48 protein-coding genes (2 of these 48 running past the window's edge) are annotated in these 56,792 nt (G+C 70.8%); 27 read left to right on the top strand and 21 right to left on the bottom strand.

All coding sequences use genetic code 11. The annotated features are described in order from the left end of the window. Together mscL and IDM46_RS02605 are read left to right on the top strand one after the other, a co-directional pair. Positions 1-43, top strand: the final stretch of a protein-coding gene (gene mscL, locus IDM46_RS02610) for a large-conductance mechanosensitive channel protein MscL (RefSeq protein ID WP_182822803.1). It extends 362 nt beyond the left edge of the window; the window shows 43 of its 405 coding nt (coding positions 363-405); the start codon falls outside the window, past its left edge; its stop codon occupies positions 41-43. 213 nt (positions 44-256) lie between these two features. After that, complete coding sequence (locus IDM46_RS02605) at positions 257-1,558, top strand: M28 family peptidase (RefSeq protein WP_223878049.1); 1,302 nt, start codon at positions 257-259, stop codon at positions 1,556-1,558. A gap of 56 nt (positions 1,559-1,614) precedes the next feature. Here IDM46_RS02605 and IDM46_RS02600 read toward each other — a convergent pair whose 3' ends face one another. The 4 genes from IDM46_RS02600 to IDM46_RS02585 all read right to left on the bottom strand — a co-directional run bounded on the left by IDM46_RS02600 (position 1,615) and on the right by IDM46_RS02585 (position 8,318). After that, positions 1,615-2,493 carry a TrmH family RNA methyltransferase gene (locus IDM46_RS02600; RefSeq protein WP_185114734.1) on the bottom strand — a complete coding sequence of 293 codons (879 nt, stop codon included), beginning with the start codon at positions 2,491-2,493 and terminating at the stop codon, positions 1,615-1,617. Between the two features lies 1 nt (position 2,494). Further along, the gene (locus IDM46_RS02595; RefSeq protein WP_182822810.1) at positions 2,495-3,928 is read right to left on the bottom strand and encodes an alanine/glycine:cation symporter family protein; all 1,434 of its coding nucleotides are present in this window, start codon (positions 3,926-3,928) and stop codon (positions 2,495-2,497) included. Positions 3,929-4,032: 104 nt separating this feature from the next. Then, positions 4,033-7,176, bottom strand: a complete 3,144-nt coding sequence (locus IDM46_RS02590) for an efflux RND transporter permease subunit (protein WP_185114733.1) — start codon at positions 7,174-7,176, stop codon at positions 4,033-4,035. A gap of 5 nt (positions 7,177-7,181) precedes the next feature. Further along, the gene (locus tag IDM46_RS02585; protein WP_185114732.1) at positions 7,182-8,318 is read right to left on the bottom strand and encodes an efflux RND transporter periplasmic adaptor subunit; all 1,137 of its coding nucleotides are present in this window, start codon (positions 8,316-8,318) and stop codon (positions 7,182-7,184) included. A gap of 192 nt (positions 8,319-8,510) precedes the next feature. On the opposite strand from IDM46_RS02585, the gene cysK reads away from it, so the two are divergent. Further along, positions 8,511-9,467, top strand: a complete 957-nt coding sequence (gene cysK / locus IDM46_RS02580) for a cysteine synthase A (RefSeq protein WP_185114731.1) — start codon at positions 8,511-8,513, stop codon at positions 9,465-9,467. Between the two features lie 375 nt (positions 9,468-9,842). On the opposite strand, the gene IDM46_RS02575 is transcribed toward cysK, so the two are convergent. The 7 genes from IDM46_RS02575 to lptF form a co-directional block, all read right to left on the bottom strand. Next, positions 9,843-10,853 carry a class I fructose-bisphosphate aldolase gene (locus tag IDM46_RS02575; protein WP_185114730.1) on the bottom strand — a complete coding sequence of 337 codons (1,011 nt, stop codon included), beginning with the start codon at positions 10,851-10,853 and terminating at the stop codon, positions 9,843-9,845. Positions 10,854-10,926: 73 nt separating this feature from the next. Beyond that, entirely contained in the window at positions 10,927-12,393 is a 1,467-nt protein-coding gene (pyk, locus tag IDM46_RS02570) for a pyruvate kinase (protein WP_185114729.1), read from the bottom strand. Positions 12,394-12,507: 114 nt separating this feature from the next. Next, positions 12,508-14,496, bottom strand: a complete 1,989-nt coding sequence (locus IDM46_RS02565; protein ID WP_221441766.1) for a DUF3857 domain-containing protein — start codon at positions 14,494-14,496, stop codon at positions 12,508-12,510. Positions 14,497-14,603: 107 nt separating this feature from the next. Beyond that, on the bottom strand, positions 14,604-15,779 hold the full coding sequence (locus IDM46_RS02560; protein ID WP_182822824.1) for a phosphoglycerate kinase: 1,176 nt from the start codon (positions 15,777-15,779) through the stop codon (positions 14,604-14,606). Positions 15,780-16,187: 408 nt separating this feature from the next. Next, complete coding sequence (locus IDM46_RS02555) at positions 16,188-16,604, bottom strand: hypothetical protein (RefSeq protein WP_182823867.1); 417 nt, start codon at positions 16,602-16,604, stop codon at positions 16,188-16,190. A 189-nt stretch (positions 16,605-16,793) separates the two neighbouring features. Further along, positions 16,794-17,903 (bottom strand): LPS export ABC transporter permease LptG, encoded by a 1,110-nt coding sequence (lptG, locus tag IDM46_RS02550; RefSeq protein WP_185114727.1) that lies wholly within the window; start codon positions 17,901-17,903, stop codon positions 16,794-16,796. After that, entirely contained in the window at positions 17,900-19,000 is a 1,101-nt protein-coding gene (lptF, locus tag IDM46_RS02545; RefSeq protein ID WP_182822829.1) for an LPS export ABC transporter permease LptF, read from the bottom strand. The genes lptG and lptF overlap by 4 nt, the downstream gene beginning before the upstream one ends. A 143-nt stretch (positions 19,001-19,143) precedes the next feature. Here lptF and IDM46_RS02540 point away from each other — a divergent pair, with 143 nt between their 5' ends. Genes IDM46_RS02540 through IDM46_RS02530 form a run of 3 tightly spaced genes read left to right on the top strand, consistent with a single transcriptional unit; the run spans position 19,144 to position 24,012 of the window. After that, positions 19,144-20,622, top strand: coding sequence for a leucyl aminopeptidase (locus IDM46_RS02540; protein ID WP_185114726.1), 1,479 nt, complete (start codon positions 19,144-19,146; stop codon positions 20,620-20,622). Between the two features lie 8 nt (positions 20,623-20,630). Beyond that, positions 20,631-21,071, top strand: a complete 441-nt coding sequence (locus tag IDM46_RS02535; RefSeq protein WP_182822833.1) for a DNA polymerase III subunit chi — start codon at positions 20,631-20,633, stop codon at positions 21,069-21,071. Positions 21,072-21,114: 43 nt separating this feature from the next. Beyond that, positions 21,115-24,012 carry a valine--tRNA ligase gene (locus IDM46_RS02530; protein ID WP_185114725.1) on the top strand — a complete coding sequence of 966 codons (2,898 nt, stop codon included), beginning with the start codon at positions 21,115-21,117 and terminating at the stop codon, positions 24,010-24,012. Between the two features lie 21 nt (positions 24,013-24,033). Here IDM46_RS02530 and rimI read toward each other — a convergent pair whose 3' ends face one another. The 3 genes from rimI to pssA are packed head-to-tail and all read right to left on the bottom strand — an operon-like array spanning position 24,034 to position 25,540. Then, positions 24,034-24,507 (bottom strand): ribosomal protein S18-alanine N-acetyltransferase, encoded by a 474-nt coding sequence (gene rimI, locus IDM46_RS02525; protein ID WP_182822837.1) that lies wholly within the window; start codon positions 24,505-24,507, stop codon positions 24,034-24,036. Further along, on the bottom strand, positions 24,504-24,767 hold the full coding sequence (locus IDM46_RS13645) for a hypothetical protein (RefSeq protein WP_182822839.1): 264 nt from the start codon (positions 24,765-24,767) through the stop codon (positions 24,504-24,506). The genes rimI and IDM46_RS13645 overlap by 4 nt, the downstream gene beginning before the upstream one ends. After that, positions 24,764-25,540 (bottom strand): CDP-diacylglycerol--serine O-phosphatidyltransferase, encoded by a 777-nt coding sequence (pssA, locus tag IDM46_RS02515; RefSeq protein WP_182822841.1) that lies wholly within the window; start codon positions 25,538-25,540, stop codon positions 24,764-24,766. Before pssA ends, IDM46_RS13645 begins: the two co-directional genes overlap by 4 nt. Positions 25,541-25,675: 135 nt before the next feature. Here pssA and IDM46_RS02510 point away from each other — a divergent pair, with 135 nt between their 5' ends. The 4 genes from IDM46_RS02510 to IDM46_RS02495 all read left to right on the top strand — a co-directional run bounded on the left by IDM46_RS02510 (position 25,676) and on the right by IDM46_RS02495 (position 28,616). After that, positions 25,676-26,062, top strand: a complete 387-nt coding sequence (locus tag IDM46_RS02510) for a DUF4124 domain-containing protein (RefSeq protein WP_185114724.1) — start codon at positions 25,676-25,678, stop codon at positions 26,060-26,062. Positions 26,063-26,074: 12 nt separating this feature from the next. After that, on the top strand, positions 26,075-26,353 hold the full coding sequence (locus IDM46_RS02505) for a DUF4124 domain-containing protein (RefSeq protein ID WP_185114723.1): 279 nt from the start codon (positions 26,075-26,077) through the stop codon (positions 26,351-26,353). Between the two features lie 85 nt (positions 26,354-26,438). Then, positions 26,439-28,172, top strand: coding sequence for a proline--tRNA ligase (locus IDM46_RS02500; protein ID WP_185114722.1), 1,734 nt, complete (start codon positions 26,439-26,441; stop codon positions 28,170-28,172). A gap of 57 nt (positions 28,173-28,229) precedes the next feature. Then, positions 28,230-28,616: an H-NS histone family protein gene (locus tag IDM46_RS02495; RefSeq protein ID WP_182822850.1), complete on the top strand. Its 387-nt coding sequence runs from the start codon at positions 28,230-28,232 to the stop codon at positions 28,614-28,616. A gap of 66 nt (positions 28,617-28,682) precedes the next feature. Here IDM46_RS02495 and IDM46_RS02490 read toward each other — a convergent pair whose 3' ends face one another. Next, positions 28,683-29,927, bottom strand: a complete 1,245-nt coding sequence (locus IDM46_RS02490; protein WP_185114721.1) for a threonine/serine exporter family protein — start codon at positions 29,925-29,927, stop codon at positions 28,683-28,685. 78 nt (positions 29,928-30,005) lie between these two features. On the opposite strand from IDM46_RS02490, the gene IDM46_RS02485 reads away from it, so the two are divergent. Genes IDM46_RS02485 through IDM46_RS02470 form a run of 4 tightly spaced genes read left to right on the top strand, consistent with a single transcriptional unit; the run spans position 30,006 to position 33,506 of the window. Further along, complete coding sequence (locus IDM46_RS02485) at positions 30,006-31,124, top strand: ABC transporter permease (protein WP_343203851.1); 1,119 nt, start codon at positions 30,006-30,008, stop codon at positions 31,122-31,124. Then, entirely contained in the window at positions 31,121-31,915 is a 795-nt protein-coding gene (locus IDM46_RS02480) for an ATP-binding cassette domain-containing protein (RefSeq protein ID WP_223878007.1), read from the top strand. Before IDM46_RS02485 ends, IDM46_RS02480 begins: the two co-directional genes overlap by 4 nt. A 2-nt stretch (positions 31,916-31,917) precedes the next feature. Then, on the top strand, positions 31,918-32,844 hold the full coding sequence (locus tag IDM46_RS02475; RefSeq protein WP_182822855.1) for an MlaD family protein: 927 nt from the start codon (positions 31,918-31,920) through the stop codon (positions 32,842-32,844). Positions 32,845-32,849: 5 nt separating this feature from the next. Continuing rightward, positions 32,850-33,506: an ABC-type transport auxiliary lipoprotein family protein gene (locus IDM46_RS02470; protein WP_185114720.1), complete on the top strand. Its 657-nt coding sequence runs from the start codon at positions 32,850-32,852 to the stop codon at positions 33,504-33,506. Here IDM46_RS02470 and IDM46_RS02465 read toward each other — a convergent pair. Beyond that, positions 33,495-34,094, bottom strand: a complete 600-nt coding sequence (locus IDM46_RS02465) for an alpha-ketoglutarate-dependent dioxygenase AlkB (RefSeq protein WP_185115236.1) — start codon at positions 34,092-34,094, stop codon at positions 33,495-33,497. The two genes, IDM46_RS02470 and IDM46_RS02465, sit on opposite strands and share 12 nt — an antisense overlap. Before the next feature lie 99 nt (positions 34,095-34,193). Here IDM46_RS02465 and IDM46_RS02460 point away from each other — a divergent pair, with 99 nt between their 5' ends. Continuing rightward, complete coding sequence (locus IDM46_RS02460) at positions 34,194-35,849, top strand: electron transfer flavoprotein-ubiquinone oxidoreductase (RefSeq protein ID WP_185114719.1); 1,656 nt, start codon at positions 34,194-34,196, stop codon at positions 35,847-35,849. Positions 35,850-35,862: 13 nt separating this feature from the next. Here the strand turns inward: IDM46_RS02460 and IDM46_RS02455 are convergent, their stop codons facing one another. After that, complete coding sequence (locus IDM46_RS02455; RefSeq protein ID WP_185114718.1) at positions 35,863-37,380, bottom strand: hypothetical protein; 1,518 nt, start codon at positions 37,378-37,380, stop codon at positions 35,863-35,865. Between the two features lie 125 nt (positions 37,381-37,505). Between IDM46_RS02455 and IDM46_RS02450 the strand changes: the two genes are divergently transcribed. From IDM46_RS02450 to IDM46_RS02430, 5 genes are read left to right on the top strand one after another with little or no spacing between them, the layout of a single operon-like run. Next, positions 37,506-38,468, top strand: coding sequence for a glycosyltransferase family 2 protein (locus tag IDM46_RS02450; protein ID WP_182822863.1), 963 nt, complete (start codon positions 37,506-37,508; stop codon positions 38,466-38,468). Then, positions 38,461-39,495: a hypothetical protein gene (locus tag IDM46_RS02445; protein ID WP_182822865.1), complete on the top strand. Its 1,035-nt coding sequence runs from the start codon at positions 38,461-38,463 to the stop codon at positions 39,493-39,495. Before IDM46_RS02450 ends, IDM46_RS02445 begins: the two co-directional genes overlap by 8 nt. Continuing rightward, positions 39,495-40,262, top strand: coding sequence for a class I SAM-dependent methyltransferase (locus IDM46_RS02440; protein ID WP_185114717.1), 768 nt, complete (start codon positions 39,495-39,497; stop codon positions 40,260-40,262). Before IDM46_RS02445 ends, IDM46_RS02440 begins: the two co-directional genes overlap by 1 nt. Continuing rightward, on the top strand, positions 40,259-41,407 hold the full coding sequence (gene rffA, locus IDM46_RS02435; RefSeq protein WP_223878006.1) for a dTDP-4-amino-4,6-dideoxygalactose transaminase: 1,149 nt from the start codon (positions 40,259-40,261) through the stop codon (positions 41,405-41,407). Before IDM46_RS02440 ends, rffA begins: the two co-directional genes overlap by 4 nt. Then, on the top strand, positions 41,400-43,640 hold the full coding sequence (locus IDM46_RS02430; RefSeq protein ID WP_185114715.1) for a hypothetical protein: 2,241 nt from the start codon (positions 41,400-41,402) through the stop codon (positions 43,638-43,640). The genes rffA and IDM46_RS02430 overlap by 8 nt, the downstream gene beginning before the upstream one ends. Here IDM46_RS02430 and IDM46_RS02425 read toward each other — a convergent pair. After that, entirely contained in the window at positions 43,637-45,181 is a 1,545-nt protein-coding gene (locus IDM46_RS02425; protein ID WP_182822871.1) for a hypothetical protein, read from the bottom strand. The genes IDM46_RS02430 and IDM46_RS02425 overlap by 4 nt on opposite strands. 122 nt (positions 45,182-45,303) lie before the next feature. Here IDM46_RS02425 and IDM46_RS02420 point away from each other — a divergent pair, with 122 nt between their 5' ends. The 6 genes from IDM46_RS02420 to IDM46_RS02395 all read left to right on the top strand — a co-directional run bounded on the left by IDM46_RS02420 (position 45,304) and on the right by IDM46_RS02395 (position 50,517). Then, positions 45,304-46,410: a DegT/DnrJ/EryC1/StrS family aminotransferase gene (locus IDM46_RS02420; protein ID WP_185114714.1), complete on the top strand. Its 1,107-nt coding sequence runs from the start codon at positions 45,304-45,306 to the stop codon at positions 46,408-46,410. Further along, on the top strand, positions 46,395-47,354 hold the full coding sequence (locus IDM46_RS02415; RefSeq protein ID WP_185114713.1) for a glycosyltransferase family 2 protein: 960 nt from the start codon (positions 46,395-46,397) through the stop codon (positions 47,352-47,354). The genes IDM46_RS02420 and IDM46_RS02415 overlap by 16 nt, the downstream gene beginning before the upstream one ends. Beyond that, positions 47,351-48,322: a WxcM-like domain-containing protein gene (locus IDM46_RS02410; RefSeq protein ID WP_185114712.1), complete on the top strand. Its 972-nt coding sequence runs from the start codon at positions 47,351-47,353 to the stop codon at positions 48,320-48,322. The genes IDM46_RS02415 and IDM46_RS02410 overlap by 4 nt, the downstream gene beginning before the upstream one ends. Further along, positions 48,319-48,726 (top strand): GtrA family protein, encoded by a 408-nt coding sequence (locus tag IDM46_RS02405; RefSeq protein WP_182822880.1) that lies wholly within the window; start codon positions 48,319-48,321, stop codon positions 48,724-48,726. The genes IDM46_RS02410 and IDM46_RS02405 overlap by 4 nt, the downstream gene beginning before the upstream one ends. 94 nt (positions 48,727-48,820) lie before the next feature. Beyond that, positions 48,821-49,573 carry an electron transfer flavoprotein subunit beta/FixA family protein gene (locus IDM46_RS02400; protein ID WP_185114711.1) on the top strand — a complete coding sequence of 251 codons (753 nt, stop codon included), beginning with the start codon at positions 48,821-48,823 and terminating at the stop codon, positions 49,571-49,573. Beyond that, on the top strand, positions 49,573-50,517 hold the full coding sequence (locus tag IDM46_RS02395; RefSeq protein ID WP_185114710.1) for an electron transfer flavoprotein subunit alpha/FixB family protein: 945 nt from the start codon (positions 49,573-49,575) through the stop codon (positions 50,515-50,517). Before IDM46_RS02400 ends, IDM46_RS02395 begins: the two co-directional genes overlap by 1 nt. Positions 50,518-50,627: 110 nt before the next feature. On the opposite strand, the gene IDM46_RS02390 is transcribed toward IDM46_RS02395, so the two are convergent. Beyond that, the gene (locus IDM46_RS02390) at positions 50,628-51,263 is read right to left on the bottom strand and encodes a CoA transferase subunit B (protein ID WP_185114709.1); all 636 of its coding nucleotides are present in this window, start codon (positions 51,261-51,263) and stop codon (positions 50,628-50,630) included. Then, on the bottom strand, positions 51,263-52,024 hold the full coding sequence (locus IDM46_RS02385) for a CoA transferase subunit A (protein WP_185114708.1): 762 nt from the start codon (positions 52,022-52,024) through the stop codon (positions 51,263-51,265). Before IDM46_RS02385 ends, IDM46_RS02390 begins: the two co-directional genes overlap by 1 nt. 380 nt (positions 52,025-52,404) lie before the next feature. Here IDM46_RS02385 and IDM46_RS02380 point away from each other — a divergent pair, with 380 nt between their 5' ends. Then, the gene (locus tag IDM46_RS02380) at positions 52,405-54,282 is read left to right on the top strand and encodes a DUF2142 domain-containing protein (protein WP_191073339.1); all 1,878 of its coding nucleotides are present in this window, start codon (positions 52,405-52,407) and stop codon (positions 54,280-54,282) included. Positions 54,283-54,443: 161 nt separating this feature from the next. Here IDM46_RS02380 and IDM46_RS02375 read toward each other — a convergent pair whose 3' ends face one another. Further along, on the bottom strand, positions 54,444-56,792 hold the 3' portion of the coding sequence (locus tag IDM46_RS02375; protein WP_185114706.1) for a glycosyltransferase. 831 nt of this gene lie beyond the right edge of the window; only the last 2,349 of its 3,180 coding nucleotides appear in the window; its start codon lies beyond the right edge, outside the window — the gene reads right to left on this strand; its stop codon occupies positions 54,444-54,446.

The following is a 56,792-nucleotide window of genomic DNA, read 5'->3' as shown; positions in this document are numbered from 1 at the left end:
GATCCTGCTGCTGCGCGAGATCCGCAACGCACTGCAGAGGTAGCCAGCGCGACGCAGGCCGGTACCTGCGGCACATCGGCACGGGGCCACGGGTTGCTAAGCTCGTGGCCCTGTTGTTTTCACGATGTGGAGCGCCATGCGCCTGGTTCCGTTGTTGCTCGCCGCGGCCATCACCGCGGTCACCGCCCTGCCCGCCGGCGCCGCCGCCGCCGGGCCCGTGCCGACACCCGCCACGACGCGTATCGACGACGCCGCGATGGCCGTCGCCGCACAGCTGCGCGCGCAGGCGCTGCAGAGCACCCTGTCGTGGGACATCACCGAATCGTTGACCACCGAGATCGGTCCGCGCCTGGCCGGCAGCGAGGCCGACGCGCGCGCTGTGGAGTGGGCGAAGGCGAAATTCGCCGAGCTCGGCTACGACCGCGTGTGGACCGAGCCGGTGACCTTCCCGAAGTGGGAGCGCCGCAGCGAGCGTGCCGAAGTCCTGGGCGCCAGCGCGCAGCCGCTCACGATCACCGCGCTCGGCGGCAGCCCGGCGGGCACCGTGGAGGCCGAGGTTGTGCGCTTCGCCGACCTGGCCGCGCTGGAAGCCGCGCCGGCGGGCTCGCTCGCCGGCAAGCTGGCCTTCGTCGACTACCGCATGGAACGCGCACGCGACGGCAGTGGCTATGGTCCGGGCGGACGCGTGCGCAGCCGCGGGCCGTCGGCCGCGATCCGCGCCGGAGCGGTCGGCTTCCTGATGCGCTCGGCGGGCACCGACTCGCACCGCAACCCGCACACCGGCATCACCCGCTTCGACGACGGCCTGGCCCCCGTGCCCGCCGCCGCGCTCTCCGTGCCCGACGCCGACCAGCTCGCCCGCCTGCTGGCGCGCGGCCCGGTACGCCTGCGCCTGGCGCTGGACTGCGGCTGGGACGGCGAATACACCTCGCAGAACGTGATCGGCGAAATCACCGGGCGCAGCCTGCCCGATGAGGTGGTGCTGCTCGGCGCACACCTGGATTCCTGGGACCTGGGCACCGGCGCCGTCGACGACGCCGCGGGCATCGGCATCACGATGGCCGCGGGCAAGCTGATCGCGGGCCTCGAGCGGCGCCCCGCGCGCAGCATCCGCGTGGTCGCGTTCGCCAACGAGGAACAGGGCCTGCACGGCGGCAAGGCCTATGCCGCGGCGCATGCCGCGGACGTCGTGCGCCACCAGCTGGTGGCCGAGAGCGACTTCGGCGCCGGCCGCATCTACGCCTTCAACACCGGAGCGCCCGCGCACGCCGACGCCGCCGAGGCGCAAATCGCCGAGCTGCTGGCGCCGCTGGGCATCGAACGCTCCGACAAGGGCGGCCCCGGCCCCGACGTCGGCCCGATCGCGGCGCAGGGCGCGGCGTGGGCCTGGCTCGGGCAGGACGGCAGCGACTACTTCGACTACCACCACACGCCCGACGACACGCTCGACAAGATCGACCCCGCGGCGCTGGCGCAGAACACCGCGGCCTGGGCGGTCATGGCCTACCTCGCGGCCGAGGCCGAGGGCGGTTTCGGCAGCGCGCCCAAGGCGCCCTGACCTGCCCCTGCGCCGGCGACCGCCGGCGACCGCCTGCGGTCGCCGCTGCGGCGGGCTCAGCGTGACTGCCACCAGCGCGCCAGCAGCACCGCGGTCGCCGCGGACACGTTGAGGCTTTCCACCGCGGCGGTGCCGGCGATCGACAGGCGCTGGTCGCAGGCCGCGGCCAGGGCCGGCGACATGCCCTCGCCTTCCGCGCCGATGACGAACACCAGCCGCTGCGGCAGCGTCGCCTTGAAGACATCGTCGCCGCCGCGCACGACGGTCGCCGCCAGCGCGAAACCGGCGCCGCGCAGTTGCGCGATGGAATTCTCGTCACGCCCCAGGCGCACGAACGGCACCGCCTCGGCGCCACCCTCGGCGACGCGCGCCGCAGCGCCGGACAGCGCCAGCGGCGAGGTTTTCGGCAGCAGCACGCCGGCCACGCCGAAGTGCGCGGCCGAACGCAGGATCGCGCCGAGGTTGTGCGGGTTGCCCACGCCGTCCAGCCACAGCGCGCACTGCGGGCCCGCGGGCAGCGCGTCGATCCACGCAGCCAGCGTCGCCGGCGGCTCGCGCAGCACGTCGGCCACCACGCCCTCGTGGTGGGCACTCGCGGCGAGCCGGCGCAGGTCATCCTCGGCGACGATGCGATAGCCGATGCGCTGCGCTGCGCACCATTTCAGCAGCGGCTGCAGGCGCGGGATCATCGCTTCGGCCAGGTAGACCTTGCGGATCGCGTCTGGGCGGCGCGCGAACGCGGCCTGCACGGCGTTGAAGCCGTACAGGCGCAGCTCGCCGGAGGCCTCCGGCGGCGGCGCATCCTCTCCACCCGGCGCCGGAGCTGCGGGCGCACGCTCCGCGCGCGGCGCGGCCGCCTTGCGCGGGTTGGGCTCCGCGCGCCAGGGACTGTTGCGCCCCGGGGGGCCGCTTCCACCAGGCCAGCGACTCGTCATGTCAGCTCCGCTTGCGCCAGAAAGCGGCATTGCGGATGCCGAGCGCCTCCGGATCGAACACCGGATCGAGGCCAAGCTTCTTCTGCCGCTCGTAGTCGCGCAGTGCGATCAGCGCGGGCTTCTGCAGGATCAGGATCGCGATGATGTTGAGCCACGCCATCAGCCCCACGCCGATGTCGCCAAGCGTCCACGCCGCGCCCGCACTGCGTACCGCGCCCACCACCACCGCCAGCAGGATCGCGACCCGCAGCGCCAGCGTCATCCATGGCCGGTGCACCTTGCGGTTGATGTAGGCGATGTTGGTTTCCGCCATGTAGTAGTAGGCGACGATCGTGGTGAAGGCGAAGAACAGCAGGGCCAGTGCCACGAAACCGGCACCGTAGCCGGGCAGCGCCGATTCAACCGCGGCTTGGGCGAAGCCCGGCCCCGCCTCGATGCCGGGCAGGGCCTCGACCAGCATGGCGCCGTCGGGCATGGCGACGTTGTACATGCCGGTCGACAGGATCATGAACGCCGTGGCCGAACACACCAGCAGCGTGTCGACGTAGATCGAAAACGCCTGCACGTAACCCTGCTTGGCCGGATGCGAGACCTCGGCGGCCGCCGCGGCATGCGGCCCGGTGCCCTGGCCGGCCTCGTTGGAATAGATGCCGCGCTTGACGCCCCACTCCACCGCCAGGCCGAGCATGGCGCCGAAGCCGGCTTCCATGCCGAACGCGCTACGGAAGATCAGCGTGACCATCTCCGGCACCTGTTCGGCGTTGAGCACCATGATCACGAAGGCCACCAGCATGTAGGCCAGGGCCATGAACGGCACGACGAACTCGGCGAAGCGCGCGATGCGCTTCACGCCGCCGAAGATGATGAACCCGAGCGCGATCACCACGCCGGTCGCGGTCACGCTTGGCGCGATGCCCCACGCGTTTTCCATGCCCGCGGCAATGCCGTTGGACTGCACCCCCGGCAGGAAGAAGCCCGTGGCGACGATGGTGGTGATCGCGAACAGCCACGCGTACCACTTCTGCCCCATCGCCTTTTCGATGTAGTACGCCGGACCGCCGCGGTAGCGGCCTTCGTCGTCTTTTTCCTTGTAGATCTGCGCCAGCGTCGACTCGACGTAGGCCGTCGATGCGCCGAGGAACGCCATGACCCACATCCAGAACACCGCACCCGGGCCGCCGAAGGCGATGGCCGTGGCGACACCGGCGATGTTGCCGATGCCCACGCGCCCCGACAGCGAGATCGCCAGCGCCTGGAACGACGAGACGCCCGCCTCGGACGACTTGCCCGACAGCAGCAGCCGGATCATCTCCGGCACGCTGCGCAACTGCATGAACCGCGTGCGGATGGAGAAGTACAGGCCGGCGCCCAGGCACAGCGCGATCAGCGCCTTGCTCCAGATGATGCCGTTGAGGGTGGCGAGGAACTGGTCCAAGGGCGTGCTCCGGTTCGTTGGCGGTGTGCACCGGCGACGCGTGCACGAGCGGACCGGCCGATTCTCCATGATCGGCACCCGATCGCGAAACTCCCGCGTGCGCGTCAGGCGTGCCCGCCCACCGGCGGCACCTCGTCCTCTTCGCGTTCGAGCTGGCGCGTGACGGCCTCGGGCGAACGCGTGTACGGCGCCAGCAGCGAGTAGAACGCGGGCACCACGTACAGCGACAGCAAGGTCGAGAACGCCACGCCCGCTATCACCACCACGCCGATCGTGGCGCGGCTCGCCGAGCCCGGCCCACCGGCCATGACCAGCGGCAGCGCGCCCATCATGGTGGCGATCGCGGTCATCAGGATCGGCCGCAGGCGCACCACCGACGACTCCACGATCGCCTGGGCGATGTTGCGGCCCTCGTCGCGCAGCTGGTTGGCGAACTCGACGATCAGGATGCCGTTCTTCGCCGCCAGCCCGACCAGCATCACCACGCCGATCTGGCTGAACAGGTTCAAGGTGCCACCGGTGAGGGCCAGGCCGATGAACGCGCCGAGCACGCCCAGCGGCACCGTCAGCATGATCACGAACGGATGCACGAAGCTCTCGAACTGCGCGGCCAGCACCAGGTACACCACCAGCAGCGCCAGCGCGAAGGTCAGCAGCACCGCGCCGCCCGCGCGCTGGTACTCGCGTGATTCGCCTTTCCAGTCGACCTGCGCGTAGTCGGGCAGTTCGGTGCGTACCACCTCGTCCAGGAACGCCAGCGCCTCGCCCATGCTGTATCCCGGCGCGAGGCCGGCGGTGATGGTGATGGCGCGCATGCGGTTGAAGCGGTTGAGGCTGCCGGGCTCGGCCAGCTCGCTGAGCGACACCACGTTGGACAGCGGCACCAGCGCCCCGTCGCGCGTGCGCACCTGGATCGCGGTCAGGTCGGCGGGTGCCGCGCGCCCGGCGCGACCGGCCTGCACCAGCACGTCGTACTCCTCGCCTTCCTGCACGAAGGTCGTGACCTGGCGGCTGCCCATCATGGTCTCGAGTGCACGCCCGATCGAGGTCACGCTGATGCCGAGGTCGGCGGCGCGCTCGCGGTTGATGTTGACGCGCATCTGCGGGCGCGTCTCCTTGTAGTCGGAGTCGACCGAGAACATGCCGGGATTGGCTTCCATGCGCTGCATGACAAGGTCGCGCCAGCGCGCGATTTCCGCGTACTCCGGCCCGCCGAGCACCAGCTGGATCGGCTGCCCGCGGCTGCCCACCAGGCCACCGCCGACGCGCGGCTGCGCGCGCACGCCGGTCAGTCCGTCGAGTTCGGCGCGCAACGACTCGGCCACTTCCGCGGTCGACTCGTCGCGCTTGTCCCAGTCCTCGAGGAACACGATCACGTTGCCGGTGTGCATCTCCTCGCCCGCGCCCCAGCCGCCGGGCACGCGGCTGTTGAAGCGGCGGATGGCATTGCCATCGGCGGCCACGCGTCCGGCGAACACCTTCTCCACCTCGCGGATCTGCTCCACCGTGTAGTCGTAGCCGGCGCCCTCCGGTCCGACGATCGAGACGAAGAACGAGCCGCGGTCCTCGGCCGGTGCCAGTTCCGACGGCACCAGCTTGCCGAGGCCGACAATGCCGGCGATGCACAGCGCCATGACGCCAAGCATCAGCCCCAGCACCGACCGCGGGCGCATGCCGCCGAGCCGCTGCAGCTGGCGCTGGTAACCGCTGCTGACCGCCTCCAGGCGGCGGTTGAACCAGCGGTTCACCGGGTTCGATTTCTCTTCCGAGTGCGGCCGCACCATCTTCGAGGCCATCATCGGCGTGAGTGTCAGCGCCACGAACGCCGACAGCGCCACCGCGCCGGCCAGCGCCACCGACAGTTCGCGGAACAGGCGCCCGGTGTTGCCTTCCATGAAGCCGACCGGCAGGAACACCGCGACCAGCACCGTGGTGGTGGCGATCACCGCGAACGCCACCTGCTTCGTGCCGCGCACCGAAGCGACCAGGCGCGGCTCGCCCAGGTCCACGCGGCGCTGGATGTTCTCCAGCACCACGATCGCATCGTCCACCACCAGGCCGATCGCCAGCACCAGCGCCAGCAGCGTCAGCAGGTTGATCGAGTAGCCGAACAGCAGCAGCGGAATGAACGCCGCCAGCAGGCACACCGGCACCGTGACCGCGGGGATCAGCGCCGCGCGGAAACTGCCGAGGAACAACCAGATGACCAGCAGCACCAGGGCGATCGCTTCGGCCAGCGTCCAGTACACGCGCTTGATCGATTCCTCGATGAACACCGTGTCGTCGTAGGCCACGAAGATGTCGGTGCCCTCGGGCAGCGACTTCTGGATCTCCACCGCCATCGCGCGCGCCGCGCGGGTGACGTCCAGCGCGTTGGCGGTCGAGGTCTTGATGATGCCCAGGCCGATGTTGGGCGTCCCGTTGCTGTGGTAATAGGCGCGACGTTCGGCCGAGGCGAGTTCGATTTCCGCCACGTCGCCGAGGCGCACCACGTAGCCGTCGTCGCCCTTGCGTAGCGGGATCGCCGCGAAATCCTTGGGTTCGGTGTAGCCGCGCTCGACGCGCAGCGTGAAGTCGCGCGTCTCCGACTCGATGCGCCCCGCCGGCAGCTCCACGTTCTCCGCGCGCAGCACGGTTTCCACGTCGGCCGGGGTGATGCCGCGTGCCGCCATCGCCGCGCTGTCCAGCCAGATGCGCATGGCATAGCGCTGGCGCCCGCCGATGCGCACCTGCGCCACGCCGTCGAGGCTCGACAGCCGGTCGACGATGTAGCGGTCGGCGTAGTCCGACAGCTCCAGCGTGTCCATCTTGCTGGAGCTCATGTTGAGCCAGATGATCGTGTCCGAATCGCTGTCGGCCTTCTCGACCTCGGGCGGGTCGGCCTCGTCCGGCAGGCGGTCGGCCACGCCGCTGATCGCGTCGCGCACGTCGTTGGCCGCGGCCTCGATGTCGCGCTGCAGGGTGAACTCGAGCGTCACCGCGGAGCGCCCGTTGACGCTGCGCGACTGGATGGTCTCGATGCCTTCGATACCGGACAGCGCATCCTCGAGCACCTGGGTGATGCGCGTTTCCACCACCGCCGCCGAGGCGCCGGGATAGGACACATCCACCGAGACGATCGGCGGGTCGATCGCCGGCAGCTCGCGCAGGGTCAGGCGCGAGAACGCCAGCACGCCCAGCACCATCAGCATCAGGCTCATCACCGTGGCGAACACAGGGCGACGGATCGACAGTTCGGACAGGCTCATCGCGCTCAGGTCCCGGCTGGAGCGACAGTGGCGGAATCGACGGGGTCAATTGAACCGGCGGGTTCGGCGGCGGGCGCAGGCGCGACGGATGCCGGCGCCGCCTCGCGGATGGCGAGCCCGGGGCGCAGCTTGCCGGTGCCGTCGACGACGATGCGGTCGCCGACGGCCAGGCCGCTGGTCACCTCCGCGTTGCCCGCGTCGCGCGCGCCCACCGCCACGATCACCTGCTCCACGGTGTCATCGGCCTTGACCCGGTAGACGAACGAGTCGCGGCCGACCTGCACGATGGCGATCTCGGGCACCAGCAGCGCATCGCGCGCCGGGCGTTCCAGCTCGACCTGCAGCAGCATGCCGGGGCGCAGCAGGCGTTCGGCATTGGCGAAGTCGGCGCGTACGATGACCGCGCGCGTGGCGGCGTCGACGCGCGAATCGACGATGCTCACCGTGCCTTCGAAGCTGCGGCCCGGCCATGCGCCGCTGGTGCCGGCGACGCGCTGCCCGGCCGCCACGTGCGCAAGCTGCGCCTCGGGCACCGGGAAGTCGACATGCACGCGCGCGATGTCATCCAGCGTGGCGATCACCGTGCCCGGCGTGACCAGCGCACCCGGGCTGACCTGGCGGATGCCGAGCACGCCGGCGAACGGCGCGCGGATCACGCGGTCGCGCAGGTTGGCTTCGATCTGCCGCACCTGGGCGCGGGCGCTGTCGCGCGTCGCGCCCTGGGTGTCGAGCGAGGCGCGCGCGATCAGCTGCTGCGCGGCCAGTTCCTGCTGGCGCCGGTACAGGCGGTCGGCCTCGTTGGCGGTGGCGCGGGCCGCCGCCAACGCGGCGTCCTGCTGCTGCCCGCTCAGCGTCACCAGCGGCGCACCGGCGGCCACTTCGTCACCGCTCTCGAAATGCACGCGGTCGACCGTCTCGCTGACCTTGGCGGTCACGTCCACGGACTCGCGCGCGTTGACCGTGGCCAGCGCACGGATGCGGTCGTTGAAGGGACGGATCGCAACGGTGGCCGTGGTCACCGTGACCGCGGCCTCGGCACGCGCGGCCGGGGCATCCTTCCCTCCGCAGGCGGCGAGGGCCAAGGCGAGCGCGGCCGGCAGCCAGCAGCGCGGGAACAATCCGGAAACAGGGGAACGGGGCATCTTCACGCAGGAAAGTGGGGCAATCGCGGGATTCTACGGGCTGCCGGTGACCGCCACGTGTGCCATCAGACTTGCACGCGGAACACGCTGTCGCGGTCAACCGCTGGCACGCCCATGCGTTAGGGCGCACTCTGGCACTGCATCGCGGGCCAGCGCCGGCGGCCCCGTCCCCTCCCACTCCAGGACGACGCCATGATCCACGACAGCATCCTCGACACCATCGGCGGCACCCCGGTCGTGCGGCTCAACCGCATCGCACCCGGCAACGTCGCCATGTACGCGAAAGTCGAATCGTTCAATCCCGGCGGCTCGGTCAAGGACCGGCTGGCGATCGCCATCATCCTCGACGCCGAGCAGCGCGGCGTGCTCAAGCCGGGTGACACGGTGGTCGAGGCGACCTCGGGCAACACCGGCGTGGCGCTGGCGATGGTCTGCGCCGCGCGTGGCTACAAGTTCGTGGCGACGATGGCCGAATCGTTCTCGGTCGAGCGCCGCAAGCTGATGCGCGCCTATGGCGCCAAGGTCATCCTCACGCCCGCCGCCGAACGCGGCAGCGGCATGGTGCGCCGCGCGCAGGAACTCGCCGACGCCCACGGCTGGTTCCTTGCCAGCCAGTTCGCCAACCCGGCCAACCCCGCCTACCACCGCAACACCACCGCGGCCGAGATCCTGCAGGACTTCGCCGGGCGCCGGCTCGACCATTTCGTCACCGGCTGGGGCACCGGCGGCACGCTCACCGGCGTCGGCGAGATGCTGCGGCTGGCGCGCCCGGAAGTGAAAGTCACCACCTGCGAGCCGGAAGTGGCGGCGCTGCTGCAGGGCAAGGAGTTTTCGCCGCACAAGATCCAGGGCTGGACGCCGGACTTCGTGCCCGAGGTGCTCAACCGCGATGTCGCTGACCAGGTGCTGTCGGTCTCCGACGCCGATGCCATCGCCACCGCACGCCGCCTTGCCGCCGAGGAAGGCATCTTCGTCGGCATCTCGGCCGGCGCCACGGTCTCCGCCGCGCTTGCGGTCGCGAAGACCGCGCGCGACGGCGACGTGATCCTGGCGATGCTGCCCGACACCGGCGAGCGCTACTTCTCCACGCCGCTGTTCGAAGGCGTCAGCGAGGGCTCGGACGACGAGTGGCTGGCGGGTTTGCCCTGAGCGTTCCGGGGTATGGGCCCCGGGTACCAAGGCCCTTGAGGACTCATGTCCCCCGGCGATGGCCTGCGGCCATCGCCTCCTCCTTGACTTCGCCCTCAAGGGCCTTGGCACCCGGTACGCCGCAGTACGCGTTGTCCAGGAGCAAAGCCCACAGCCCGCAATCTCGCGCATGGCTCCGGTACTGGCAGCCAGCCACAGAGCCCCGAAGTGGCCGGGAGGCCGTGGCGGGGAAGTCAAGGAGGAGGCATCCGCCGCCAGGCGGATGCCGGGGGACATGAGCCGCCACGGCCTCACGGCCACCACAGGGGCCCTACGCGCCACAAGAAAACGCCGGCGTGAGCCGGCGTTCCATGGTCCAGCAGATGAAGACCAGGGTCAGTCGTTGTCGCCCCACTGGCCCAGCGCCGCGAGGCCGTTGTCGCGGGCGCGGGCGAACACCGTCTGCTGCGCCTTGGCGTAGTTGCCGGTGAGATCCTTCGACCACAGCTGCAGCGCCGCCGACTGCATCGCGCGGCCGTAGGAGAACGAGAGCGGCCACGGGTTCGGGCCGAGGCGGTTCATGGCGTCGAGGTGCGCGGTGGCGTCCTCGTCGCTCTGCCCGCCGGACAGGAACACGATGCCCGGAAGGATGGCCGGCACCGACGACTTGAGGCACATCAGGGTCGCTTCGGCGACGTCCTCGACCGAGGCCTGCTCTTCGCAGTCCTTGCCCGGCAGCACCATCGACGCCTTGAGGATGGTGCCCTCGAGCGCGACGTTCTGGTTGTACAGCGCGTCGAACAGCGCGCGCAGCGTGACCTCGCTCACCTCGTAGCAGGTCTCGATGTCGTGGTTGCCGTCCATGATCACTTCCGGCTCGACCATCGGCACCAGGCCCTGCTCCTGGCACAGCGCGGCGTAGCGCGCGAGCGCATGGGCGTTGGCCTCGATGCAGGTGCCCGACGGCACGTCCTCGCCGATGTTGATCACCGCGCGCCACTTGGCGAAGCGCGCGCCGAGCTTGTAGTACTCCTCGAGGCGCGCGCGCAGGCCGTCGAGGCCCTCGGTGACCACTTCACCCGGGAAACCGGCAAGCGCGTGGGTGCCCTTGTCGACCTTGATGCCCGGGATCATGCCGTTGTCGGACATGTACTTGGCGAACGGCACGCCGTCCTTCGTCTTCTGGCGGATGGTCTCGTCGAACAGGATCGCGCCGCTGATGTGCTCGGACAGCCGCGGCGTGGTGAGCAGCAGCTCGCGGTAGGCGCGGCGGTTCTCTTCGGTGTTCTCGATGCCCACGCCGGCGAAACGCTTGGCGATGGTGGCGGTGGATTCGTCGATCGCGATGATGCCCTTGCCGGGGGCGACCATGGCGAGGGCGGTTTCGGCAAGCAATTCGATGCTCATGGTGTTGGCGTCCTGCACGGGAAGGGCCGGCGATTATAGCCGTTCGCCACCTGCAGGGCCGCCGCGCGCGGCCTCAGAGCTCGCCCAGGCCCTCGGCGTGGCCCTGCTCGCCGACCTTCAGCAGGCGCAGCGTGTTGGTGGCGCCGTGGGTCTCCATGTGCTGGCCGCTGGTGAACACCACGCGCTCGCCGACCGACAGCAGGCCGGCCTCGACCAGCGCGCGCACGCTGCCACGGGCGGCGTCGAGCGCGGTCTGGCCGCGGCTGTCGTAGCCCATCGGAAACACGTCGCGCATCAGGGTCATGCGCCGGCGCGCCCCGTCGTGGCGCGAGAACGCGTAGATCGGCGCGCCCGAGCGGTAGCGCGACAGGTAGCGCGCGGTGCCGCCGGATTCGGTCATCGCCACGATCGCGCGCACGCCGATGTGCTCGGACAGGAACATCGCCGCCATCGCGATCGCCTGGTCGGCGCGCTCGAGGTTGCGCTGCGCGGCCTCGAAATCGGTGTCGTGCGCGAACTGGCGCTCGGCGCCCACGCAGATGCGCGCCATCGCCTCCACCGCACGCACCGGGAAACTGCCGGCCGCGGTCTCGGCCGACAGCATCACCGCGTCGGTGCCGTCGATCACCGCGTTGGCGACGTCAAGCACTTCCGCGCGCGTCGGCATCGGGCTGTCGACCATCGACTGCAGCATCTGCGTGGCGGTGATCACCACTTTGCCGCGCGCCAGCGACTCGCGGATGATCTTCTTCTGCAGGCCGGGCAGCTCGGCGTCGCCGATCTCCACGCCGAGGTCGCCGCGCGCCACCATCACCACGTCGCTGGCGTCGATCACCTCGCCGAGGTTCTCGATCGCCTCGGCGCGCTCCACCTTCGACACCATCGCCGCATCCGAGCCGTGCGAGCGCGCGATGGCGCGGGCCTCGTCCATGTCGGCGGCGTTGCGGCAGAACGACACCGCGATGAAATCCACGCCGATGCCCGCGGCGACGGCGATCAGTTCGCGGTCGCGCCCGGTGAGCGCGCCCAGCGACAGCCCGCCGCCCAGCTTGTTGAGCCCCTTGCGGTCCGACAGCACGCAGTCGTTGAGCACCACGGTGACGATGCGCGGGCCCTGGATGCGCTCCACGCGCAGCTGCACCATGCCATCGTCGAGCATCAGCACGTCGCCCGGCGCGAGGTCACCGGGCAGGCCGAGGTAGCTGACGCCCACCTCGTGCTGCGTGCCGGGCGGCGCGTCGACGCTGGCCAGGAGGTCGAAGCGCGCGCCGGCGACCAGCGCCACGCGGCCTTCGGCAAACCGCTCGACGCGGATCTTGGGCCCCGGCAGGTCGGCGAGGATGCCGACCTCCACGCCGGCACGCTGCGCCGCCTCGCGCACCGCCTGCGCACGCGCCGCCTGGTCGGCCGGATCACCGTGCGAGAAATTGAGGCGCACCGCGTTCACCCCGGCCTGCAGCAGCGCGTCCAGGACACCGGGCGCGTCGGTCGCAGGCCCGAGGGTGGCGAGGATGCGGGTACGGCGGCGGTGGTCGGACATGCGGGCCTCGGAGGATGGATGGCGCGGATCGCGCGCCTTGGCCCATCCTAGCCGAGGCGCATGTACGGCATCAGTGGTGGGCGTACGGCCGCGGCACGCGCCCCACCATGCGCATCATTTCTTCACGGTGTCCTTCAGCAGGGCCTCCAGCCGCTGCCGGCGTTCGGCCGAGGCCTGCGCCACGGGCGGCTGGAAGCGCAACCGCGCCGACAGGCCTTCGCGCACCTTGCGCAGGCCGCCCACGTGCGTGCGCACCTCGCCCGGCGCGACGTCGCGCCCGGCGATGTCGAGCTGGTAGCGCACCGCGGCCACGCCATCCAGCACGTCGACCTCGCGGCTGTATTCGAGGCCATCGACCGCCTGCGCATCGCGCTCCTTCCCGAAGCGCGCGCTCCAGCCTTCGGGGATGTGGAATTCGATGTCGTGGCGGTAGCGGCCGCGCTGGCTGGCGGCCAGGGGACCACGGCGCTGCATCACCGACGGCAGGCGGCTCGGCGAGTCCAGCGACTCCGCGTAGGTATCCATCGCGCGCGCGGCGCCTTCGGCCTGCAGCGCATCCTTCAGCAGGTAGGTCTCGGTGACCGTGATGCGGTTGCCGTCACGGTCGTCCAGGACCACGGGCAGCACGACCTGGTCGAGTTCACCGAGGCGCTTGCGGTAGTAGTCGGCATAGCGCTGGCCGCGTTCCTCGCGCCGCTCGGTCGCCGCGCCGCGGCGCATGGCGTCGGCGGAGTCGCCGCTGTACACCGTGGCGATTTCCAGCGTGACCTCCCGGGCGTCGGCCGCGGGCATGTAGCGCTCGGTGACATGCACGCCACCCGGCGCGACGGTGGGAGCCGCGACCTCGACCATGGCCGCGGAGCCCGCCGCCAGCGGCAGCACCATGCCGTAGCTGCTGAGGTCGGCATCGCCCGCGGCGCCACCGCGGTAGGTCTGCGTGGGATCCACCCAGCGCACCTCGCGCCCGAGGCGGACCCGGACGATGACGTGGTCGAAGTCGGACGCCGAGGGCACGAAACCGGCGACCGCGCGGCCGCGGCCGATCGAGGCGAGCGCGGGTTCGGCGTGGATGTCGAGCCGGCGCAACAGCGTCACCAGCAGGTAGGACTTGTCCTTGCAGTCCCCAAAGCGCCGCTCCCAGGTGACCCCGGGCGCGCTCGGCCTGTGGGTGTTCTCACCCATCTCCACGCCGAAATAGCGGACTTCGTCCTGCACCGCCCGCGCCACCGCGGTCAGCCGCTCCAGCGGGCTGCGGATCCTCGCCCACTCGCGCAGGCGCGATTCCAGGTCCGCCGGCAGCGGCGGTGGTTCCGGATATAGGGGCAGCGCCCAGGCGACCACGTCCGCCCAGCTGCGTGCCGCGGCCACCTGCACCTGCGGGAACGGCTGGTGCCAGGCGGGATAGTCGCCTTCGTCGAGCACGGCGGCAGTCGCCGCGCTGGACACGACCACTTCCACGCCGTCATCGCGCCTGGTCACCACGGCTTCGGCATCGGTGTGTTCGCGGTGGACGGCGGGCAGCGTGCCCGGGTCGTACAGCACGCGCAGGCGATTGCCGAGCACCGGATTGCGCCAGCCCAGCTGCGACCAGTCGGAGACCTGTCCGGCGAGCACCGGATTGCTGCCCCGGACCGAATACGAGACACGCACCACGTCGCCGACGCGCACATCGTCCAGCACCACCAGCGCCGAGACCAGGCCATCGGCGAGGTCCTGCTCGAACCCGCGCTCGCGCCGCGCAAGCGAGATCCGCTCCGGCACCAGCCGGTCCACCCAGCGGCCGTCTCGGCGCAACTCCACGCGGTGGAAGGCCAGTGTCTGGTAGTCGGGGTTGAACGACACCTGGAAGCGCCCCGCCTCGCCGAGCAGCGAGGTCGCGCGCGGTTCGAACACATGCTCCACGTACTGGTGGTCGGCGCCACCGCGGCGGTCGCTCTGTGCGTCGTACCACCAGTAGCGCCAGCGCGGCTCGTCATGGCCGGGCGCGGCCGGGTCCCATTGCACCGGCACGTCCACGCGTTCCACGAAGCCCGGCTCGGGCTCGATGGCGAAGTTGAACTCCCCGCGCGCGTGTGTGGCCTGCGCGGCGACAGCGACAGGCAACAACAGGCAAGCCAATCCGACAAGCCAACGCATCATCCATGCTCCCCCGGCCGGCCCCCCGACCCCGTTCGGGAGCCTACACGAAGGTCGCGGCGCGGCGCAGGTGCTCAGCCGCCGCGCTGCTCCAGCGCGGCCACGGCGGGCAGCACCTTGCCCTCCAGGAACTCCAGGAACGCGCCACCACCGGTGGAGATGTAGGAGATGTCGCCGGCGATACCGTACTTGTCGACCGCCGCCAGCGTGTCGCCGCCGCCGGCGATCGAGAACGCCGGCGAGGCCGCGATCGCGCGCGCCAGCGTCTCGGTGCCCTTGCCGAACGCGTCGAACTCGAACACTCCGACGGGGCCGTTCCACAACACCGTGCCGGCTTTCGCGATCATCTCCGCGTAGCGCACGGCGGTCTCCGGACCGATATCGAGCACCATGTCGCCGTCGGCGATCGCATCGACCGCCTTCACCGTGGCAGGCGCGTCGGCACTGAACGCCGGTGCCACCACCACGTCGGTCGGCACGGGGATGTCGGCGCCGCGCGCGTGCGCCTTGGCCATGATGTCGCGCGCGGTGTCCAGCAGGTCGGCTTCGTGCAGCGAGGCCCCGACGCCATGGCCCTGCGCGGCGATGAAGGTGTTGGCGATGCCGCCACCCACGATCAGCTGGTCGACCTTGCCGACCAGCGACGACAGCAGCTCGAGCTTGGTGGACACCTTGGAGCCGGCGACGATCGCCAGCAGCGGCCGCGCCGGTGCGTGCAGGGCCTTGGCCAGCGCGTCGAGTTCGGCCATCAGCAACGGCCCGCCGACCGCCTGCGCGGCGTGTCGGATCACGCCGTGGGTGGACGCCTGCGCGCGGTGCGCGGTGCCGAAGGCGTCCATGACGAACACGTCGCACAACGCGGCATAACGCTTCGCCAGTGCTTCGTCATCGGCCTTCTCGCCGACGTTCATGCGGCAGTTCTCGAGCAGCACCAGCTGGCCCGGCGCCACGTCGGCACCGTCGAGATACTCGCGCACCAGCGGCACGTCGCGGCCAAGCAGCTCCGACAGGCGCAGGGCGACCGGCGCGAGCGAATCCGCTTCGCTCCAGCTGCCTTCCGTGGGACGACCGAGGTGCGACATGACCATCACCGCGGCACCGGCGTCGAGCAGCGCGCGCAAGGTCGGCAGCGACGCGGTGATGCGCTGGTCGGAGGTGACGCGGCCGTCGGCCACCGGCACGTTGAGGTCCTGGCGCACCAGGACGCGCTTGCCGGCAAGGTCGAGGTCGGTCATGCGGAGGATGGTCATGCGTGGCTGCCGTGGTTCCGGGGGCCGGTATTGTCGGCGGCGGCGCTGGCGGATTCAAACGCTGGGGCGCGGGGCGCTGCGTGCGGGTGCGAATGCCCTTGGGTGCGAATGTCCCCCGGCCTCCGCTGCCGCGGAGGCCTCCTCCTTGATTTCGCACCCAAGGGCATTCACACCCGTCGCGTCAGCGTCGCGGCGCTTGGAAGAAAGCAAAAAACCGGCTGCTCCGTGGGCCGCAGGATCACCGCGCCGCCAACGCCCCGACGCGAGCTGCAGGCCCTCGGGGCGAAATCAAGGAGGAGGCCTTCGCATAGGCGAAGGCCGGGGGACATTCGTCCCGGGGGCCTGCAGCTTGCGCACGCGCTTTAAATGCTGCGCACGCGCACGGCACGTCCCGGCACAAAGCACGTCTCAGCGGTAGCCCGAGTCGTCCTTGTTGTGGATGATCCAGATCAGGTTGCCGCCGGTGCCCATCGACTCGCCGGCGAACACCAGGCGGCCCTGGCCCTTGTAGGCCATCTCGTAGCGGTGCTTGTCGCCGCCGAAGAAGAACGGGATGAAGGCCTTGGCGGTGATGTAGGCGCCCTGGTCGGTCGGCTGGCCCACCAGGTCGGTGACCTGCTTCATCGGCATGCCGATCTGGAGCTGGGTGAACTTGCTGCCGGGCGCCGGCTTGCCCGTGATTTCGCCTTCCCAGTCGCCCAGCCCCGTGACGGTCTCGCCGTAGCCCGCCTCGACCGCGGTCGAATCGATGACTTCACCGTTCTCGTTCATCCACGCCGGCGTGCCCTTCTCCTTGCCGCCACGCCGCGCTTCGGCGTCGCCCATGGCCAACAGGCCGACACCCACGATCATGGCCACGGCCGCGGCCATACGCATGCTGCTCTGCATCTTCTGCTCTCCGTCTGGTAGCTGCGCCCCGGCCTATCGCCATCCCCTGCTGCCGGGCGCGGCGCGCCGCCCGGAGTCATGGATGCACTGTTTACCTGCCGGCCCGCGACGCCGCAACCGCGGGTTTCACCCACTCCGGCGTCGGAAAAGCAGCCAGGACACGACCAGCATCACCGTCGGCGGCACCGTGTAGGCCAGCCGGTAGTCGAAGCGGTACACCGCCGCGAGCTTCACCGCCTGCGCCTGCAGCAACCAGAATCCGAGCGCGAACACGATGCCGATGAACAGCCGCCGCCCCAGCCCGCCGCTGCGCAGCGAGCCGAACGCGAACGGGATCGCCGCCAGGCACAGGGCCAGCACGTTGAACGGGTAGAACCAGCGACCCCAGTAGTGCTCCTCGAACTCGCTGGCATCCAGGCGGTTGCGCCTGCGATATTCGATGCCTTCGGCCAGGTCGCGGGCCGGCATGTAGCGCGGACGGAACGCGCTGCCGGCGCTGGCGGCGAGCGCCGCGGCGTCGAGCTGCGACTCCCAGCGCTCTTCGACGATGCTGGTCGCGGTGACCTGGCGCGGCTCGAAATACACGCGCCGCACGTCGCGCAGCAGCCAGCCGCTGGCGCGGTGCTCCGCCACCCCGGCGTCGGCGATCGACTCCAGGCGGCCGTCGTCGTCGAACTCGAACAGCCGCACGCCATTGAGCTCGAGCCAGGTATCGCCCTTGTCGCTGCGTTCCTGGCCGCTGGTCGCGTTGAGGAAGGTGTTGCCCTCGCGCGCCCACAGGCCCGAGTACTGCGCCACGATCATGTCCCGTGAGCGCGCCGCCGACTTCATGGCGTCCGCGCTGCGCTGCGCGCCCGGCGCGAGCGTCTCGCCGTTGAGCATCATGGCGAGGGTGAGCAGCACCAGCGGCGCCGCCACCGACAGGCTCAGTCGGCGCCGCGACACGCCCAGCGCGCGCAGCGCGGTGAGCTCGGTGGTCGCGGCCAGCTGGCCCAGGCCCATCAGCGTGCCGATCACCGCCGCGGTCGGGAACATCACGTAGGCGCGCCGCGGCACGGTATAGGCCACGTAGGTGACCACGCTGACGAAGCCGTAGTCGCCATCGCCCATGTGCTTGATCTCCTGCACGCCGGCGAGCACGGCGTCCAGGCCCACCAGCACCATCCAGGTCAGCAGCACCGTCACCGCCACGGTGCGCGCGGCGTACAGGTCGTGGATCTTCGGGAACGGCATCATCGCGCCGCCTCCGCCGTGCGCTTGCGCCGCCGCGGCGCGGCCACGCTGCCGTCGCGGACATACATCCACGCGCCCAGCGCCAGCAGCGGCAGAACCAGCCACCACAGGCCCAGCGCCGCCGGGATCTTGCCGTCGGCGATCCACTCGGTGCCCAGCAGCATGAGGTTGATGCCGATCACGTAGGCGAGGAAGCCGAGCACGATGCGGCCGTAGCGCGCCTGGCGTGGCGGGCTGCGTGCAAGCGGCACCGCGAGCAGGGCAAAGGCCAGCGCCAGCAGCGGCGGTGCGATGCGCGCGTGCAGCTGCGCGCGCGCCTCGGGGCGGGCATCGCCGAGCAGCGCGAGGGTGGAGTCGTATTCGGGGTTCTCGCTGGCCGGACGGGTCTCGGCATCCGGCAGGCGCATCTCGTTGCCGGCGTAGCGCATCATCCGGAAATCCAGGCCGTCGGCGAGCGGACCTTCGACGCGGAAGCCCTGGTCGAGCTTCAGGTAGCGCTCGGCACCGTCGACCGCGAGGGACCCGGTGCGCGCGGTGGTCACGTCCATGCGCTCCTCGTCGGAGCGGTAGACGAACACCCGCGCCAGCGCGGAGCCGTCGTCGGACATCGCGCCCACGTACACCACGCCGCCGCCGCCGGGCAGTTCGACGAAGCGCCCCGCCTCAAGCCCCGCCAGCAGCAGGCTGCGGTTGCCTTCGGCCACCATCCGCTGCGAGTAGTCGTTGGCCCAGGGCCCGAGCCACAGCGAACACGCGCCGATGAAACCGGCCACCGGCAGCACCAGCATCATCAGCGGGCGCAGCAGGCGTCGCGGCCCGACGCCGGTGGCGATCAGCACCGGCATCTCCGAATCCCGGTACAGCCGCCCGACCGCCAGCAACAGGCCCAGCATCAGTCCCAGCGGCAGGATCAGCGGCAGGTAGTTGAGGACCTGCAGGCCCAGCTGCGACAGCATCAGCCCGGCCGGCACCCGTCCGCGGGCGATGTCGCCCAGCACGTCCGCGAACACCCCGCCAAGGCTCACGATCAGCAGCACGACCAGCGCCGCGAAGGTGGCCTGGGCGAATTCGCGGAACAGGTAGGAGTCGAGCTTCGGCATCCGGCAGCGGCCTTGCATTAGAATCGGGGGTTCGTCCATACACCGCATCGGCCGCGCCAGGACCTGGCGCTGCGGCGCATCCGCCGCATTCTAGAAGCGCCGATTGTAAGGAACACTTCACGAGAACCGCAGAACAGGATCCCATGAGCCTTCAACTTGCCCTGAACCAGACCCCACCCGCCGCCGCCCAGGTCGACTGCGTGGTCGTAGGCGCCTATGCCGACAAGACCCTCGCGCCGTCGGCCCGCGCGCTCGACGAGGCCAGTGGTGGCCGCCTGTCGGCACTCGCCGCCCGCGGCGACCTCGATGGCGCCACCGGCCGCACCACGCTGCTGCTGGACCTGCCGGGCGTTGCCGCGCCGCGGGTGCTGGTGATCGGCCTGGGCGATGCCGGAAAGTTCGCGGTGCCGCAGTACCTGAAAGCCGTGGCCGATGCCGCGCGCGCGCTGCGCACCGGACCGGCGCGTTCGGCGCTGCTGACCCTGTCCGAGCTCGAGGTTGCCGGCCGCGACGCCGCCTGGGCGATCCGCCAGGCCGCCATCGCCGCCAGCCACGCGAGCTACCGCTACATCGCCACGCTCGGCGAGAAGAACAAGAAGCGCGACGAGAAGGGCCTGGAACGCCTGGAGATCACCGGCAGCGACAGCGTCGCACTGGCCCAGGGCCAGGCGATCGCCGCCGGCGTCGAGTTCACCCGCGAACTTGGCCACCTGCCGCCCAACATCTGCAATCCCGCCTACCTGGCGCAGCAGGCCAGCGATTTCGCCGCCCGTTTCGACAAGGCCGGCTGCGAGGTCCTCGAGCGCGAGGACATGGAGAAGCTCGGCATGGGTTCGCTGCTGGCGGTCGCCCGCGGCTCGGCCAACGCCCCCAGGCTGATCGTGCTGAAGTGGAACAACGGCGGTGACGCCAAGCCCTACGTGCTGGTCGGCAAGGGCATCACCTTCGACACCGGCGGCGTCAACCTGAAGACCCAGGGCGGCATCGAGGAGATGAAGTACGACATGCTCGGCGCCGGTTCGGTGATGGGCACCTTCGTCGCCGCGGCCGGCATGGACCTCCCGATCAACCTCGTGGTGGTGGTGCCGGCGGTCGAGAACGCCATCGACGGCAACGCCTACCGCCCCTCCGACATCCTCACCAGCATGTCCGGCAAGACCATCGAAGTCGGCAACACCGACGCCGAGGGCCGCCTGATCCTGTGCGACGCGCTGACCTATGCGCAGCGCTTCGAGCCGCAGGCGCTGGTCGACGTGGCCACGCTCACCGGCGCCTGCATGGTCGCCCTGGGCAGCTTCGCGACCGGCCTCATGACCAAGCACGACGACCTCGGCCAGGAACTGCTGGCCGCGGGCGAAGAGGTGTTCGACCGCGCCTGGCGCCTGCCGCTGTGGGACGAGTACCAGACCATGCTCGATTCCAGCTTCGCCGACGTCTACAACATCGGCGGCCGCTGGGCCGGCGCGGTGACCGCGGGCTGCTTCCTGGCGCGCTTCACCGAGGGCCAGCGCTGGGCGCACCTCGACATCGCCGGCAGCGCCAGCCACAGCGGCAAGAACGGGCTGGCCACCGGGCGTCCGGTCGGCCTGCTGTCGCAGTGGCTGCTGGACCAGGCGGGCTGAGCCCGCCCGTGGCCCGCGCCGACTTCTACCTGATCGCGAAACCGCGCTTCCGCGACGAGCCGCTGTTGCTGGTCTGCGAACTGGCGAAGAAGGCGCTGGCCGCCGGCCAGCCGATGCTGGTGCTGGCGCGCGACGCGGCGCAGGCCGAACGGCTCGACGACCTGCTGTGGTCGTTCGAGCCCGACGCCTACGTGCCGCACCAGATCGCAGGCCTGGAGCCCGAGGATGGCGGCGGCGAGGAGGAGGAGGCCGACGTGCTCATCGCCCCGCCCGAAGCCGACGTGCCGCTGCGTCCGCTGGTGCTCAACCTGCGCGATGCCGCCGTCGAGGGCGCCTTCGAGCGCGTGCTCGAGGTGGTACCCGCCGACGACTCCGCCCGCGGCCCGCTGCGCGAGCGCTGGAGGCAGTACAAGGCGCGCGGCCTCGACCTGAAGAAATACGACATGTGACGCGGGGGTCCGCCCCCGCCCTGCCCCGACCACGAGTCCCTGAATGACCCTTGCCACCGGCTACGACCCCAAGTCCTTCGAATCCCGCCTGTACGCCCAGTGGGAAGCCAGCGGCGTGTTCGCGCCCTGCGGCGACGGACCCGCGTACTCGATCCTGCTGCCGCCGCCCAATGTCACCGGCACCCTGCACATGGGCCATGCGTTCCAGCACACGCTGCAGGACGCACTGGTCCGCTACCACCGCATGCGCGGCTTCCGCACGCTGTGGCAGATGGGCACCGACCACGCCGGCATCGCCACCGAGATGGTGGTGGCGCGCAACCTCGACCGCGAGGGCCAGGGCGAAACCCGCGATTCGCTCGGGCGCGAGCGCTTCATCGACAAGGTATGGGAGTGGAAGGGCCAGTCCGGCGACACCATCGCGCAGCAGATGCGCCGCGTCGGTACATCCGGCGACTGGTCGCGCAGCGTGTTCACCATGGATCCGATCGCGTCCACGGCGGTGGTCGAAGCCTTCGTGCGCATGCATGGCGAGGGCCTGGTCTACCGCGGCCAGCGCCTGGTCAACTGGGACCCGGTGCTGAAGACCGCGATCTCCGACCTGGAAGTGGTGAGCGAGGAGGAGGACGGCTTTCTGTGGTCGATCGCCTACCCGCTGGCGGATGGCGCGCATTACGAACACGTCGAGCGCGATGCCGACGGCAACGAGACCCTGCGCGAGACCCGCGACTATCTCGTCGTCGCCACCACGCGCCCGGAAACCATGCTCGGCGACAGCGCGGTGATGGTGCATCCAGAGGACGCGCGCTACGCGCACCTGGTGGGCCGCAGCGTGACCCTGCCGCTGACCGGGCGCGCGATCCCGGTGATCGCCGACGCCTACGTCGATCGCGCGTTCGGCACCGGCGTGGTCAAGGTGACGCCCGCGCACGACTTCAACGACTACGCGGTGGGCCAGCGCCATGCGCTGCCCATGGTCAACATCCTCACCCCGGACGCGCAGGTGGTGTCCGACGACGATGCCATCCCGGCCCACTACCGCGGCCTGGACCGCTATGACGCGCGCAAGGCCGTGCTCGCCGACCTGGAGGCCGCCGGCCTGCTGGTGGAAACCGCGCCGCACAAGCTGCAGGTGCCGCGCGGCGACCGCACCGGCCAGGTCATCGAGCCTTACCTCACCGACCAGTGGTTCGTGAAGATGGACGACCTAGCGCAGCGCGGGCTGGACCTGGCGGACGGCGTCGACGGCGAGCCGGGACGGGTGAAGTTCGTGCCCGGCAACTGGATCAACACCTATCGCCACTGGATGGAGAACATCCAGGACTGGTGCATCAGTCGCCAGCTGTGGTGGGGCCACCGCATCCCCGCGTGGTACGCCGACGACGGCGCGATCTACGTCGGCCGCGACGAGGCCGAGGCGCGTGCGCGCGCCACCGAAGCCGGCTACGGCGGCCCGCTCAGCCAGGACAGCGATGTGCTGGAGACCTGGTTCTCCTCGGCGCTGTGGCCGTTCAGCACCATGGGCTGGCCAGATGCCGGGGCCATGCGCGAGCGCGGCTTCGAACAGTTCCTGCCATCGAGCGTGCTGGTCACCGGCTTCGACATCATCTTCTTCTGGGTCGCCCGGATGATCATGATGACCGACCAGCTGACCGGCCAGGTGCCGTTCCACGACGTCTATGTCACGGGCCTCGTCCGCGACAAGGACGGCCAGAAGATGTCCAAGTCGAAGGGCAACATCCTCGACCCGCTGGACCTGATCGACGGCATCACGCTCGACGACCTGGTCGCGAAGCGCACCAGCGGCCTGATGCAGCCGAAGATGGCCGACAAGATCGCCAGGGCCACGCGCAAGGAGTTCCCCGACGGCATCCCCGCGTTCGGCGCCGACGCGCTGCGCTTCACCATGGCCGCGCTCGCCGGCCCCGGCCGCGACATCAAGTTCGACCTCGCCCGCGCCGAGGGCTACAAGAACTTCTGCAACAAGCTGTGGAACGCCACGCGCTTCGTGCTGATGAACACCGAAGGCATGGCGGCCACGAGCCCTGTTGCCGCGGGCAACGCCGAGGACCTTCCCTTCACGCCGGTCACCGATCCGGAGAAGTGGATCCTCGCCCGCCTCGCCGCCGTCACCGCCGAGGCCGAGGCGCACTTCGCCAGCTACCGCTTCGACCTGCTGGCGCAGGCGCTGTACGAGTTCGCGTGGAATGAGTTCTGCGACTGGTTCGTCGAACTGGCCAAGCCGGCGCTGCAGGGCGACACCGGCACGGCGGAAGGCCGCGCCGCGGCCGACAGCACGCGCCGCACGCTGCTGCTGGTGCTCGAGCGCCTGCTGCGCCTGCTGCATCCACTGGTGCCGTTCGTCACGGAGGAGCTGTGGCTGCAGGTCGCGCCAAGGCTGGGCATCACCGCCGACACCATCATGCTGCAGCGCTACCCGCAGGCGGGCGATTTCGCCGGCCTGGACGTGGCGCGCGCCGAGGCCGACGTGGAGTGGCTGAAGGCGATGGTGTCCGCGCTGCGCCGCATCCGCAGCGAACTCGGCGTGTCGCCGGCGAAATCGATCCGCCTGCTGCTGGCAGGTGGCAGCGCCGACGACGCGGCGCGCGCGGCGCGCTTCGCCCCCGAGCTCAGGTTCCTCAACCGGATCGAGGCGATCGAGGTGGCCGCTGACGAGCCGCCGCCGTCCGCCGCCGCGATGGTCGGCGAACTGCGGCTTTACGTGCCGCTCGACGGCCTGGTGGACCTGGATGCCGAACGCACCAGGCTCGACAAGGAACTGAAGCGCGTGGCGGGCGAGTTGGCCAAGTCGCAGGCCAAGCTGGCCAGCGAGACCTTCGTCAGCAACGCGCCGGCGGCGGTGGTCGAACAGGAGCGCACGCGCCTGGCCGACTGGAATGCGCAGCGCGACACGCTGGCGGCGCAGCGCGCGCGGCTCTAGCCGCCTGCGTCACCACGGCATTCAGTCGAACAGCTCGATCGCCATCACGATGGCGTCCTCGCGGCCCTGGTCGGCGGGGTAATAGCGCGGGCGGCGGCCGATCTCGTTGAAGCCTTCGTCCTCGTAGAGGGCGATGGCGTTGGGATTGGACGGACGCACTTCAAGGAACACCCGGCAGGCGCCGCGCCCGCGCGCTTCGCGCAGCAGCGCGCGCAGCAGGTGCCGGCCGTAGCCACGGCCCTGGCGGTCGGGATCGACGCAGACGTTGAGTACGTGCGCCTCGTCGGCGGCGATGCTGAGCACGCCGTGGCCGATGAGCGCGCCGTCGAGCGCCAGCACCCACGCCGGATAGCCCGAACGCAGGCAGTCGCGGAAGATGCCCGGCGTCCACGGGTACGGGTAGGCGCGGCGCTCCACCACCATCACCGCATCCAGGTCGGCCTCGCGCATCGGCCGCATGGTCGGCTGCGGCGCGGGCTCGACCGCGGCGCTCATCGTGGCGTGCCACCACGCAGCGCGCGCAGCCGCGGCCACAGCGCGCGCTTGGCGCGCGGATCGGCGCGCAGCGACGCCAGCGGCGGCAGCGAACGCAGCAGCGCCGCGGCGCCCGGATCGTCGATCGCGCGGCGCGCGGCGCGCAGCAGGGCGTGCGCGAGTGCATCGTCCGGCACTTCGTCACCGGGCACCGGCGCGCGCGCATAGACCTGGTGGCCGAGCGCCTCCAGCACCTCGCGCTGCCACGGGTCCCAGTTCACGCCACGCCACCGCCGGTGCGCGTGCGGCGCAGGCGCCACAGCCACAGCGCCGGGCCGGACAGCGCGTACACGCCCAGCACCGCGAGCAGGGTCTTGGGCGGATCGATCCACAGCGCGATCAGCGCCGCCACGATCAGCAGCAGCGAAAAGAACGGCACCCGGTCCGAGCCGGGGCCCCTGCCCCTGCCCTTGAAGCTGGTGTAGCGGAACTGGCTGACCATCAGCAGGCCGCAGACCACGGTGATCGCCAGTGCCGCGTAGCGCATCGCCTCGCCGCTGAGGTCGAGCGTGTGGAAGGTCCACACCGAGCTGGCCATCACCCCGGCGGCGGCCGGGCTGGCCAGGCCGATGAACCAGCGGCTGTCGACCTTGCCGACCTGGCTGTTGAAACGCGCCAGGCGCAGCGCCGCGCAGGCGGCATACAGGAACGCGGCCAGCCAGCCGACCTTGCCCAGCGTGGTGCCGTCGAACTTCATCGCCACCAGCGACCAGTGGTACATCACCAGCGCCGGCGCCATGCCGAAGCTCACCAGGTCGGACAGCGAGTCGTATTGCACGCCGAAGTCGCTCTGGGTGTTGGTGAGCCGCGCCACGCGGCCATCGAGGCCATCGAGGATGGCGGCCACGAAGATCGCGATGCAAGCGGCTTCGATCCGCCCCTGCGACGCCGCGATGATGGCGAAGAACCCGCCGAACAGCCCACCCGTCGTGAACAAGTTGGGCAGCAGGTAGATGCCGCGCGCGCGGCGCGGCTGGGGCGTCTGGTCATCCATGGCGGCAAGTGTACCCGCGGGGCGCCGGCCACCACCCGCGGCGTGCCGGTCACGGAACCACGCCGCCGTGCTTGCGCCGGCCGCCGCCCGGTGCTGCAATCCCGGGCCAACGCCTTCGCAGACAGGAGACCCCGCATGAACCGCATCGTCCTCGGCATCGCCATCGCACTGGCCGCGCTTCCCGCCGCCCACGCGCAGCAGACTGCCGGCGAGGTCTACCAGTGGAAGGACGCCAGCGGCGTTACCCACTATTCGCAGACGCCCCCGGCCAATGGCCGCTACGAGCAGCGCGTGATCAACGCCGCCGGCAGCGCGGCCCCGGTCGCCCAGGCCGCGGTGGTGGCGCCGGAGAACGCGCAGTGCGCAGCGGCGCGCGCCAACATCGCCGCGCTGCAGACCAGCGGCGACGTGCAGCAGGACACCGACGGTGACGGCAAGCCCGACCAGGTGCTGGACCCCACGCAGCGCGCCAACCAGATGGAATTCGCGCAGGCGGCGGTGAAGGCCTACTGCACGCCCTGACGGCACGCCGCGTTGGATACCCGCTGGGCCGTGGTTGCAGGCATCGCCGCCGGGATCGCGGTGGCCTGGTGGTTCTCGCGCGAGCCCGAAGCGACCGACGACCCACGCCGCGCACGCGCGGAGCAGGCTGCCGCTGCCAACGCCGAAGACGCACGCCCGGTGCTCTATCGCTGGACCGACGATGCCGGCGTGGTGCAGGTGACACAGGAGCCACCGCCGCGCGGCCGGCACTTCGAAAAGGTCGATATCCAGCCGCGCGACGGCATCGAAGTCGACGGCCGGCGCCGCTGACGCAGGCGCGCCGCGGCGCGCCGGATGCGGCCCCGCCCGTGCTGCATGGCACAATCAGCGGCCTCGCCACGACCACAAGCCGCCGATGCGCCTGTCGCAGTTCCATCTCCGCACCGAAAAGGAAACCCCGGCCGAAGCCGAGCTGGTCAGCCACAAGCTGATGCTCAAGGCGGGAATGATCCGCAAGCTCGCCGCCGGCATCTACACCTGGTCGCCGCTCGGCCTGCGCGTGCTGCGCCGCGTGGAAGCGGTGGTGCGCGAGGAAATGGACGCCGCCGGCGCGCTGGAAATGCTGATGCCGTCGATCCAGCCGCGCGAATTGTGGGAGGAAACCGGGCGCTGGGAAAAGTTCGGCGGCCAGCTGCTGAAGATCCGCGACCGCAAGGACGCCGAGTACGCCTACGGGCCCACGCACGAGGAGGTCATCACCGACTTCGCGCGCCAGGAGCTGGCGAGCTACAAGCAGCTGCCGGTCACCTTCTACCAGGTGCAGGCCAAGTTCCGCGACGAGATCCGTCCGCGTTTCGGCGTGATGCGCGCGCGCGAGTTCCTGATGAAGGACGCCTATTCGTTCGACATCGACGCCGAGGGCATGGCGCATTCGTACGCGCGCATGCATGCCGCCTACACCCGCATCTTCAGCCGCCTGGGCCTGCGCTTCCGCGCCGTGCTGGCGGACTCCGGCGCAATCGGCGGCGACGCCTCGCAGGAGTTCCACGTGCTTGCCGAGTCCGGCGAGGACGCGATCGCCTGGTCGGACACCGGCAGCAATGACGCGGCCGGCTACGCCGCCAACGTCGAGGCCGCGCGCGCCGCGGATCCTGCGCCGCGCGCGGCCGCGTCCGAAGACATGCACGCGATCGCAACGCCCGTGCAGAAGACCTGCGCCGACGTCGCTACGCTGATGGGCATCGCCCTGCAGCGCACGGTGAAGTCGGTGGCCGTGATGGGCCACGACGCCGACGGGCAGCCGCAGTTCGTGCTGGTGCTGGTGCGCGGCGACCACGACGCCAACGAAGTGAAGCTGGGCAAGGTGCCCGGCCTGGGCGCATACCGCCTGGCCACCGAAGCCGAGATCCTCGAGCACCTTGGCTGCGAGCCCGGCTTCCTCGGCCCGGTGGCGCCGGCGCGCCCGGTGCGCGTGGTCGCCGACCGCGACGTCGCGGCGATGGCCGACTTCGTGGTCGGTGCCAACCGCCCCGGCGAGCACCTCGCCGGCGTGAACTGGGGCCGCGACCTGCCGGAGCCGGACACGGTCGCCGACGTGCGCAGCGTGGTCGACGGCGATCGCGCCGAGGACGGCGGCGTGCTGCGCATCGTGCGCGGCATCGAGGTCGGCCACATCTTCCAGCTCGGCGACACCTACGCGCGCGCCATGGACTGCAAGGTGCTCGACGACACCGGCAAGGCCGTGGTGCCGATGATGGGCTGCTACGGCATCGGCGTGTCGCGCATCGTCGCCGCCGCCATCGAGCAGAACCACGACGCCGCCGGGATCATCTGGCCCGAGGCGATGGCGCCGTGGGCGGTCGCGGTGTGCGTGATCAATCCGAAGAACGATCCCGCCGTGCTGGCCGCTGCGACCGCGCTGCATGACGACCTGGCCGCGGCCGGCGTCGACGTGGTGCTCGACGACCGCGGCCTGCGTCCGGGCCCGATGTTCGCCGACATGGAGCTGCTCGGCATCCCGCATCGCGTGGTGGTCTCGGCGCGCGGGCTGGAATCCGGCACGTTCGAATACCGCGCGCGCACAGCCGCCGAGGCCGAGAGCCTCGATCGCGAGGCGCTGTTCGCACGCGTGGCCGCGCGCCCGCATTGAAATGAAACCGGGCCGGCAATGCGCCGCCCTCCCCCTGCATTACAACCGGAGCACACGATGGCAATCGACCTGCAGAACCTGTCCGCGAAGGAACTGGACACCCTCATCAACAAGGCGAAGGCGCGCAAGACCACGCTGAAGAAGCGCAAGCCGATCACCACGGTGCGCGCCAGGCTCAAGGCCGCCGCGGCCGCCGAGGGCTACACCATCGCGGAGCTGTTCGGCACCGGCGCGGCCGGCGCGGCGCCCGCGGCCACGCGCAAGACCGGCAAGGCCGCCAAGCCCGCCAAGGCCGGCCGCACCCTCGGCAAGGTCGCGCCGAAGTACCGTAACCCGGAAAACCCGGCGGAAACCTGGACCGGCCGCGGCATGAAGCCGCGCTGGCTGGCCGCGCAGCTGGCCGCCGGCAAGTCGGCCGAAGAGTTCCTGATCGCCAGCGAGTAAGCGTCCACGCGGGATTGCCGCGACCTGCCCTTCGGGCATCTTCCCCCGCACGCGGGGGAAGGCCGGCTACAGGTTGCGACGCGCCGGCAACGCCAGGTTGCCGAAGATCAGGCCGGCGACGATCGCCAGCAGGATGTTGACCACGGCGAGTGCCGCGTCCTGGCCGGCCACCAGGTCCTGCTGCTGGATCGAGGTCATCAGCGTGCGCACGCTGGAGCTTCCGGGGACCATCAGGATGATGCCCGGCACGCGCACCACCGCGCCCGGGCGCTTGGCCCAGCGCGCGTAGCCGTTGCCGGCCACGGTGACCAGCAGGGCGGCCAGGAAGATCCCGACCTCGCTGCCCCAAGCGCCACCCGCCAGCCGCGACACCAGGTACGCGCCCACCGCCGACACCATCACCAGCCAGTAATCGCGCGGCTTGGCGCGGAACAGCACCGCGAACGCGAACGACGCCAGGGCGAGCGCGCACCACTCCACCCAGTCGGGCTGCGGCCGCCACGCGCGCACCTGCGGCTCGATCCCGACCAGCTCCGCCGCGCCAAGCGCGATCATCGTGCCCACGGTGAGCATGATCATGGTCGCCACCGCGCCGGCGAATCGCGCGGTGCCCGACATCAGGTGCTGGCTGGTCAGTTCGTTGATCGCATTGGTCAGCGCCAACCCGGGCATGAGCACGATCAATGCCGAGATGATCACGGTGTTGAGGTTGAGCGGCACCACCCAGGCGGCCACCAGGATGGTGATCGCAGCGGCGACCATGGCACTGACCGCATCACCGGCTTCGCGCAGGCGCGGGCGGGTGCGCGCGGCCTTGTGCAGCATGCCGATCACCAGCCCGATCGCTGCCGTGAGCGCGATCTCGAGCCACGGCAGGCGCAGCAGTCCGGCCACGCCGGCCGCGGCGAGGCTGAATCCAAGGACCTGCAGGGCGTTGCCGCGCTTGCCGGCCGGACGGTCGAGCGCGCGCAGCGCGGCATGGCCGGCAGCCACGTCGATGTCGCCCGCGAGGACCTCCTCCGCGATGCGGTCGACGTCGCACAGCCGCGACAGGTCGGTCTCGCCGGGCGGCATGCGGATCACGCGCGTGGTGTCGCTGTCGCCCGGTGGCCGCATCGGATCGCTGAACGACAGCACCATCGCGGTGGGGCTGGCCGAGGGCTCGCATTCCAGCCCGAGGCGCTCCGCCACCTGCACCAGCGCGCCTTCCAGGCGTGGCGAGGTGGTGCCATAGGCGTGCAGGTGTTCGGCCAGTTCGACCATGAAGGCGATACGGGCGGCGTAGGCCTGTTGGGGGAACGGTCGCGACATGGCGTGAAGGATCGCATGCGCCGCCTTCACGGTGTTCGGTATCCTCCGTGCAACTTCGCGACGACCCGCCCACGCACGATGCCAGTCCCCGCCACCACCGCGCCCAGCATGGCCCCCGACCCGGACGACGCCGGGCGCTGGCGGCTGGTCGGGCGCTGGACGCTGCGCAACGCCGAGGTCTTCACCGCCGCGCTGCGCGCCGCGCCCGACGGCATTGCCGGCATCGACGCGCGAGGCGTGGAGCGTCTCGACACCATCGGCGTGCTGCAGCTGATGCGCTTCGCGCGTTCCCGCGACCTCGGGCTCGAGTCCCTCGAATTCCACGAGGACCACCACGCGCTGGTGGCGGCGATCGAGGACGTGGTGGACGACCGGCCGCGCAAGCGCCGCGAGTACGGCTTCGCCGCGGCGCTCGGGCGTCTGGGCTTCGCGGTCAAGGACAACTGGAACGAGACCGTCGCGCTGGTGAGCTTCCTCGGCGAGAACCTCGTCAAGATGCTGCGCATGGTGAAGGAACCGCGCCGGTTCCGCGGCACCGCCACCGTGTTCCACATGGAGCAGGTCGGGCTGGACGCGGTGCCGCTGGTGATCCTGCTGTCGTTCCTGGTCGGCGCGGTGATCGCCTTCCTCGGCGCCAACATCCTGGTCGACTTCGGCGCCACCATCTTCGTCGTGGAGCTGGTGTCGATCGCCTTCCTGCGCGAGTTCGGCGTGCTGCTGACCTCGATCCTGCTGGCCGGCCGCACCGCCAGCGCGTTCACCGCGCAGATCGGCGCGATGGTGAGCCGCGAGGAGATCGACGCGATGCGCACCCTGGGCCTGGATCCGGTCGACGTGCTGGTCATCCCGCGGCTGCTGGCGCTGCTGGTGATGCTGCCGCTGCTGACCTTCATCGCCATGGTGTCGGGCCTGCTGGGGGGCATGGCGGTGGGCGCGTTCGAGCTCGGCATCCCGCCACAGGCGTACCTGGCGCGGATGCACGACCAGATGGAGATCCGGCACTTCCTGGTCGGCATGTCCAAGGCGCCGCTGTTCGCGATGGTGATCGGCCTGATCGGCTGCCTGGAGGGGCTGCAGGTCAAGGGCACCGCGCAGTCGGTCGGCGAGCGCACCACGTCCAGCGTGGTGCAGACGATCTCGCTGGTGATCATCTTCGACGCGCTGGCCGCGATCTGGTACATGCAGGTGGGCTGGTGAGCAACGACGAGCCGATCATCCGCGTCCGCGGGCTGTGCACCCGCTTCGGCGAGCAGGTGGTGCACGAGGACCTCGACCTCGACGTGCGCCGCGGCGAGATCCTCGGCGTGGTGGGTGGCTCGGGCAGCGGCAAGTCGGTGCTGATGCGCTCGATCATCGGCCTGCGCAAGCCCGATGCCGGCACCATCGAGGTGATGGGCGTCGACAGCGCGTCCGACGATCCCGCCGACCGCACCTATGTCGAGCGGCGCACCGGCGTGCTGTTCCAGGACGGCGCCCTGTTCTCGTCGCTCACCGTGGGCGAGAACGTCGAAGTGCCGCTGCTGGAGCACTATCCGGCGCTGGACGACTCGCTGCGCTACGAGCTCGCGCTGCTCAAGATCAAGCTGGCCGGGCTGCCGGCGGACGCACTCGCCAAGCTGCCGTCGCAGCTCTCCGGCGGCATGCGCAAGCGCGCCGGCCTTGCGCGCGCGCTGGCGCTGGACCCGCCACTGCTGTTCCTGGACGAGCCCACGGCCGGCCTGGATCCGATCGGCGCGTCGGCCTTCGACCACCTCACCCGCACCCTGCAGCAGGCACTGGGGCTCACGGTGTTCCTCATCACCCACGACCTGGACACCCTGTACGCTGTCTGCGACCGCGTAGCCGTGCTGGCCGACCGCAAGGTGGTGGCCGTGGGGCCACTGGCGGAGATCGAGCGCCTCGAGCACCCCTGGGTGCAGGAATATTTCAATGGTCCGCGTGGTCGCGCGGCACAACGGGCGACACAGCGCGCCGCCGAGGACACTTGACGATGGAAACCAAGGCCAACTACGTGCTGATCGGCGCCTTCACCCTGGCCGCGGCGCTCGCGTTGCTGGTGTTCGGTCTGTGGGCCGCCAAGTTCTCCACCGACCGCAACTGGCGGAGCTACCACGTGGTGTTCAACGAGCCGGTCACCGGCCTGCTTGAAGGCAGCGTGGTGCAGTACAACGGCATCGCGGTGGGCACGCTGGACGCGCTGTCGCTGGCGCCGCAGGATCCGCGGCGCGTGGTGGCGCGGATCCGGGTGGAGGCCGGCGTACCGGTCAAGATCGACACCCGCGCCAAGCTCTCGGTGACGGGGCTGACCGGCTCGACCTTCATCCAGCTCACCGGCGGCAGCCCGGACGCGCCGCACCTGGAGGCGCGCGAGAACGGCGCGATCCCGGTGATCCTCACCGAAGCCTCGGCGCTGCAGAACATCGCCGACACCGCCAACCGCCTGGTCGCGCGCCTCGACCTGGTGCTCAGCGAGGAAAACGTCGAACGCATCGCGCGCACGCTGGAGAACATCGAAGGCATGACGGGCGCGGTCGCCGGCCAGCGCGAGGACCTGGCCGCGCTGATCGTCAACGCACGCCTGGCCAGCGAGAACCTGGTGGACGTGGTGGAAACCTCCAACCGCGCGATGACGGGGCTCGAGCGCGAGTTCGTGGCCAAGCTGCCCGGGCTGGTGGCGGACCTGGAATCAACGCTGGCCAAGATGGATTCCGCCGCCAACAGCGCCGACCTGATCCTTGGCGAGAACCGCAACGCCATCAACAGCTTCGCCAACGACGGTCTGGCACAGCTCGGCCCGACGCTGTCGGAGCTGCGTTCGCTGGTGCGCGACCTGCGCCGCATCGGCGACCGCTTCGATTCCAATCCCGCGCGCTACCTGCTCGGCCGTGACGCGCCGAAGGAGTTCGAACCCGAATGAAACCCATGACCGCACTCGCACGCATGGCCGTCGCGGCCACCGCACTGGCGCTCGGCGCCTGTTCGATCCTGGGCGGCGCCGGCGAGCGCGAGCGCGCGGCGATCTACGCGCCCGACCCGCGCGTGGCCGCCGACCCCGCGTGGCCGCGCGTCGACTGGCAGCTCGCCATCAATCCGCCGAGCGCCGCGCGCACCGTCGACACCTTCCGCATCGCGGTGCGCCCGTCTCCCGGCGAGCTGCAGGTGTATTCGGGTGCCAGCTGGGCGCGCTCGCCGACCGACATGGTCGAAGAGGTGGTGCTGCGCACGCTGGAAGACTCCGGACACATCGCCGGCGTGTCCCGCCGCGGCAGCGGCGTGGCACCCGACTATCGCCTGCTGCTCGACCTGCGCCGCTTCGAGGCCGACTACGCCGGTCGCGCCACGCCGGCGGCGACCATCGAACTGCACGCCAAGCTGCTGCATGCGCGCTCGCAGGGCATCGTGGCGTCGCGCACCTTCACCGTGGCGGAGCCTGCGGCGGGCACCGACGTGGCGACGGTTGCCGCCACCTTCACCACCGCGCTGGAGGCGCTTGGCCGCGACGTGTCCGGCTGGACGCTGTCCACCGGTGCCGGGCATGCCCGCACGGCACCGCCGCCGGCATCCGCTTCAAGGCGCTGAGCGGATCCTGCGGAATGTCAGGTTGATCCGCGGCCCCACCGGGCGCGCGGTGCGCGGCAGCGCATGGCGGTAATGGCGCTGGGTGTCGCCGGCCATGCGCAGCAGGCTGCCGTGGCCAAGCTCGAACACCCGCTTCCGCGGCGCGACCGCCGAACCGGCGCCAACCCGCTCTTTCAGCACGAAGCGCCGCGTGGCCCCCAGGCTCAGCGATGCGATCACCGGCCGCGGCCCGAGTTCCGGCTCGTCGTCGCGGTGCCAGCCCATGCTGTCGCGGCCGTCGCGGTAGAGATTGGCGAGCACGCTGTTGAACTCCTCGCCGCAGGTTTCGGCCACCCGCACGCGCAGGTCCGCCAGCAGCGGTGGCCACGGATGCGGTTCGAAGCGCGTGCCGGAATAGGTGTAGCCGGCACCGGGGTCGCCGATCCAGCACGACAGGCGCGGCGAATCGACCAGGCGCCCGAACAGGCGGATGCGATGCACGGACCACGGCACCTCGGCCTGCAGGTGCGCGAACAGCGCGTCCGCTGCGTCCTGCGCAAGCCAGGCCGGAGCAAACGCGAGATCGGCTCCTTCGAGCGTGACCGGGATGAGCGCCATGGCGCGCACGCTAGCACTTCACCGCCACGGCGGTTTGCCGCGCACCGCGCGAGCCGCGACAATCACCGCACTGCAATACGGGCCGCACGCATGAACCAGCCAGCCGAACCTGCCACCACCGTCGACGTGCCCGAGCCCGAGCGCGATGTCATGGAATACGACGTCGTGACGGTGGGCGCCGGCCCCGCCGGCCTGGCCTTCGCGATCCGCCTGAAGCAGCTCAACCCCGACATCTCGGTGTGCGTCATCGAGAAATCGAGCACCATCGGCGCGCACATCCTGTCCGGTGCGGTGATCGAGCCGGGTCCGCTCGATGCCCTGCTGCCGGGCTGGCGCGACAACCCGCCGCCGGTGTGCGTACCGGCCGGCGAGGACGAGCTCTGGTACCTGACGAAGGACGGCGGCCGCAAGTTCCCGATGGTGCCGCCGGGCATGCGCAACCACGGCAACTTCATCGTCAGCCTCGGCGCGATGTGCGCGTGGCTGGCGCCGCAGGCCGAGGCACTGGGCGTGGAGATCTATCCGGGTTTCTCCGCCGCGCAGACGCTGCACGCCGCCGACGGCCGCGTCACCGGCGTGCGCATCGGCGACATGGGCATCGCCCGCGACGGCTCGGAGAAGGCGGGCTACACCGCCGGCATCGACATCCATGCCAAGGTCACCGTGCTCGCCGAAGGTGCGCGCGGACACCTCACCAAGCGCCTGGTGAAGCGTTTCGAGCTCGATGCCGACAGCGACCCGCAGGCGTATTCGATCGGCATCAAGGAGCTGTGGCAGCTGCCCGCGGGCCGCGTGACGCCCGGCAAGATCGTGCATTCGCTCGGCTGGCCGGCGGACAACAACACCTATGGCGGCAGCTTCCTTTACCACCTCGAGAACGACCAGGTGGCGCTGGGCTACGTCAGCGGCCTCGATTACAGCGACCCGGAATACCGGCCGTGGGAGGCGTTCCAGCAGTGGAAGAACCACCCCACGGTCAAGCCGCTGCTTGAGGGCGGCACCATCCTGTCCGCCGGCGCGCGCGCCATCGTCACCGGAGGGTGGCAGTCGCTGCCCAAGGTGGAGATGCCCGGCGCGCTGCTGATCGGCGATACCGCGGGCCTGCTCAACGTGCCCAAGATCAAGGGCACCCACCAGGCGATCCGTTCCGGCATGCTCGCCGCCGAACACCTTGCCGCCGGCGACCTGGCGGCGGAAGGCTACGACGCGAAGCTGCGCGAGTCCGACGCCATGCGCGAGCTGCGCGCGGTGCGCAACATCAAGCCCGGCTTCAAGAAGGGATTGTGGTTCGGACTGGCCAATGCGGCGCTGGAAACGGCGCTCGGCGGGCATACCCCATGGACGCTCAAGGTCACGCCCGACTGGTCATCGCTGGACAGGCTCGGTGGCCAGGCGCAGCCGGACCGCGACTACGTGAAGCGTGACCTCGCGCCGCGCGACCGGCTCGCCGGCGTGTACTTTGCCGCCACCGAGCATGACGAGGACCAGCCGGTGCACCTGCTGGTGCACGACACCGAAGTCTGCGTGACGCGCTGCGCCGAGGAGTACGGCAACCCCTGCACGCGCTTCTGCCCGGCCGGCGTATACGAGATCGTCGAGGACGCGCAGGCCGCGCACGGCAAGCGGCTGCAGATCAACGCCGCCAACTGCGTGCACTGCAAGACCTGCGACATCAAGGATCCCTACGAGATCATCACCTGGGTAACGCCGGAAGGCGGCGCGGGGCCGAACTACCAGAACCTGTAGGCGACGCGCCCGCTCAGTCCGCCGGCGCCGCGGGCTGCGGCAGCGGTCCTGCGGCGCGCGCCAGCTCGGGGTGGCGGGCGCGGAACCGCGGCGAGAACAGGTTCAGGCGATGTTCGACCAGCATCGCCATCAGCGCCACGCGCGAGGCCTCGGGGCGCACGCAGACGTCGACGCCGACCGCACACCCGGCCGGCGGATGCAGCGGGTCACGCGCCATCGCGGCCATGTCGCGCGCCATGTGCGCGTAGGCGTCGCGGTGGCCCGGCACCTGCTGCCAGGCGTGCAGTGCCAGCGGCAGCTGCAGCAGCAGCAAGGCCGCCGCGGCGGACCACGCGAGCGCGCGCGAACGCCCCGTCGCGAGCGCGCCCTCGGCCAGCGCCATCAGCAGCAACGCGACAATGCCGACCTGATAGAACACCGAGTAGCGCCCCTGGTCGAGGAAGGCGGTGCCACGCACGAATACCCGGCCGAACAGCACGCCGGCGACCATCGCGTAGAACAGCAGCATCAGCGCGACCGCGAGGAACCAGGCCGCCCCCGGGCGCAGGCGCCACGCCCGCCACCAGAACCATGCATGCCCGGCACCCACCAGCACCGCCAACGCGATGCGCGCCGCCAGCCAGCCGTCGCCCAGCATCGCGCGCAGCGCCGCGCCCGACACCAGCCCCGCGCTGAGCGGCGTGGCCAGCCACGCCCACGCGTCCCGCCACTGCGCGGCCAGGCCGGCGACCCGCGCGGCCAGCCCGACGTTGAAATCGGCACTGGTGCTGCCGCGGATCTCGCCGAACAGCGCGTACGCGCCACGACAGGCCAGCAGCACCAGCACCAGCAGCGCGACGACACGCCACGCGCCACGCAGGCGCTGTTCGCGCGCACCGGCCAGCAGCAGCGCGGGCACGGTGGCGGCGACCAGCAGGATCGCCGAGTCGTCGCCGACGATGCCGCAGGCGGCCATGGCCACGACCAGCGTCCACGCGGGCCCGCCGCGGTAGGCGTGCCAGGACGTGGCCAGCACGGCGAAGGCCGACAGGTAGAACGCGTGCGCCATCAGCACCATCGGGTAGGCATAGACATCCACGCTGGCCGGGGCCAGCTGCACCACCAGGATCGCGGCCAGCAACAACACGACCAGCGGCGCCGCCGGCACATGCCCGCCGCGTCCGCGCAGCACCACGGCGCAGAGCAGCACCCAGCCGGCCACCACGCAGGCCAGCGCCACGCGCGCTTCAAGCATGAAGTCGAGTCCGGCCCAGCGCGCGTTGGCGAGCATCAGCAGCTTGCCCAGCGGTTGCGCGTGGTCGACGCCGGCCCGCTTGACGAGGAAATCGCCGAAGCCGGCGCCCTCCTCCAGCGCCACCTTCAGGAAGGTCTCGATGAAGGTCCAGTTGTCGGAGTACACCAGCGGATTGGCGATGCTGCCGGCGAGCGCGACGGCATGCGCGATCGCCAGCAACGCGGGCAGCGCCAGCAGCCAGGCGAGCTGGGGCGCGTGGCGCGGTGCGCCGGGTGCGCGCGCGGGGCTCGAGGGCATGCGTTCGGTGCCGGTGTTGACCGGTCGCGAGTATAGCGGCGACCACCGTAGCGCCTGGCGGCGCGATGTCCATTGGGCGCGGCTTGCGGCACTATTGCCCGGCACCTTCCGCAGCGCCGCGAACCATGCCCACCGCTCCGCCATCGCCACCCACGCTCAGCATCGTCACGCCGGTCTACGGCTGCGCGGGCTGCGTGGAGGACCTCGTGGAGCGCTGCCTGCGCGCGTTCGACGACCACGAGCGGCTTGAAATCCTGCTGGTCGACGACGCCAGCCCGGATGGCGCCTGGATGCGCATCGAGGACCTTGCGTTGCGCCACCCGCAGGTGCGCGGACTGCGCCTGTCGCGCAACTTCGGACAGCACGCGGCGATCTACGCGGGGCTCGAACACGCGCGCGGCGCCCACGTGGCGGTGATGGACTGCGACCTGCAGGACGCCCCGGAGGCGATCCCGTCGCTGCTGGAGCGTGCGCGCGAAGGCGTGGACATCGTCCATGCACAACGCACCGGGCGCCGCGACACGCTCGGCAAACGACTGAGCTCGTGGTGCTTCTACCGCCTGCTCGGCTGGCTGTCCGGCGTGCCGCAGGACCATCGCGTCGCCAACTTCGGCGTGTATTCGCGGCGCGTGGTGGACCTGTTGCTGCGCATGCCCGAAAGCGAGCGCTGCTTTCCGTTGATGGTGCGCTGGACCGGCCTGCCGTCTGCGTCGCTGCCGGTGGTGCACGCCGAGCGCGCTGCAGGACGCAGTGCGTACAGCCTGCGCGCGGCCGCCCGCCTTGCGCTGTCGATCGTGCTGTCGCACTCGGACAAGCCGCTGCGCCTGGTGGTCAAGCTGGGCATGGGCGTGTCGCTGTTCTCGTTCGCCGTGGTGCTGGCGGCGGTATGGCTGTATTTCAGCGGCCGCACCGGCGTGGCCGGCTACACCAGCATCATCGCGTCGATCTGGCTGCTGTGCGGGATCCTGATGTTCTGCGTCGGCGTGGTCGGCCTGTACGTCGGCCAGGTCTTCAAGGACAGCAAGCGCCGGCCGGCGTTCGTGGTGGAGCGGGAAACGTCCGCGGTGGAGCCCGTGTTCGATGCTTGAGCATGCCGGCCTCGCCCGCTCGGCGCCCGACAGCGCGCGTTTCGGCCTCGATGTCTGGCGCGCCACGCGGCTCGACGGCGATCCGCTGCCGGCGCTGCTGGCCAGCGCCGCCGACGTCGCCATCTACCGCCTGCCGGTGGGTGCGTCGCAGCAGGTGCGCGCGCTTGCCGGCCTCGGCTTCGAGGTGATCGATGCCGGGGTGCTGGTCTATTACACGGTCGACCTGCAGCGCCGCGTGCCGCATGCGCCCGCCAATGCCGACGTGGACATCAGCCCGGCCACGCCGGCCGATGACGACGCGCTGGCCGCACTGGTCGATGCCAGTTTCGGCGGCTACGCCAGCCACTACTTCGCCAATCCGCTGTTCGCACCGGAGCTGGCCCTGGCCGGCTACCGCGAATGGGCGCTGGCCCATCGCGGCGGCGCGCGTACCGCGAGCTGGGTGGCACGCCGCGCGGGGCGCATCGTCGCCTTCGCCTGCTGCGAGGCCGACGCCGCGGCCGGCATCGCCAACGGCGGCATCTACGGCGTGCTGCCCTCGGAAGCCGGCAGCGGCCTGTTCGGCGACCTGATCCGCCACACGCAGCGCCACTACCGGGCGCTCGGGTTCGCGGAAATGCGCATGTCCACCAAGGTCGACAACTTCGCCGTGCAGAAGGTCTGGGCGCGCGAGGGATACCACCTGTACGCCGCGTACGACACGCTGCATGTCAACGCGATGCTCGGTGCGCCGGGCGTGCCCACGGTGTCACGTGGCTACGCCGCCGGCGCGCTGCGCGACCAGGCCGACGGGTGGCCGCTGCCGGTCGGCGACATCGCCACCCTGCTTGCCGATGCCTGTGGCGCGCCGGTGCAGCTCGACAGCCTGGCGCAGCTGCCGCTGGCCGTGCCGGATGCGCGCCGCGCCCATAGGCTCGAACTCCGCCAAGGCTGGGCCGCCAGCGGTGGCCGGCGCCGCGCCAATGCCTGGCTGCGCGACGATGCCGGACGCGCCTGCGCGCTGGTGCAGGCCGGGTTCCGTACGTGATGGGCGCGCGCAGCGGCGGCTATGACGCGGCGTTCTTTCCAAAGCTGGCGGCGCTCGAGGCCGGCAACTTCTGGTTCCGCGCGCGCAACCGCCTGCTGCTGCGCCTGCTTGCGCGTCATGCCGGGCACGTGCGCGACTACCTTGAAGTCGGCTGCGGCACCGGTTTCGTGCTCGCCGCGGTGGCCGAACGCTTTCCCGGCTGGCGCATCAGCGGCAGCGAGTTCCTCGCCGACAGCCTGCCCTATGCACGCGCACGCGTGCCGCGCGCCAGCCTGCTGCAGCTCGATGCGCGCGCGCTGCCGTTCGACGCGGGCTTCGACGCGATCGGTGCCTACGACGTGCTCGAGCACATCGATGACGACGGCGCCGCACTGCGCAGCATCCACCAGGCCCTGCGGGCCGGCGGCATCGCGGCGCTGAGCGTTCCGCAGCATCCGTGGCTGTGGAGCGAACAGGACGTCGCCGCGCACCACGTGCGCCGCTACGCGCGCGGCGAGCTGGAGGCCAAGCTGCGCGCCGCGGGCTTCTCGATCACCTGGAGCGGCAGCTTCACCGGCGTGCTGCTGCCGCTGATGGTGCTGTCGCGGCTGCGGCCGCGCCGCCCCGGCGCCGCCCATGACCCGCTCGCCGAACTGGCGTTGCCACGGCCCGTCGATGCGCTGCTCGACCTGGCGATGCGCATCGAAGGCGCGCTGGTGGCATGCGGGATCCGGCTGCCGCTGGGCGGCAGCCGCGTGGTGATCGCGCGCAAGGCGGTGCACGCATGAGTGCGCCCGGCATGATCCCCTTCAACCGCCCGCACATGACCGGCGGCGAACTCACCAACATCGCCGGCGCGCATGCCGCGGGTCACCTGTCCGGCGACGGCGCGTACACCCGCCGCTGCCACGCCTGGCTGGAGCGCGAGACCGGCGCCAGGCGCGCGCTGCTCACCCATTCCTGCACCGCGGCACTGGAGATGTCGGCGCTGCTCGCCGACGTCGGCCCCGGCGACGAGGTGATCCTGCCCTCGTACACGTTCGTCTCCACCGCCAACGCGTTCGTGCTGCGCGGCGCCACGCCGGTGTTCGTCGACGTGCGCGCGGACACGCTCAACATCGACGAACGCCTGGTCGAGGCGGCGGTGACGCCGCGCACGCGCGCCATCTGCGTGGTGCATTACGCCGGCGTCGGCTGCGAGATGGACGTGATCCTGGCCATCGCCGCGCGCCACGGCCTGGTGGTGGTGGAGGACGCCGCGCAGGGGATCATGTCGCGCTGGCGCGGCCGGCCGCTGGGCAGCATTGGCGCGCTGGGCACGCTCAGCTTCCACGAGACCAAGAACGTGATCTGCGGCGAAGGCGGCGCGCTGCTGGTCAACGACCCGGCGCTGGTCGCGCGCGCCGAGATCATCCGCGAGAAGGGCACCGACCGCGGCCGCTTCTACCGCGGCGAAGTGGACCGCTACACCTGGTGCGACCTCGGCTCGTCGTTCCTGCCCGGCGAGATCACGGCGGCGTTCCTGGCGGCCCAGCTCGACCACGCGCGCGCGCTCACCGATGGGCGCCTCGCGCTGTGGGCGCGATATCACGCGTGGGCACAGGCGCACGAGCAGGCCGGGCGCGTGCGCCGCCCGGTGGTGCCTGCGCACTGCGAGCACAACGCCCACATGTACTACCTGCTGGCACCCGACCTGGCATCGCGCACGCGCATCCTGGAATCGCTGCGCGCCGACGGCGTGCTGTCGGTGTTCCATTACGTGCCGCTGCACTCCTCGCCCGCCGGGGCCCGCCTGGGCCGCGCGCACGGCACGCTGGAGATCACCGACGACGTCGCCGCGCGCCTGTTCAGGCTGCCGATGTGGATCGGCCTGGACGCACACATGGACCGCGTGCTCGAGGCTGCCGACCGCGCGCTGCATACGCTTGACTGACATGCGCCCGCCGCAGGCAAGGCACTGGTCGATGCGCTTGCTGCGCGAGCTGGCGCTGCTGCTCGCGGTGATGGCGGCGGTGTTCGCGATCGCCCGCGTCCACTACGCGGGCGAAACCCTCGCGCGCGGCCCGGACCAGGCCGACATGCTGCTGGCGTTCTTCAACGAGGCCAGCCGCGCCATCGCCGCGGAAGGCCCGCTGGCCGCGATGTACACCGAGGGCGTGCGGGCCGGAGAGTCGAACTGGTCGAACCCCAACTACCACATGCTTTATCCGCTGTATTTCAACTGGGCGGGGGCGGATGCATCGCCCGCGGCGACACTGGACCGCTTGAACTTCATCGTCATGCTGCACCTCGCCCTGCTCGGTGCAGGCGGCTGCGCGCTGGCCCGCGCGCTCGGCGTGCGCATGGCGCTGGCGTGCGCGGTGGGCCTGGCGCTGCCGTGGTTCCCCGCGGTGCGCAGCGCGGCCGGCTGGCCGCACATCATCGCCGGCATGGCCTGGCTGCCCTGGGTGCTGGCCGCGCAGGCGCGCCTGTACGCGGTGCCCGGATGGCGGGCGCAGGCGCCGATGGCGTTCGCACTGGCGGCCGCGGCGACGCTGCTGGTGTATGCGCATCCCGCGCAGAACCTGGTGTTCGCGGCATGGGCATCGGGCGTGGCGTGGCTGGCGGTCGCGGCGCAGGCCGTGCCGGCACGCGACAGCGATGCGCGGCGTGCGTTCGCCACCACCAGCGCATGGCTGGCGCTGGCCGCGGCGCTGGTGTTCGCGGCCACTTGGCCCTATCTCTCCGAAATCCTGGCCTTCCACGCGCGCGCGATCCGCTGGCTGGGTGAATCGGGCGGGCATGTGGTCGGCAACCAGCCCGTCCCGGTGGCCGCGCTCCGCCACCACGCGCTGGCGCCCGTCGATGCCGGGCTGCTGGTGGCGTTCGAATACCGCCGCGGCATCGGCAATGCCTACCTGGGGGCCGCGGTCGTGCTGGCCGCGCTTGCGGTCTTCGGGCGCTGGTTGCCGGTGCTGCCCGCCACGCGCTTCGCGCGCGCGCTGCTGGTGGTCGCGCTGCTGGCGGCGGTGTCGTGTTTCCTGCCGATGGCATCGCTGCTTGCCGCGGTGCCGCTGGCGAACAAGGTGCGCGAACTGACCTGGTGGTCGTGCCTGGCGGTCGTGCTGCTGTTGCCGCTCGCCGCGCTGGGCCTGCAGTCATTGCGGCTGCGCACGCCGCCGGCGCTGCTGCGCGATCCGTGGGCGTGGCTGGGCGTGTTCGCCGTCGCGGCCACGGCCGCCCTCACCCTGGCCGGCGGCAGCGGCTACCGCGGCGGCGCCCTGCTCGCGTCGGTGGTCGCCTTCGCGGCGCTCGGCTGGTGCCTGCGCGCTCGGCGCGGCGGTGGCATCGCCCTCGCCCTGGCCTGCGTGGCGCTGCTGGCGGGCAGTGCGTGGGCGCCGTTCATGCACAACAAGCGCTTTGCCCGCGACGACGCGATGCTGTTCCATGCCGACCGCGTGCAGGCGCATGCCGACGCCGCGGCGCTGGCCGCACGGCTGCCATTGCGCGACCGCTACCGTTTCATGCTCGGTGGCAGCATCGACAATGCCCACCTGCTGACGCATGCCTGGACCATGCATGGCTTCCGCTCGATCCATGGCGGCATCGGCCCGGCCGAGTACGCGAAGTACCGGCTGCTGGCGCAGGCAACCCCGCTGGTCATGGCGCTGTACGGCGTGCGCTGGTCGCTGTGGCCGGAAGCCGATGCGCGCCCCGGCGACGAGCGCCTGCGCCCGGGCCTGGTGCTGCGCACCCATCCCGATGCCTTGCCGCGCCTGTATTTCCTGGCCGGTGGCATGGACGTGGTGGACGACCCGGTCACCACGCTGCTTGCAGCAGGGCCGGTTTCGCCATTGCGCGCGCTGGTGCGTGCCATCGACCTGCCCGCCGGCGTCGATGCCGTGGCGCATGCCGGCCCGGGGCGCATCGGCGGCCGCGTCACCCTGCAGCGCAACGCAGGCACGGTGCTGCTGGCGACGGTGGATGCGGACGGCCCTGGCCTGCTGGTGCTCAACGAGGATCCCGCCGCACGCTGGCGCGCCACCGTCGACGGCCACACCGCGCCGATGTTCCGCGTCAACGGCTACCAGGTCGCGCTGGCGATTCCGGCGCGCGGACGCCACAGCGTGCGCATCGAGCGTCCCGGCCAGTTGATGGGCCGGACTGGCGCGTCGCAGGCGCCCTAGGGTCCGGCCACGGCACCGCCGCTGGCGGCGCACAGGTCGCGGCCGGTCATGCGCGTGCCGCGCCCGTGGGCGTCGAACACCAGCACCGGCAGCGTTGGCTGCGAACACGCGTGGGCAGGCGGTGCAACTGACACCCGCAGGTCGTGCCGCGGCTTGCGGCCGCCCTGCGCGGGGTTCCGGTAGCACGACGTCTCGCCCGGGGCCAACACCAGCCAGCGCTGTTGAAAGCCCCGCTTGCGGGCCAGGTAGACCGTGCCGTTGCCGCACCAGGGCGAGTTCTCGCCCAGCCCGTGCAGCCCCACCAGGGGCGCATCCTGCAGCGCGGCACGCTCCTGCTCGAGGGCGTCGAGCATGTGCCGGTTGACCGACTCGCCGGCCGCGTAGCGCGCGGCGAGATCGAGCCGTGCATCGTGGTGCAGCAGCGCCGCGCCCAGCGCAACCGCGATCGCGGCCAGCGCGGGCACCGCGCGGCGCGGCATCGCCGCGTGCCGTGGAACGCGCTGCGCGAGCAACGTCAGCGCGACTGCGACGATGGCTGCCATCCACGGCAGCCACGCATACGCCCGGTACACCGGCATGTTGTTGGGAATCAGCGCGTACGGCACCGCGAGCGAGACCACCGTCGCCGCGAACCAGGCCAGGCGCACGCGCAGCGTCGGCGCCGCGACCCACAGGGCGGCCCATGCCGCAGCGGCCAGCAGTGTCGCCACCCATGTGTAGCCGAAGAACAACATGCCAAACGCACGCAGCAGTGCCGCGGGCGCGAGCTCCACCGCGTACGACGCGCTGCTGCTGTCGGGCGTGAACAGTCCGGCGACAAAGGGATTCCGGTCATAGGCCTGCCACGCCATCGAGCCGACGGCAATCGCGACAAACAGCACCGATAGCGCAATCCGTGACCCACGCGGCCACGGCGTGGCGCCGCGCCCCACCGGCAGGCATGCGCTACCAGGCGCCCACAGCAGCGCGACGAGCAGCAACGGCGGCAGCACGAAATCCTCCTTGGCGAACGCGCTGGCCAGGTAGGCCAGCGCCGCAAGCGCGCACCGCCAGGCACTGGCGCGTCGCCAGCCGTGCCACAGCAGCAGCAGGCAGGCCAGGCCGAAGCCGTGCGACACCAGGTTGGTCATCAGCCCGAGGTACTTGCCGTGCTGCAGCGCGGCGGGATGGCTGGACAGCACGGCGCCGCAGGCCAGCGCCGCAAGCACGCCCGGACGCACGTCGAAGACATCGCGCACCAGCAGCAGCGCAAGCCAGGCCACCAGCACCGCCGACGCGTTGAGCACCACGTAGGACGCCAGCTGGCCGCCTGCGGCGACCAGGAAGATCACGTTGGTCGACACCGGGCGCTTCCAGTCCCAGCCCATGTCGGCGAGCGTGCCGGCGAGGAACGAGAAGTCGTCCGGGTGGTTGGGGAACGGGCTGTTCGGCGTCAGCACGAAGTTGAACACCAGATGCGTCGCCGCCAGCACGAGCAGCAGCATCGCCGCATGCGCGCGGTCGCGCCCGTGCGGGACGGGGCTGGAGGGCTCGGTGGTCATCGTGGTGTCCTGGGCCTGCCGCATGCGGCGGCCGATCATAGCGTGGCGCCGCCGCCGTCCGGTGCGGCGGGTGCCACGCCGGCTTCTGGCAGAATGCAGGCCAACCGGTCCCGCCGTGACGCATGCGCCCACCCCTTGTTCCCGTCAATTCGCTGGTGCGCCACGTGGCCGCGCTGCGCGTCGAGCTCGCCGCGGCGCTGGCGGACGTGGTGGACAGCGGGCAGTACGTGCTGGGTCCGGGCGTCGCGGCGTTCGAGTCCGCCTTTGCCGCGTATTGCGGCGTCGCCCACTGCGTCGGCGTCGGCAACGGCAGTGACGCGCTGGAGCTTGCACTGAAGTCCGTTGGCGTCGTGCCAGGCGACCGCGTCGCGGTGCCCGCCAACGCCGCCATGTACGCCACCACGGCCACGCTGGCCTGCGGCGCGGAACCGGTGTTCGTCGATGTCGGTGATGACGCCACGCTGGATCCGGCGCAGCTCGCGCGCGCCTGCGACAGCGACGGGCCGCTGCGCGCGGTGGTCGCCACGCACCTGTATGGCCGCCTCGCGCGGATCGACGCCATTGCCGAGACCTGCCGCGCGCATGGCGCCGCGCTCGTGGAGGATTGCGCGCAGGCGCATGGCGCGCGCAGCGCCGACGGCCGCCGCGCCGGCGCATTCGGCGATGCCGCGGCCTTCAGTTTCTATCCCACCAAGAACCTCGGCGCGCTGGGCGATGCCGGCGCCGTCGTCACCCGCGACGCCGGGATCGCCGCGCGCCTGCGCGCGCTGCGCCAGTACGGCTGGGAACAGAAATACGTCAACACCCTGCAAGGCGGCCGCAACAGCCGCCTGGATGAACTGCAGGCACGCGTGCTGTCGATCAAGCTGCCGCTGCTTGACGCCTGGAACCGGCGCCGCCGCGACATCGCCAACCGCTACTCGCAGTGCATCGCCAATCCGCGCATCGCGGTGCCGGCGGTCGCCGGCAACGAGTACGTGGCGCATCTCTACGTGGTGCACAGCGAATCCCGCGATGCGCTGCGTGCGCACCTCGACGCCGCCGGCATCGCCAGCGATGTGCACTACCCCCTGCCCGACCACCAGCAGCCCTGCCTCGCCGGGCGCCACGCGGGCCGGTCGCTGCCGGTGACCGAACGCCAGGCGCGCACCGCGCTGACCCTGCCATGCTTCCCGGAGCTGACCGATGACGAAGCCGAGAGGGTGACCGCCGCATGCAACCGCTTCTGACGCCCGCGCTCTCGGTGGTGGTGCCGGTGTACCGCAATGCCGGCTCGATCGCGGCGCTGCTCGACGCCCTGCGCGGCCTGGCGCGCGAGGTCGAGGGCGGCTTCGAGGCGGTGCTGGTGGTCGACGGCAGCCCCGACGACAGCCATGCGCTGCTGCGCGACGCATTGCCGAGCGCGGGCTTCCCGGCGCAGCTGGTGGAACTGACCCGCAACTTCGGCGCCTTCCCGGCGATCCGCGTCGGCCTGGAAAGGGCGCGCGGCCAGGTGATCGCGGTGATGGCGGCCGACCTGCAGGAGCCGCCGGAACTCGCGCTGCGCTTCCTCGCCGCGCTGCGCGACGGGCGCGCCGATGTCGGCTTCGGTGTGCGCGACGGTCGCGACGACCCGTTCGTCGGCAGGCTGCTGTCCACGCTGTTCTGGTCGCTGTACCGGCGCCTGGTGATGCCCGACATCCCGCGCGGCGGCGTGGACATCTTCGCGGTCAGCGCCGACTTCCGCGACCGCCTGGTGGCGATGCGCGAGTCCAACACAAGCCTGCTGGCGCAGCTGTTCTGGCTGGGCGGGCGGCGCGCGTTCCTGCCCTACCCGCGACGCCGCCGAACCCACGGCCGCAGCGCGTGGACGCTGGGCAAGAAGCTCAAGTATTTCTCCGACAGCGTGTTCGCCTTCAGCGACCTGCCGGTGCGCATCCTGTTCGCGACCGGTGCGCTCGCGCTGGTGGTGGCGGTGGCGCTGGCGCTGGTGGTGGTGGTGGCCAAGGTGTCGGGGTGGGTGACCGTGCCGGGCTATGCGGCCACGGTGTTCACCATCCTGTTCTTCGGCGCCATCAACACGCTGGGCCTCGGCGTGGTGGGCAGCTACGCCTGGCGCGCGTTCGAGAACACCAAGGCCCGGCCGCTGGCGCTGGTGCACAGCGAGCAGACCTTCGAGGGCGACGCCACATGAGCCATTACGTGCACCCCAACGCGCTGTGCGAGAGCGACACCGTCGGCGCCGGCACGCGGGTGTGGGCGTTTGCGCACGTGTTGCCCGGCGCGCGCATCGGCCGCGACTGCAATGTCTGCGACGGCGTGTTCATCGAAGGCGACGTGGTGGTGGGCGACCGCACCACCATCAAGTGCGGCGTGCAGCTCTGGGATGGCGTGCGCCTGGGTGACGACGTGTTCGTCGGCCCCAATGCCACCTTCAGCAACGACCTGTTCCCGCGCAGCCGGCAGCGCCCGGAGCGCTTCGCGGAAACCGTGGTCGAGGACGGCGCGTCGATCGGCGCCAACGCCACGCTGCTGCCGGGCGTGCGCATCGGCCGCGGCGCGATGATCGGCGCCGGCGCGGTGGTCACCCGTTCGGTGCCGGCCAACGCGATCGTGGTCGGCAACCCGGCACGCATCGTCGGCTATGTCACCGACGACGACGCCGGCCAGGTGCTCGCCGGCGCGCCCGGCACGCATGCCGGCAACGCTGTTGCCGCCGCCGCCGCCGCCGACCCCGCCGATGCCGGCACCGGCAGCGCACGCATGGTGCGGTTGCCGCGCTTCATCGACCTGCGCGGCTCGCTGTCAGTGGGCGAGTTTGCGCGCGACCTGCCGTTCGCGCCGGTGCGGTACTTCCTGGTGTTCGACGTGCCATCGCGCGAGACCCGCGGCGAACACGCGCACCGGGAATGCCACCAGTTCCTGGTCTGCGTGCACGGCTCGGTGCGGGTGCTTGCCGACGACGGCCTGCACCGCCGCGAGTTCACCCTCGACGCCCCCGAACGCGGCCTGCACCTGCCGCCGATGACCTGGGGCACGCAGTACCGCTATTCGCCCGATGCGGTGCTGCTGGTATTCGCCTCGCACCCCTACGACGCAGGCGACTACATCCGCGACTACGACGCGTTCCTGGCGCTGGCCGCCGCCGCGCCCGGCGCATGAACAGGCTGCTGGCTGCGCTGCGCCACCACGGCACGGCCGCCACCTTCGTACGCTTCGTCGTCGCCGGCGGCACAAACACCGTCGCCTGCCTGATCGTGTACTGGCTGCTGCTGCCGTGGATGGCGCCGCAGGCGGCGTACGCCGTGTGCTTCGTGGTCGGCGTGGGCCTTGGTTACCTGCTGCACACCCGCTACGCGTTCCGCGCGCGGCGTGGATGGCGCAGCTTCGCCGCATGGCCGCTGGTGTGCCTGGCCGGCTGGGCGGTGGGTGCCAGCGTGCTGGAACTGGCCATCGGACCGCTCGACATCGACCCGCGCCTGGCGCCGTTCCTCTCGGTGGCGGCGAGCATGCCGGTGACGTTCCTGCTCGGGCGGCGCGTGCTGCGGCCTGCCGTCGGGGCATGATGGCCGCGCCACCACGGCGGCCAAGTTCGCGCCGCGGGCCAAGGCCCGCTAAAATCGCGGGTTTCCGCCCTACCCCCAAGGACGCACCGCAACGATGAAAATCCTCGTCGGCTACAAGCGCGTGGTGGACTACAACGTCCGCATCCAGGTCAAGCCGGACGGTACCGGCGTGATCACCGACGGTGTCAAGCTGTCGGCCAACCCCTTCGACGAGATCGCGCTGGAAGAAGCCCTTCGCCTGCGCGACAAGGGCATCGCCACCGAAGTCGTGGTCGCCACCATCGCGCCCGCCGACGCGCAGCCGCACCTGCGCAACGGCCTGGCCATGGGCGCCAACCGCGCCATCCACGTGGTCATCGACGCCGGCCAGGACGTGCAGCCGCTGGCCGCAGCGCGTGCGTTCCTCAAGCTCGTGGAGAAGGAGCAGCCGGACCTGGTGATCCTCGGCAAGCAGGCGATCGACGACGACGCCAGCCAGACCGGACAGATGCTGGCCACGCTCTGGGGCCGCCCGCAGGCCACGTTCGCGTCGAAGCTCGAGGTGGCCGACGGCAAGGCCACGGTGACCCGCGAGGTCGACGCCGGCCTGGAGACGCTGGAAGTGGACCTGCCGGCGGTCATCACCACCGACCTGCGCCTCAACGAGCCGCGCTTCATCAAGCTGCCCGACATCATGAAGGCCAAGTCCAAGCCGCTCGAGTCGATCCCCTGGGCCGACCTCGGCGTCGAGGCCGGCGGCGCGCTCAAGGCCACGCAGTACGCCGCGCCGGCAATGCGCAGCAAGGGCGTGATGGTCAAGGACGCGGCCGAGCTGGTTGCCGCACTGAAGGAAAAGGGGTTGCTCTGATGGCCAAAGTCCTGATCGTTGCCGAACACCTCGGCGGCAAGCTCAACGCATCCACCGCCAAGTGCGTCACCGCCGCGCAGGCGCTGTCGCCCGAAGCCATCGACATCGTGGTGCTGGCGGCCGATCCCGCCGCCGTCGCCGCGGAAGCCGCGCAGATCGCCGGCGTCACGCGCGTGCTCACCGTGGCCAACGCCGCCAACGAACACGCCATCGCCCAGGTACTCGCGCCGCAGGTGGCCGCGCTGGCTGCCGGCTACACGCATGTGTTCGGCCCCTCGACCACGTTCGGCAAGGACCTGATGCCGTGCGTGGCCGCGCTCCTCGGCACCGCGCAGGTCTCCGACATCATGGCCGTCGAAGGCAGCCATGTGTTCAAGCGCCCGATCTACGCCGGCAATGCGATCGTCACCGTGGAAGCGGCTGGCGACCAGGTCGTGGTGGCCACCGTGCGCACCGCGTCGTGGAAGGAAGCCGGCAAGGGCGGCAGTGCCGCGGTCGAAGCGGCGAGCGTCGAAGCGACGCTGCCAACCCATACCCGCTTCGTCGGGCTCGCCGCGGGCTCCAGCGATCGCCCCGACCTGCAGTCGGCGCGCCGCGTGGTGTCGGGTGGCCGCGGCGTGGGCTCGAAGGAGAACTTCGACGTGATCTACAAGTTCGCCGACAGGCTCGGCGCGGCGGTGGGCGCATCACGCGCCGCGGTCGACGCCGGCTACTGCCCCAACGAGATGCAGGTCGGCCAGACCGGCAAGATCATCGCCCCGGAGCTGTATGTCGCGATCGGCATCTCCGGCGCGATTCAGCACCTGACCGGCATCAAGGACGCCGGCACCATCGTCGCCATCAACAAGGACGCCGACTCGGCGATCTTCGAAGTGGCCGACATCGGCCTGGTGGGTGACCTGTTCCAGGTGCTGCCGGAGCTGGAGGCTGCGCTCGGCGGCTGAGCCCGGCCGGCGGCGCGGCAAGATCGCCAGCAGCAACGAAAGAGGCCGCGATTGCGGCCTTTTTCACTTGCGGGCTTGCTCCGCACCCGGTCAGGTGCGGAACACGTGCCTCAGGCCCCCTTGCGGAACGGCACGCCCGTCTTCGCGCGCAGTGTGTCCTCGTCGACGCCCTCCGCGGCCTCCACGAGCTGCAGCCCGTCCGCGGTAACGTCGAACACCGCCAGCTCGGTGATGATCCGGCTCACCACGCCCACGCCGGTCAGCGGCAACGTGCACTCGGGCAGGATCTTCGGCTCGCCGCCCTTGGTGCAGTGTTCCATCAGCACCACCACGCGCTTCACGCCGGCCACCAGGTCCATCGCGCCGCCCATGCCCTTGACCATCTTGCCGGGCACCATCCAGTTGGCCAGGTCGCCCTTGTCGGTGACCTCCATCGCGCCGAGGATCGCCAGGTCGATGTGCCCACCGCGGATCATCGCGAACGAGTCGTGGCTGCCGAAGTAGCTGGCTCCGGCGCGCGCGGTGACGGTCTGCTTGCCGGCGTTGATCAGGTCGGCGTCGAGTTCATCCTCGGTGGGGAACGGGCCGATGCCGAGCAGGCCGTTCTCGGACTGCAGCCACACGTCCACGCCCTCGGGAATATGGTTGGCCACCATGGTGGGCAGGCCAATGCCGAGGTTGACGTACATGCCGTCGGCAAGCTCGCGCGCGGCGCGCTGCGCCATCTGGTCGCGGGTCCAGGCCATCACTTGCCTCCTTCGCGCACGGTGCGCTGTTCGATGCGCTTCTCCGGCGTGGCGTTGACCACGATGCGGTCGACGTAGATGCCGGGCAGGTGCACCTGGTCGGGATCGATGTCGCCCACCTCCACCAGCACCTCCACCTCGGCCACGCACGCCTTGCCGGCCATGGCGCAGGCCGGATTGAAGTTGCGCGCGGTCTTGCGGAATACCAGGTTGCCGGCGCGGTCGGCCTTCCAGGCCTTGACGAGCGACACGTCGGCGACCAGCGCGGTTTCCATCACGTAGTGCTTGCCTGCGAACTCGCGCGTCTCCTTGCCCTCGGCGACGATGGTGCCGTAGCCGGTGGCGGTGAAGAATGCCGGGATGCCCGCGCCGCCGGCGCGCAGGCGCTCGGCCAGCGTGCCTTGCGGGTTGAACTCGAGCTCGAGTTCGCCACCCAGGTACTGGCGCTCGAACTCCTTGTTCTCGCCCACGTAGGACGAAATCATCTTGCGGATCTGGCGCGTGGCAAGCAGCTGGCCGAGGCCGAAGCCGTCGACGCCGGCGTTGTTGGAGATCGCGGTGAGGCCGGTCACGCCCGAATCGCGCAGCGCGGCGATCAGGGCCTCCGGGATGCCGCACAAGCCAAAGCCGCCCACGGCGAGGGTCTGGTTGTCGGCGACGAGTCCGTGCAGGGCCGCGTCGGCGGAGGGAAAGACCTTTCCGGCGGGCGAGCCTGCCGGCGGCGATGCGCTGCCGGCGTGCGGCGTGGCGTGATGGGTCATGTCTGGCAGCTCCAGGGTCGTATCCCGCAAGTCTAGCGGGGACCCATGCGACGACAAGCGTCCTTTAGGGCAGTCAGGCCTTGCGCAGCAACCAGACTTCGGCGTTTACGTGCCGGGCCCGGTGCGTTCTGGACGGGCGCCTCGCTGTCCCCGCCCCCGGTATACTTCGCGGCCGCCAGCTTGGCCGCGCCCTGCCCATCCGAAAGTTCGGAGACATGATGCGCGCGGGGCGCCGGAAAGCGTTGTCGCACACCGAGGGAGTGCCTGTGCCTGCGAGTTCTCCAAACCCCGAACCCACCTTCCGGGCCGGACAGAGCGAGTCCCCTGCAGCATGGTTGCGAGCGCGCGTTGCCGCGCGCCGCTGGCGCCTGGCGGCGGCATTGCTGCTGGCCTTTACCGCGACCATGGTGCTCGCGGGCGCCTGGCTGCATACGCGTGCAACCGTGAAGTTCGAAGCGGGAGCTTCGGAGCCGACAAAGCTTCAGGTATTCCATTCGGCGGATGGTGGTTTCACCGAGGGCGCATCGGACGTCGTCGGAATCCAGTCACCGAAAGAGAAGATCCGGCTGCGGCTGTCTTCAGGTGACGCCAGCCACCTGAGAATCGACCCCGCCCCGGGCAGCGCTCCTCTGCGGCTCTGCGAACTCCGGGGCCGCGATGGCACGAAGTTCCTATACGACGTAGTCGCGACCAACGGAATGGAGATCCGGCACGAAGAGACGTGCATGGTGCTCGAGCCTTCCAGGCTCGCACCTGATCCCTACGTGGTCCTCAAGGCACGGACACAGCCAGCGGCCCGCACGTCCACCCTGTGGCTTGCGGCAATGTCGCTCGCCGCACTGACCACACTGGCTGCACTTTTCGCCGCGCTGCGCATCGTGGACGGCGCGCCGGGTGTGTCGCGGTTCGTGACATCAAGCTTCGAGTGGTGCTGGCATCGCGCGCATTGGCTCGCTTTGGTGCTCATGCTTGGGCTCGGTACGCTCATCCTCCAGACACTGCCACCCAATGGCGTGCCCGACGAGGTGGCCCATCTCAGCAAGATAGCCAAGATACATGGCGGCGCTTGGCTGGGAGACTCCGGCTCCGTGCCGGTCGTCGATGTGAATGCGATGTACGGGACGCTCCGTGACCGTGTCGAGCGACCCGGTGTGCTCGACGACGCTGAACTGCAACGGCTTCTGGAACAGCCGCTGGCATGCAATCGAGCAGCACGGGCGCTGCCCACGTCCGCCGACCAGTACGCTCCGCACCTCTATGCCGTCCCCTCGCTGGTTCTGGCCGCCTCGTGCAGGATCGGCACCAGCTTTGACACCTTCCTGGACCTGGCCCGTTTCTTCAACCTGCTCATTGGCGCTTGCCTGGTCGCTTACGGCATCCGCCATGCGGCGTTCGGCAAATGGGCGCTGTTCGTGATCGCGTTGCTGCCGATGACCCTCAGCCAGGTGGCGTCGATCAGTGCGGATTCGCTGGTGTTGTCGCTGAGTTTCTGTTTCCTGGGCGTGGTCTCCGGCGTCGCCGGCGGGACATTCGCGCCGGAGCGCGCGCGCATGGTCCTGCCGGGGCTCGCCTTGATACTGGCCCTCGCGAAGCCAGGCGCGGCTTGGATACTGGTCGCCGTGCTGTTCTGTTACCCGGCATATCGCGTCGCGCGCGGCCGCTACGCCGAGCTTGCCATGACGGCGATGATCCTTCCCTGGATCGTGCATGCCGCATGGACGATCCGGTCGGCAGGCAAAGTGCATCCCAGATCAGGCGTGGACCCGGAGGCGAACCTGGCAATGCTGATAGAGCAGCCGACGGTGATCGCACGCATGGCATACAACACGTTCTTCGGCGACGGCATGCTTGGGCTTTACCAGTCCATGATCGGCCGGCTCGGCTGGCTGGACATACCGCTGTCGAGTTGGGCCTACTCCGCCGCAGGCGCCATGCTGTTCGCAAGCCTGTGGACGAACCCCGATGGCATGCGCATCCCGTTGCTGACCCGGGTACTCGCCATCGGAGCCGCGCTTGGCTCGCTGGCGTTGTTGGCCCTCCCACTGTTCCTGGCATGGACGCACGCGGACGCGCCGATGATCCAGGGTTTGCAGGGTCGCTACTTCCTTCCCACGCTCGCCTTTCTTCTGGTCTTCTGCGCGCTGCGCGCGGGACCCGCCCTCAGGCTGCTGTTGCTCGCCTGCGTGCTGTGCGTGCCGGCGTTGACCTTTGATGCGCTCAACAACATCCAGATGCGCTATCACGGAGCCGCGTGGTGACAGTCCCCTGCACGTCATCGAGTTGATGATGCCCCGCTGGAGCGTCGGTGTCCGCGTTCTAGAGGCCCTCGACTCTATCCGGCAATGCGGAGTCTTCATGCCCAAGCCGTCGACGTCCAGTCTGACCTCTTCGATTCGACACTCGTGTCGAGGTGCCCGTTTCAAGGCCCCTGGAACAGGGCGAGCCGTGATCTCACGTCGAGGTACGGCGTGGCGTCCACCACCTCCGAGATCGCCTCCCATACCGTCTGCGGGGAGAAGTTCGCGAGGATGAACGCCTGGCCCGCGCCCGACGCGTGCATCCATGCATCGGCGTCGGTGGCCAGGCGGACGATCGCGGCAGCCATCGCGGCCGGATCCGCGGCCACCACCAGGCCATCGGCATCATCCAGGCCCTGCGCACCCACGGGCGTGGTGACGCAAGGCACGCCGGCATGCAGCGCTTCCAGCACCTTGCCCTTGACGCCGGCACCGAACCGCAGCGGCGCGACCGCCACCCGGGCGCGGCCATAGGCCGCGACGAGGTCGTCTTCGCTGACCTCGCCGGTGATCTCGACGCCCTCGCCCGCGAGCGCGCGAACCGCTTCGCCCGGATCGGCGCCGACCACAACGAGCCGCAGCGCGGGCACCTGCCGGTGCACCAGCGGCCACACCTCACGGGCGAACCAGAGGATGCCGTCCGCGTTGGGTGCGTGGGCGAACCCGCCGACGAACAGCATGCTGTCGCGGCCGGCCAGGGCATGACCTGCATGTGCGGGCAATGCCGGCGGCGGCCCATACGCGAACAGCGGCACGGTGCGGGCCTGCCCGTGTGCGCCGTTCGCGCGTTGCCACGACTCGACGCGCGCGGTCTCGTCGCGCGACGGGTACAGGACCAGGTCGGCGGCACCCCAGATGCGCTGCTCGATGGCCTGCAGCGTGTCCGCCTGAATGGCGTCGTCATCGGTGCCAAGCACGGCATGCGCACCCTGCAGGCGCAGGTGGTGTACGTCGTGGCCGTAGTACAGCACCTTCGCCACCGAGTGGCGGCGTACTGCATCGAGCGCCTCCATGGCCACGTGCGGCCGGCTTAGCACGACGTAGTCGACGTACCGTCCATGTACCTGCATCCACGCATCGAACGCGCGGCCACCCTCGCCGTTGCCGACCAGTTCGATGGCATGCATCGCCAGCAGGTCGAGATAGGGCTGTTCGCCCTCGACGCGATGGCTCCAGAACTTGACGTCGAGGCCGCGCATCCAGAGCAGCCGCATCAACTGCCACATCGCCCGAGAGCCGGCGTCGCGATCGGTATGCGGCGGAAGGTCGTCCACAACCAGCACCGTCTTCTTCAGCTGCGCACGGCTGCGCGCGAGGAACGGGTGTTCGCCCGGCGGTAGCTGCGCACGCGCCAGCTCGACTGCCCAGCGCTCGCGGAAGACCTCCCGGTTGCGCGCCTGCCATGCCTTGCCGCCGGCGCCTTCGTCTGTGCCGTGCGACAGGCCTTCCTGGTGCACCACGACCGACGCGGGCTGGAAGAAGGCCAGGAGCCCGCGGTCGCGCAGGCGGAATGCGAGGTCGGTGTCTTCGTAATACGCCGGGGCGTAGCGCTCGTCGAAGCCACCGAGTTGGCGGAACAGCTCCGTGCGCACCATGACCGAGGCGCCGGAGACGTAGTCGACCTCGCGCACGGCGGCGAACTGCGGGTCGGACGGCTCGCCACCGCGCCCGACATTGCAGCCCGACGCGTCGGACCACACGATCCCGCCCGCCTCCTGGAGGCGGCCGTCGGGATACACCAGCATCGAGCCCGCGATCCCGCAGTCGTGAAAGATGGCGAACGTCCGCAACAGCGCATCCAGCCACCCCGGAGTGACCACGGTGTCGTTGTTGAGGAGATGCAGGCAGGCGCCGCGCACGAGCGGCAGCGCGGCATTGACCGAGCGCAGGAAGCCGAGGTTGGTGTCATTGCGCCGGTAGACCAGGCCCGGAACGTGGGCAAACCGGTCCATCTCCACCTCGCCCGAGGCATCCTCGACCAGGATCACCTCGAACGCCGCGTCTGCGCCGGCATCGCGGATCGACTCCAGGCAGCGGCGGGTCTGGTCGAAGTGGCCGTAGGACGCGACCAGGATCGTCACCAGCGGTGCGTCATGCACCGCGAACGCGAGGCCGGCCACCGGCAGGTCGGCGCGCGACACGCGCGGCGCCAGCACGCCGCCGCCGGCGAGCGTCGCCTCCGCCCGCGCCCCGGTTGCCAGGGCCGACCACAGCCGCTCCACCTCGGCTTCGAGCATGCCTGCCCAAGCAGAATCCTCGCTGTCCCGTGCTTCCGACGCGACCAGCAGCCGTCGCGTTTCCTCCAGCTGCGCCGCGGTTGCAGCGGTCGCGGCTTCGAGTTCCGCGATTCGCAGGTTGGCTGCGTGGTGGATCGTGGACAGCTCCCTGAGCGCGTCGGTGACCTCCGCCGCGGCGCGGTTGCGGGCGTCGACGAGTGTGTCGTACTCGGCAACGGCGTCGGCAAACGCCGC

The organism is Luteimonas sp. MC1825, from assembly GCF_014764385.1.
GTDB lineage: Bacteria > Pseudomonadota > Gammaproteobacteria > Xanthomonadales > Xanthomonadaceae > Luteimonas.
Note: the sequence above shows the minus strand (reverse complement) of the source record. Positions and strands in the feature narration are given on the sequence as shown.

What these genes read in the sequence shown, in the direction of transcription:
- lptG (WP_185114727.1), bottom strand. Translation starts at nt 17,903, where the DNA reads ATGATGCCGTTCCCGAAGATCCACGACCTGTACGCCGCGCGCACCGTG.
- IDM46_RS02575 (WP_185114730.1), bottom strand. Translation starts at nt 10,853, where the DNA reads ATGAGCATCGAATTGCTTGCCGAAACCGCCCTCGCCATGGTCGCCCCC.
- IDM46_RS02395 (WP_185114710.1), top strand. Translation starts at nt 49,573, where the DNA reads ATGGCCAAAGTCCTGATCGTTGCCGAACACCTCGGCGGCAAGCTCAAC.
- lptF (WP_182822829.1), bottom strand. Translation starts at nt 19,000, where the DNA reads ATGCCGAAGCTCGACTCCTACCTGTTCCGCGAATTCGCCCAGGCCACC.
- rimI (WP_182822837.1), bottom strand. Translation starts at nt 24,507, where the DNA reads ATGAGCGCCGCGGTCGAGCCCGCGCCGCAGCCGACCATGCGGCCGATG.
- IDM46_RS02410 (WP_185114712.1), top strand. Translation starts at nt 47,351, where the DNA reads ATGAGCCATTACGTGCACCCCAACGCGCTGTGCGAGAGCGACACCGTC.
- pssA (WP_182822841.1), bottom strand. Translation starts at nt 25,540, where the DNA reads ATGGATGACCAGACGCCCCAGCCGCGCCGCGCGCGCGGCATCTACCTG.
- rffA (WP_223878006.1), top strand. Translation starts at nt 40,259, where the DNA reads ATGAGTGCGCCCGGCATGATCCCCTTCAACCGCCCGCACATGACCGGC.
- IDM46_RS02555 (WP_182823867.1), bottom strand. Translation starts at nt 16,604, where the DNA reads ATGGGCGACGCCGAAGCGCGGCGTGGCGGCAAGGAGAAGGGCACGCCG.
- IDM46_RS02600 (WP_185114734.1), bottom strand. Translation starts at nt 2,493, where the DNA reads ATGACGAGTCGCTGGCCTGGTGGAAGCGGCCCCCCGGGGCGCAACAGT.
- IDM46_RS02385 (WP_185114708.1), bottom strand. Translation starts at nt 52,024, where the DNA reads ATGACCCATCACGCCACGCCGCACGCCGGCAGCGCATCGCCGCCGGCA.
- IDM46_RS02605 (WP_223878049.1), top strand. Translation starts at nt 257, where the DNA reads ATGGCCGTCGCCGCACAGCTGCGCGCGCAGGCGCTGCAGAGCACCCTG.
- IDM46_RS02510 (WP_185114724.1), top strand. Translation starts at nt 25,676, where the DNA reads ATGAACCGCATCGTCCTCGGCATCGCCATCGCACTGGCCGCGCTTCCC.
- IDM46_RS02485 (WP_343203851.1), top strand. Translation starts at nt 30,006, where the DNA reads ATGCCAGTCCCCGCCACCACCGCGCCCAGCATGGCCCCCGACCCGGAC.
- IDM46_RS02490 (WP_185114721.1), bottom strand. Translation starts at nt 29,927, where the DNA reads ATGTCGCGACCGTTCCCCCAACAGGCCTACGCCGCCCGTATCGCCTTC.
- IDM46_RS02455 (WP_185114718.1), bottom strand. Translation starts at nt 37,380, where the DNA reads ATGCCCTCGAGCCCCGCGCGCGCACCCGGCGCACCGCGCCACGCGCCC.
- IDM46_RS02415 (WP_185114713.1), top strand. Translation starts at nt 46,395, where the DNA reads ATGCAACCGCTTCTGACGCCCGCGCTCTCGGTGGTGGTGCCGGTGTAC.
- IDM46_RS02460 (WP_185114719.1), top strand. Translation starts at nt 34,194, where the DNA reads ATGAACCAGCCAGCCGAACCTGCCACCACCGTCGACGTGCCCGAGCCC.
- IDM46_RS02540 (WP_185114726.1), top strand. Translation starts at nt 19,144, where the DNA reads ATGAGCCTTCAACTTGCCCTGAACCAGACCCCACCCGCCGCCGCCCAG.
- IDM46_RS02495 (WP_182822850.1), top strand. Translation starts at nt 28,230, where the DNA reads ATGGCAATCGACCTGCAGAACCTGTCCGCGAAGGAACTGGACACCCTC.
- IDM46_RS02590 (WP_185114733.1), bottom strand. Translation starts at nt 7,176, where the DNA reads ATGAGCCTGTCCGAACTGTCGATCCGTCGCCCTGTGTTCGCCACGGTG.
- IDM46_RS02500 (WP_185114722.1), top strand. Translation starts at nt 26,439, where the DNA reads ATGCGCCTGTCGCAGTTCCATCTCCGCACCGAAAAGGAAACCCCGGCC.
- IDM46_RS02530 (WP_185114725.1), top strand. Translation starts at nt 21,115, where the DNA reads ATGACCCTTGCCACCGGCTACGACCCCAAGTCCTTCGAATCCCGCCTG.
- IDM46_RS02420 (WP_185114714.1), top strand. Translation starts at nt 45,304, where the DNA reads ATGCGCCCACCCCTTGTTCCCGTCAATTCGCTGGTGCGCCACGTGGCC.
- IDM46_RS02425 (WP_182822871.1), bottom strand. Translation starts at nt 45,181, where the DNA reads ATGACCACCGAGCCCTCCAGCCCCGTCCCGCACGGGCGCGACCGCGCG.
- cysK (WP_185114731.1), top strand. Translation starts at nt 8,511, where the DNA reads ATGATCCACGACAGCATCCTCGACACCATCGGCGGCACCCCGGTCGTG.
- IDM46_RS02475 (WP_182822855.1), top strand. Translation starts at nt 31,918, where the DNA reads ATGGAAACCAAGGCCAACTACGTGCTGATCGGCGCCTTCACCCTGGCC.
- IDM46_RS02470 (WP_185114720.1), top strand. Translation starts at nt 32,850, where the DNA reads ATGACCGCACTCGCACGCATGGCCGTCGCGGCCACCGCACTGGCGCTC.
- IDM46_RS02585 (WP_185114732.1), bottom strand. Translation starts at nt 8,318, where the DNA reads ATGCCCCGTTCCCCTGTTTCCGGATTGTTCCCGCGCTGCTGGCTGCCG.
- IDM46_RS02445 (WP_182822865.1), top strand. Translation starts at nt 38,461, where the DNA reads ATGCTTGAGCATGCCGGCCTCGCCCGCTCGGCGCCCGACAGCGCGCGT.
- IDM46_RS02440 (WP_185114717.1), top strand. Translation starts at nt 39,495, where the DNA reads ATGGGCGCGCGCAGCGGCGGCTATGACGCGGCGTTCTTTCCAAAGCTG.
- IDM46_RS02560 (WP_182822824.1), bottom strand. Translation starts at nt 15,779, where the DNA reads ATGACCATCCTCCGCATGACCGACCTCGACCTTGCCGGCAAGCGCGTC.
- pyk (WP_185114729.1), bottom strand. Translation starts at nt 12,393, where the DNA reads ATGTCCGACCACCGCCGCCGTACCCGCATCCTCGCCACCCTCGGGCCT.
- IDM46_RS02405 (WP_182822880.1), top strand. Translation starts at nt 48,319, where the DNA reads ATGAACAGGCTGCTGGCTGCGCTGCGCCACCACGGCACGGCCGCCACC.
- IDM46_RS02450 (WP_182822863.1), top strand. Translation starts at nt 37,506, where the DNA reads ATGCCCACCGCTCCGCCATCGCCACCCACGCTCAGCATCGTCACGCCG.
- IDM46_RS02400 (WP_185114711.1), top strand. Translation starts at nt 48,821, where the DNA reads ATGAAAATCCTCGTCGGCTACAAGCGCGTGGTGGACTACAACGTCCGC.
- IDM46_RS02390 (WP_185114709.1), bottom strand. Translation starts at nt 51,263, where the DNA reads ATGGCCTGGACCCGCGACCAGATGGCGCAGCGCGCCGCGCGCGAGCTT.